The sequence below is a fragment of the Streptomyces sp. UW30 genome (assembly GCF_008042075.1).
Lineage (GTDB): Bacteria > Actinomycetota > Actinomycetes > Streptomycetales > Streptomycetaceae > Streptomyces.
In genome coordinates this window covers 965,846-1,022,414 of the sequence record NZ_RDBN01000005.1, presented here as the reverse complement: position 1 = coordinate 1,022,414, position 56,569 = coordinate 965,846, and the positions used below count along the sequence as shown (strand labels likewise).

At 69.9% G+C, this 56,569-nt stretch carries 52 protein-coding genes, 5 tRNA genes and 1 pseudogene (1 of these 58 only partly in view); 20 read left to right on the top strand and 38 right to left on the bottom strand.

Annotation, left to right across the window (positions count from 1 at the left end; genetic code table 11):
* On the bottom strand, positions 1-558 hold the 5' portion of the coding sequence (locus tag EAO75_RS06380) for a lysophospholipid acyltransferase family protein (RefSeq protein WP_147993983.1). It extends 225 nt beyond the left edge of the window; 558 of the gene's 783 nt are visible here — the first part of the coding sequence; its start codon is at positions 556-558; its stop codon lies beyond the left edge, outside the window.
* Positions 559-727: 169 nt separating this feature from the next.
* On the opposite strand from EAO75_RS06380, the gene cofC reads away from it, so the two are divergent.
* Complete coding sequence (cofC, locus tag EAO75_RS06375; RefSeq protein ID WP_147993982.1) at positions 728-1,354, top strand: 2-phospho-L-lactate guanylyltransferase; 627 nt, start codon at positions 728-730, stop codon at positions 1,352-1,354.
* A 70-nt stretch (positions 1,355-1,424) separates the two neighbouring features.
* The gene (locus EAO75_RS06370) at positions 1,425-1,628 is read left to right on the top strand and encodes a hypothetical protein (protein ID WP_147993981.1); all 204 of its coding nucleotides are present in this window, start codon (positions 1,425-1,427) and stop codon (positions 1,626-1,628) included.
* A 75-nt stretch (positions 1,629-1,703) separates the two neighbouring features.
* Here EAO75_RS06370 and EAO75_RS06365 read toward each other — a convergent pair whose 3' ends face one another.
* The 4 genes from EAO75_RS06365 to leuC form a co-directional block, all read right to left on the bottom strand.
* On the bottom strand, positions 1,704-2,345 hold the full coding sequence (locus EAO75_RS06365; protein WP_147993980.1) for an HU family DNA-binding protein: 642 nt from the start codon (positions 2,343-2,345) through the stop codon (positions 1,704-1,706).
* 139 nt (positions 2,346-2,484) lie between these two features.
* Positions 2,485-2,715: a hypothetical protein gene (locus EAO75_RS06360; protein WP_147993979.1), complete on the bottom strand. Its 231-nt coding sequence runs from the start codon at positions 2,713-2,715 to the stop codon at positions 2,485-2,487.
* 265 nt (positions 2,716-2,980) lie between these two features.
* Entirely contained in the window at positions 2,981-3,574 is a 594-nt protein-coding gene (gene leuD, locus EAO75_RS06355) for a 3-isopropylmalate dehydratase small subunit (RefSeq protein ID WP_147993978.1), read from the bottom strand.
* A gap of 6 nt (positions 3,575-3,580) precedes the next feature.
* Positions 3,581-5,011, bottom strand: coding sequence for a 3-isopropylmalate dehydratase large subunit (leuC, locus tag EAO75_RS06350; protein WP_147993977.1), 1,431 nt, complete (start codon positions 5,009-5,011; stop codon positions 3,581-3,583).
* Positions 5,012-5,213: 202 nt separating this feature from the next.
* Here leuC and ndgR point away from each other — a divergent pair, with 202 nt between their 5' ends.
* On the top strand, positions 5,214-5,930 hold the full coding sequence (ndgR, locus tag EAO75_RS06345) for an IclR family transcriptional regulator NdgR (RefSeq protein WP_093910054.1): 717 nt from the start codon (positions 5,214-5,216) through the stop codon (positions 5,928-5,930).
* Positions 5,931-6,086: 156 nt separating this feature from the next.
* Here the strand turns inward: ndgR and EAO75_RS06340 are convergent, their stop codons facing one another.
* A complete protein-coding gene (locus EAO75_RS06340; protein WP_147993976.1) occupies positions 6,087-6,596 on the bottom strand; it encodes a DUF4188 domain-containing protein in 510 nt (169 codons plus the stop codon).
* 87 nt (positions 6,597-6,683) lie between these two features.
* Between EAO75_RS06340 and EAO75_RS06335 the strand changes: the two genes are divergently transcribed.
* Positions 6,684-7,328 (top strand): MerR family transcriptional regulator, encoded by a 645-nt coding sequence (locus tag EAO75_RS06335; protein WP_147993975.1) that lies wholly within the window; start codon positions 6,684-6,686, stop codon positions 7,326-7,328.
* Positions 7,329-7,383: 55 nt separating this feature from the next.
* On the opposite strand, the gene EAO75_RS06330 is transcribed toward EAO75_RS06335, so the two are convergent.
* From EAO75_RS06330 to EAO75_RS06285, 10 genes are all read right to left on the bottom strand, one after another.
* Positions 7,384-7,456: transfer RNA gene (locus EAO75_RS06330), tRNA-Glu, on the bottom strand.
* Between the two features lie 28 nt (positions 7,457-7,484).
* Positions 7,485-7,556 (bottom strand) — tRNA-Gln (locus EAO75_RS06325).
* Between the two features lie 20 nt (positions 7,557-7,576).
* Positions 7,577-7,649 (bottom strand) — tRNA-Glu (locus tag EAO75_RS06320).
* Positions 7,650-7,711: 62 nt separating this feature from the next.
* Positions 7,712-7,784 (bottom strand) — tRNA-Glu (locus tag EAO75_RS06315).
* 42 nt (positions 7,785-7,826) lie between these two features.
* Positions 7,827-7,898 (bottom strand) — tRNA-Gln (locus tag EAO75_RS06310).
* Positions 7,899-7,989: 91 nt separating this feature from the next.
* A complete protein-coding gene (locus EAO75_RS06305) occupies positions 7,990-8,721 on the bottom strand; it encodes an HAD family hydrolase (protein WP_147993974.1) in 732 nt (243 codons plus the stop codon).
* A 36-nt stretch (positions 8,722-8,757) separates the two neighbouring features.
* Positions 8,758-10,971 carry a hypothetical protein gene (locus EAO75_RS45620; protein WP_187284321.1) on the bottom strand — a complete coding sequence of 738 codons (2,214 nt, stop codon included), beginning with the start codon at positions 10,969-10,971 and terminating at the stop codon, positions 8,758-8,760.
* Positions 10,972-11,137: 166 nt separating this feature from the next.
* Positions 11,138-12,622: a glutamate--tRNA ligase gene (gltX, locus tag EAO75_RS06295; protein WP_147993973.1), complete on the bottom strand. Its 1,485-nt coding sequence runs from the start codon at positions 12,620-12,622 to the stop codon at positions 11,138-11,140.
* Positions 12,615-13,400, bottom strand: coding sequence for a fumarylacetoacetate hydrolase family protein (locus EAO75_RS06290; RefSeq protein WP_147993972.1), 786 nt, complete (start codon positions 13,398-13,400; stop codon positions 12,615-12,617). The genes gltX and EAO75_RS06290 overlap by 8 nt, the downstream gene beginning before the upstream one ends.
* Before the next feature lie 141 nt (positions 13,401-13,541).
* Positions 13,542-13,730: a hypothetical protein gene (locus EAO75_RS06285; protein ID WP_147993971.1), complete on the bottom strand. Its 189-nt coding sequence runs from the start codon at positions 13,728-13,730 to the stop codon at positions 13,542-13,544.
* Between the two features lie 566 nt (positions 13,731-14,296).
* Between EAO75_RS06285 and EAO75_RS06280 the strand changes: the two genes are divergently transcribed.
* From EAO75_RS06280 to EAO75_RS06240, 9 genes are all read left to right on the top strand, one after another.
* Complete coding sequence (locus EAO75_RS06280; RefSeq protein ID WP_147993970.1) at positions 14,297-18,040, top strand: nitrate- and nitrite sensing domain-containing protein; 3,744 nt, start codon at positions 14,297-14,299, stop codon at positions 18,038-18,040.
* A 9-nt stretch (positions 18,041-18,049) separates the two neighbouring features.
* A complete protein-coding gene (locus EAO75_RS06275) occupies positions 18,050-18,463 on the top strand; it encodes a roadblock/LC7 domain-containing protein (protein WP_005479910.1) in 414 nt (137 codons plus the stop codon).
* Between the two features lie 114 nt (positions 18,464-18,577).
* Positions 18,578-18,976 carry a DUF742 domain-containing protein gene (locus tag EAO75_RS06270; protein WP_003997626.1) on the top strand — a complete coding sequence of 133 codons (399 nt, stop codon included), beginning with the start codon at positions 18,578-18,580 and terminating at the stop codon, positions 18,974-18,976.
* A complete protein-coding gene (locus EAO75_RS06265) occupies positions 18,957-19,532 on the top strand; it encodes a GTP-binding protein (RefSeq protein ID WP_030051303.1) in 576 nt (191 codons plus the stop codon). The genes EAO75_RS06270 and EAO75_RS06265 overlap by 20 nt, the downstream gene beginning before the upstream one ends.
* A 387-nt stretch (positions 19,533-19,919) precedes the next feature.
* Entirely contained in the window at positions 19,920-23,165 is a 3,246-nt protein-coding gene (locus tag EAO75_RS06260; RefSeq protein WP_147993969.1) for a nitrate- and nitrite sensing domain-containing protein, read from the top strand.
* A 10-nt stretch (positions 23,166-23,175) separates the two neighbouring features.
* On the top strand, positions 23,176-23,589 hold the full coding sequence (locus EAO75_RS06255; RefSeq protein WP_030948713.1) for a roadblock/LC7 domain-containing protein: 414 nt from the start codon (positions 23,176-23,178) through the stop codon (positions 23,587-23,589).
* 94 nt (positions 23,590-23,683) lie between these two features.
* Positions 23,684-24,256, top strand: a complete 573-nt coding sequence (locus tag EAO75_RS06250; RefSeq protein WP_147993968.1) for a DUF742 domain-containing protein — start codon at positions 23,684-23,686, stop codon at positions 24,254-24,256.
* Positions 24,237-24,818: a GTP-binding protein gene (locus EAO75_RS06245; RefSeq protein WP_026248371.1), complete on the top strand. Its 582-nt coding sequence runs from the start codon at positions 24,237-24,239 to the stop codon at positions 24,816-24,818. The genes EAO75_RS06250 and EAO75_RS06245 overlap by 20 nt, the downstream gene beginning before the upstream one ends.
* A 209-nt stretch (positions 24,819-25,027) precedes the next feature.
* Positions 25,028-25,315, top strand: a complete 288-nt coding sequence (locus tag EAO75_RS06240) for a hypothetical protein (RefSeq protein ID WP_315986988.1) — start codon at positions 25,028-25,030, stop codon at positions 25,313-25,315.
* Between the two features lie 167 nt (positions 25,316-25,482).
* Here EAO75_RS06240 and EAO75_RS06235 read toward each other — a convergent pair whose 3' ends face one another.
* The 3 genes from EAO75_RS06235 to EAO75_RS06225 all read right to left on the bottom strand — a co-directional run bounded on the left by EAO75_RS06235 (position 25,483) and on the right by EAO75_RS06225 (position 29,801).
* A complete protein-coding gene (locus EAO75_RS06235) occupies positions 25,483-25,674 on the bottom strand; it encodes an acyl-CoA carboxylase subunit epsilon (protein ID WP_147993967.1) in 192 nt (63 codons plus the stop codon).
* A 46-nt stretch (positions 25,675-25,720) separates the two neighbouring features.
* Entirely contained in the window at positions 25,721-27,304 is a 1,584-nt protein-coding gene (locus EAO75_RS06230; protein ID WP_147993966.1) for an acyl-CoA carboxylase subunit beta, read from the bottom strand.
* A 154-nt stretch (positions 27,305-27,458) separates the two neighbouring features.
* Positions 27,459-29,801: a polysaccharide lyase 8 family protein gene (locus EAO75_RS06225; protein WP_410092204.1), complete on the bottom strand. Its 2,343-nt coding sequence runs from the start codon at positions 29,799-29,801 to the stop codon at positions 27,459-27,461.
* Between the two features lie 128 nt (positions 29,802-29,929).
* On the opposite strand from EAO75_RS06225, the gene EAO75_RS06220 reads away from it, so the two are divergent.
* Positions 29,930-30,541 (top strand): YceI family protein, encoded by a 612-nt coding sequence (locus EAO75_RS06220; protein ID WP_147993964.1) that lies wholly within the window; start codon positions 29,930-29,932, stop codon positions 30,539-30,541.
* 33 nt (positions 30,542-30,574) lie between these two features.
* On the opposite strand, the gene EAO75_RS06215 is transcribed toward EAO75_RS06220, so the two are convergent.
* The 3 genes from EAO75_RS06215 to EAO75_RS06205 all read right to left on the bottom strand — a co-directional run bounded on the left by EAO75_RS06215 (position 30,575) and on the right by EAO75_RS06205 (position 32,576).
* The gene (locus EAO75_RS06215; RefSeq protein ID WP_147993963.1) at positions 30,575-31,144 is read right to left on the bottom strand and encodes a YdeI/OmpD-associated family protein; all 570 of its coding nucleotides are present in this window, start codon (positions 31,142-31,144) and stop codon (positions 30,575-30,577) included.
* A gap of 61 nt (positions 31,145-31,205) precedes the next feature.
* Complete coding sequence (locus EAO75_RS06210; RefSeq protein WP_147993962.1) at positions 31,206-31,901, bottom strand: DUF899 family protein; 696 nt, start codon at positions 31,899-31,901, stop codon at positions 31,206-31,208.
* Positions 31,902-31,967: 66 nt separating this feature from the next.
* Positions 31,968-32,576, bottom strand: a complete 609-nt coding sequence (locus tag EAO75_RS06205) for a TetR/AcrR family transcriptional regulator (protein WP_147993961.1) — start codon at positions 32,574-32,576, stop codon at positions 31,968-31,970.
* Between the two features lie 73 nt (positions 32,577-32,649).
* Here EAO75_RS06205 and EAO75_RS06200 point away from each other — a divergent pair, with 73 nt between their 5' ends.
* Complete coding sequence (locus EAO75_RS06200; RefSeq protein WP_147993960.1) at positions 32,650-33,627, top strand: DMT family transporter; 978 nt, start codon at positions 32,650-32,652, stop codon at positions 33,625-33,627.
* Positions 33,628-33,999: 372 nt separating this feature from the next.
* On the top strand, positions 34,000-34,782 hold the full coding sequence (locus tag EAO75_RS06195) for a S1 family peptidase (RefSeq protein WP_147993959.1): 783 nt from the start codon (positions 34,000-34,002) through the stop codon (positions 34,780-34,782).
* A 117-nt stretch (positions 34,783-34,899) separates the two neighbouring features.
* On the opposite strand, the gene EAO75_RS06190 is transcribed toward EAO75_RS06195, so the two are convergent.
* Together EAO75_RS06190 and EAO75_RS06185 are read right to left on the bottom strand one after the other, a co-directional pair.
* A complete protein-coding gene (locus tag EAO75_RS06190; RefSeq protein WP_147993958.1) occupies positions 34,900-36,246 on the bottom strand; it encodes a hypothetical protein in 1,347 nt (448 codons plus the stop codon).
* A 105-nt stretch (positions 36,247-36,351) separates the two neighbouring features.
* A complete protein-coding gene (locus EAO75_RS06185) occupies positions 36,352-39,378 on the bottom strand; it encodes a glycoside hydrolase family 3 protein (RefSeq protein ID WP_147993957.1) in 3,027 nt (1,008 codons plus the stop codon).
* Between the two features lie 237 nt (positions 39,379-39,615).
* Here EAO75_RS06185 and EAO75_RS06180 point away from each other — a divergent pair, with 237 nt between their 5' ends.
* The gene (locus EAO75_RS06180) at positions 39,616-41,478 is read left to right on the top strand and encodes a lectin (RefSeq protein ID WP_147993956.1); all 1,863 of its coding nucleotides are present in this window, start codon (positions 39,616-39,618) and stop codon (positions 41,476-41,478) included.
* Between the two features lie 1,182 nt (positions 41,479-42,660).
* On the top strand, positions 42,661-43,260 hold the full coding sequence (locus EAO75_RS06170) for a hypothetical protein (RefSeq protein ID WP_147993955.1): 600 nt from the start codon (positions 42,661-42,663) through the stop codon (positions 43,258-43,260).
* Positions 43,261-43,440: 180 nt separating this feature from the next.
* On the opposite strand, the gene EAO75_RS47065 is transcribed toward EAO75_RS06170, so the two are convergent.
* The 4 genes and pseudogenes from EAO75_RS47065 to EAO75_RS47055 all read right to left on the bottom strand — a co-directional run bounded on the left by EAO75_RS47065 (position 43,441) and on the right by EAO75_RS47055 (position 45,507).
* Positions 43,441-43,743 (bottom strand): hypothetical protein, encoded by a 303-nt coding sequence (locus EAO75_RS47065; RefSeq protein ID WP_147993954.1) that lies wholly within the window; start codon positions 43,741-43,743, stop codon positions 43,441-43,443.
* Positions 43,740-44,484 (bottom strand): annotated as a pseudogene (locus EAO75_RS06160) (GntR family transcriptional regulator). The gene EAO75_RS47065 and the pseudogene EAO75_RS06160 overlap by 4 nt, the downstream one beginning before the upstream one ends.
* Positions 44,481-44,705, bottom strand: coding sequence for a hypothetical protein (locus EAO75_RS47060; protein WP_147993953.1), 225 nt, complete (start codon positions 44,703-44,705; stop codon positions 44,481-44,483). The pseudogene EAO75_RS06160 and the gene EAO75_RS47060 overlap by 4 nt, the downstream one beginning before the upstream one ends.
* A gap of 523 nt (positions 44,706-45,228) precedes the next feature.
* Positions 45,229-45,507, bottom strand: a complete 279-nt coding sequence (locus EAO75_RS47055) for a hypothetical protein (protein WP_147993950.1) — start codon at positions 45,505-45,507, stop codon at positions 45,229-45,231.
* Between the two features lie 77 nt (positions 45,508-45,584).
* Here EAO75_RS47055 and EAO75_RS06135 point away from each other — a divergent pair, with 77 nt between their 5' ends.
* Complete coding sequence (locus tag EAO75_RS06135; RefSeq protein ID WP_147993949.1) at positions 45,585-46,340, top strand: GntR family transcriptional regulator; 756 nt, start codon at positions 45,585-45,587, stop codon at positions 46,338-46,340.
* Positions 46,341-47,914: 1,574 nt separating this feature from the next.
* Here the strand turns inward: EAO75_RS06135 and metF are convergent.
* The 5 genes from metF to EAO75_RS06105 form a co-directional block, all read right to left on the bottom strand.
* A complete protein-coding gene (gene metF, locus EAO75_RS06125) occupies positions 47,915-48,826 on the bottom strand; it encodes a methylenetetrahydrofolate reductase [NAD(P)H] (RefSeq protein WP_147993947.1) in 912 nt (303 codons plus the stop codon).
* Positions 48,827-48,911: 85 nt separating this feature from the next.
* Positions 48,912-49,262 (bottom strand): DoxX family protein, encoded by a 351-nt coding sequence (locus EAO75_RS06120; protein ID WP_147993946.1) that lies wholly within the window; start codon positions 49,260-49,262, stop codon positions 48,912-48,914.
* A gap of 117 nt (positions 49,263-49,379) precedes the next feature.
* Positions 49,380-49,985, bottom strand: a complete 606-nt coding sequence (locus EAO75_RS06115) for an NADPH-dependent FMN reductase (RefSeq protein WP_147993945.1) — start codon at positions 49,983-49,985, stop codon at positions 49,380-49,382.
* A 17-nt stretch (positions 49,986-50,002) separates the two neighbouring features.
* Positions 50,003-50,932 carry an aldo/keto reductase gene (locus EAO75_RS06110; protein WP_147993944.1) on the bottom strand — a complete coding sequence of 310 codons (930 nt, stop codon included), beginning with the start codon at positions 50,930-50,932 and terminating at the stop codon, positions 50,003-50,005.
* Positions 50,933-50,937: 5 nt separating this feature from the next.
* A complete protein-coding gene (locus EAO75_RS06105; RefSeq protein WP_147993943.1) occupies positions 50,938-52,479 on the bottom strand; it encodes an MFS transporter in 1,542 nt (513 codons plus the stop codon).
* 67 nt (positions 52,480-52,546) lie between these two features.
* On the opposite strand from EAO75_RS06105, the gene EAO75_RS06100 reads away from it, so the two are divergent.
* The gene (locus tag EAO75_RS06100) at positions 52,547-53,212 is read left to right on the top strand and encodes a TetR/AcrR family transcriptional regulator (protein ID WP_147993942.1); all 666 of its coding nucleotides are present in this window, start codon (positions 52,547-52,549) and stop codon (positions 53,210-53,212) included.
* Positions 53,213-53,215: 3 nt separating this feature from the next.
* On the opposite strand, the gene EAO75_RS06095 is transcribed toward EAO75_RS06100, so the two are convergent.
* The 5 genes from EAO75_RS06095 to EAO75_RS06075 all read right to left on the bottom strand — a co-directional run.
* Positions 53,216-53,698, bottom strand: a complete 483-nt coding sequence (locus tag EAO75_RS06095) for a nuclear transport factor 2 family protein (RefSeq protein ID WP_147993941.1) — start codon at positions 53,696-53,698, stop codon at positions 53,216-53,218.
* A 27-nt stretch (positions 53,699-53,725) separates the two neighbouring features.
* Positions 53,726-53,947 carry an acyl-CoA carboxylase subunit epsilon gene (locus tag EAO75_RS06090; RefSeq protein WP_147993940.1) on the bottom strand — a complete coding sequence of 74 codons (222 nt, stop codon included), beginning with the start codon at positions 53,945-53,947 and terminating at the stop codon, positions 53,726-53,728.
* A gap of 14 nt (positions 53,948-53,961) precedes the next feature.
* A complete protein-coding gene (locus EAO75_RS06085) occupies positions 53,962-55,533 on the bottom strand; it encodes an acyl-CoA carboxylase subunit beta (protein WP_147993939.1) in 1,572 nt (523 codons plus the stop codon).
* Between the two features lies 1 nt (position 55,534).
* Positions 55,535-56,362 (bottom strand): 4'-phosphopantetheinyl transferase family protein, encoded by an 828-nt coding sequence (locus EAO75_RS06080; protein ID WP_147993938.1) that lies wholly within the window; start codon positions 56,360-56,362, stop codon positions 55,535-55,537.
* On the bottom strand, positions 56,359-56,569 hold a 211-nt coding region (locus EAO75_RS06075; RefSeq protein WP_261989158.1), incomplete at its 5' end, for a phosphopantetheine-binding protein. The genes EAO75_RS06075 and EAO75_RS06080, both read right to left, overlap by 4 nt.

The following is a 56,569-nucleotide window of genomic DNA, read 5'->3' as shown; positions in this document are numbered from 1 at the left end:
CACCGGCGGACCCGCGAGAACCCGGTGGGTCTTGCGCGGAAGGAGGTTGAGCTTCTTGGCATAGGGCGGCAGCAGTTCGTTGGCGCCCCACTGCGCGACCGGGATCACCGGGCACTTGGTCTGCAGGGCCACGCGCGCGGCGCCGGTCTTGCCGGTCATGGGCCACTGGTTCGGGTCCCGGGTGATGGTGCCCTCGGGGTAGAAGGCGACGCACTCGCCGCGCTCCACGGCGTCGATCGCGGCGCGGAAGGCGCTCAGCGCGTCCGTGGTCTCCCGGTAGACGGGGATCTGCCCGGTGCCGCGCATCGCGGCGCCGACGAATCCCTTCTTGAAAAGCCCGCTCTTCGCGAGGAATCGCGGAACCCGGCCGGTGTTGTACTGAAAGTGCGCGTACGCGAAGGGATCGATGTGCGAATTGTGGTTCACCGCGGTGATAAATCCGCCCTCGGCCGGAATGTGCTCCATTCCACGCCAGTCCCGCTTGATCAGAACCACCAACGGCGGTTTGCAGAGCACCGCGGCGAAGCGGTACCAGAAGCCGATTCTGCGGCGGGGCACGCGTGCACCTTCCTCTAGGTATCAAGGTCGTCGGCCCATGGGGCCGCACAAGTGTCGCCCCAGGCCGCCGGTCTGTCGAGAACACCGTACGCCTCGCGACCGCGACCGCCAGATGGCCCTGGTGACGGCTGAGTGACAATGACCGCGACTGGAGAGGGACGGAGCGCTCGTGCAGTGGACCTTGGTCGTACCCCTGAAGCCCTTGGCGCGGGCGAAGAGCAGGCTGTCGGACGCCGCGGCGGACGAACTGCGCCCGGGCCTGGCGCTCGCGTTCGCACAGGACACGGTGGCCGCGGCGCTGGCCTGCCCCGCGGTGAAGGATGTGGCAGTCGTCACGGACGACGCCCTGGCCGGGCGTGAGCTGGGCGCACTTGGCGCGCACATCGTCCCCGACGAGCCCGGCGGCGGCCTGAACGCGGCGCTGGCGCACGCCGCGGCGGTCGTACGATCGTCGCGCCCCGAAACCCCCGTGGCCGCCCTGAACGCCGACCTCCCCGCCCTGCGCCCGCTGGAATTGGCCCGGGTCCTGGACGCGGCGGCGCAATTCCCGCGCGCTTTTCTCCCGGACGCTGCGGAAATCGGCACGACGCTGCTGACCGCGGCCCCTGGATATGAATTGCTGCCCGCTTTCGGCGAGGATTCCCGGGCCCGCCACCGCACCTCGGGAGCCGAGGAACTCCACCTCGACGACGTGGACTCCGTACGCCAGGACGTGGACACCGGAGCCGACCTGCGCGCCGCGCTGGCACTTGGCGTGGGCCCACGTACGAAGGCGGCGGCGGCACGCCTGCCGTAGGCGCGGGGAACTGCGCGATGCGGCCCCCGGGCGCCGCACCCGAACCACAACCCGTCGTAGGCTGACAGCCATGCAGGCCACCGCATACACCTACGACGCCGAAACCCGCTCCGGCAGCGTGCTGCTGGACGACGGCACCCCCGTCCCCTTCGACGCCCCGGCCTTCGACGCCGGAGGCCTGCGGCTGCTGCGCCCAGGGCAGCGGGTCCGTATCGAGACCGAGGGCAAGGGCGAGTCCCTGCACATCACGCTGGTGACCCTGCAAACCCTCTGAAACAGGCCCTGAAACACGCCGCGGGCCGGACTCCCCACGGAGTCCGGCCCGGCGCGTGAGTGCCCCTGTGCGGTCCTACCTGCTGCGCGTCGTCCGCTTGGCAGCGGACTTGCGCGCCGTCGACTTCTTGGCCGGCGCCTTCTTGGCGGTCGCCTTCTTCGCCGGGGCCTTCTTGGCCGTCGCCTTCTTGGCGGTGGCCTTCTTCGCCGCGGTGGCCTTCTTCGCCGCGGCCGTGGTCTTCTTGGCCGTCGTCTTCTTCGCCGTGGTCTTCTTGGCGGCGGCCGTCGTCTTCTTGGCCGTCGTCTTCTTCGCGGTCGTCTTCTTCGCGGCCGCCTTGGTGGTCTTCTTCGCGGCGGCCTTCTTGACCGTCGCCGAGGCACCACCGGTCAGGCTGCCCTTGGGCGCCTTCTTGACCGCGACCTCGCCGCCCCGCGGGAGCTTCTTCGAGCCGCTCACCAGGTCCTTGAAGCCCTGACCCGCACGGAAGCGCGGAACGGAGGTCTTCTTGACCCGAACCCGCTCGCCCGTCTGAGGGTTACGGGCGTACCGGGCCGGACGGTCGACCTTCTCGAACGAACCGAAGCCGGTGACGGAGACCCGCTCACCCGAGACGACCGCGCGGACGATGGCGTCCAGTACGTGGTCGACAGCATCGGCGGCCTGCTGGCGGCCGCCCATCTTGTCGGCAATCGCTTCTACGAGCTGCGCCTTGTTCACGTCTTCCCCTTCGGAGACATCGCCAGAACGAAAGTGTTCAAGCTTTTTCGCACGTTAGGCAGATATATACCGCAAATCAAACACGAAACGGGCTAATCACCCTTGTGCCGCAACAGACTCGGCTGTCTCGAAGGTGTTCTCAGCGTTCCTCTTCGGGGAATCGCCCCGCGTCGAGGTCCGCGATGAACAGCTCCAGACGCCTTGTCGCTTCGGCGACGTCGTGTTTGGCCGCGGCCGTAATGACCAGCAGCTTCCGGGTCAGCGCCATCCGTACGCCCTCCGGGACTTGCAGTGCGCGCACTCTTGTGTGCGCTTCCTTCAGTTGGTCCGCGACTGCCGCATAGAGCTCGAGTTGGCCGTCGTGTTCCATGCACAGATTGTGCCATCTGGGGCGAGTTGTCGCCTGCCAGGGGTGCAACTCCGGCCTCAAATGGCCTTCGGGGCACTTGCGGAAGTCACCGCCACACCACTCGCCTACCCCGGTAACACCCGTCATAACGTGGGCAGTTGAGCTCCCGGCGCACGCGCCGCAGGACCGTTCGGGTGCAGACATGCCAGTACCCCCGATCGGGCTGATCGGGGGTACTGGGAGGGTGTTGCGGTGTCCGAAAGTCGCCTTGCGGGCGAGCCTCGGGTCAGATCTGGAGCGTGCGCGGCTTGAACGACGGCCGCTTCGCCTCGTAGGCGGCGATGTCATCCTCGTTCTGGAGGGTGATCGAGATGTCGTCGAGGCCGTTCAGCAGCCGCCAGCGGGAGTTCTCGTCCAGCTCGAAGGAGGCGGTGATGCCCTCGGCGCGCACCTCACGAGCCTCGAGGTCGACCGTGATCTCGGCCTGCGGGTCGTTCTCGGTGAGCTCCTGCAGCGCGTCCACGATCTTCTGCTCCAGAACCACTGTGAGCAGGCCGTTCTTGAGCGAGTTACCGCGGAAGATGTCCGCGAAACGCGAGGAGATGACGGCCTTGAAGCCGTAGTTCTGCAGCGCCCAGACGGCGTGCTCACGGGAGGAGCCGGTGCCGAAGTCGGGACCGGCGACCAGGACGGTCGCGCCCTTGCGCTCGGGCCGGTTGAGGATGAAGTTCTCGTCCTTGCGCCAGGCCTCGAACAGCCCGTCCTCGAACCCGTCCCGAGTGACCTTCTTGAGCCAGTGAGCAGGGATGATCTGGTCGGTGTCGACGTTGGAGCGGCGCAGCGGAACGGCCCGGCCGGTGTGCGTGGTGAATGCTTCCATGACTTCTCAGACTCCAGCGGGCGTACGGGTCTCGGCGTCGGACAGGTCGGCCGGGGAGGCCAGGTGGCCCAGGACCGCGGTGGCCGCCGCGACCTGCGGCGACACCAGGTGCGTACGACCGCCCTTGCCCTGCCGGCCCTCGAAGTTGCGGTTGGAGGTGGAGGCGGAGCGCTCACCGGGGGCCAGCTGGTCGGGGTTCATGCCCAGGCACATCGAGCAGCCCGCGTGCCGCCACTCGGCGCCGGCCTCCTTGAAGACGACGTCCAGGCCCTCGGAAACGGCCTGCAGACCCACCCGCGCGGAGCCGGGCACGACCAGCATCCGTACGCCGTCGGCGACTTTGCGGCCCTTCACGAGCTCCGCGGCGGCGCGCAGGTCCTCGATGCGGCCGTTGGTGCAGGAGCCTACGAAGACGGTGTCCACCTTGATGGAGCGCAGCGACTGACCGGCCTCCAACCCCATGTATTCCAGGGCCTTTTCGGCGGCGAGCCGCTCCGAAGCGTCTTCGTACGAAGCCGGATCGGGGACGGACGCGGAAAGCGGCGCACCCTGGCCGGGGTTGGTGCCCCAGGTGACGAACGGCGACAGCTCGGCGGCCTCGATCACGACCTCGGCGTCGAACTCGGCGTCCTCGTCCGTCTTCAGCGTCTTCCAGTACGCGACGGCCGCGTCCCAGTCCTCGCCCTTGGGCGCGTGCGGGCGGCCCTTGAGGTACTCGAAGGTGGTCTCGTCGGGGGCGATCATGCCCGCGCGGGCGCCGGCCTCGATCGACATGTTGCAGATGGTCATCCGGGCCTCCATCGAGAGCTTCTCGATGGCGGAGCCGCGGTATTCCAGGACGTAGCCCTGGCCGCCGCCGGTACCGATCCGGGCGATGATCGCCAGGATCAGGTCCTTGGCGGTGACGCCGTCGGGCAGCTCGCCGTCGACCGTGATGGCCATGGTCTTCGGGCGGACCAGCGGCAGCGTCTGGGTGGCCAGCACATGCTCGACCTGGGAGGTGCCGATGCCGAACGCCAGACCGCCGAAGGCGCCGTGCGTGGAGGTGTGGGAGTCACCGCAGACCACGGTCATGCCCGGCTGGGTCAGGCCCAGCTGCGGGCCGACGACGTGCACGACGCCCTGCTCGACGTCGCCCAGCGGGTGCAGACGCACACCGAATTCGGCGGCGTTCTTGCGCAGCGTCTCCAGCTGTACCCGGGAGACCGGGTCGGCGATGGGCTTGTCGATGTCGAGGGTCGGGGTGTTGTGGTCCTCGGTGGCGATGGTCAGGTCGAGCCGGCGCACCGGGCGACCGCTCTTGCGGAGGCCGTCGAAGGCCTGCGGGCTGGTCACCTCGTGCAGCAGGTGCAGATCGATGAAGAGGAGGTCGGGCTCGCCCTCGGCGCGCCGGACGACATGGTCGTCCCAGACCTTCTCCGCGAGTGTCCTACCCATCGCTTTCCCTCCGGCCGGCATACGGTCCACCGGCCCAACTAGAGATCTTGAGAAGGCGGCCGGCGCCCGCGCCCCTGCTTCCGGGCGTCCACCGACAAGCCCGCTCTGGTCCGCGGGCCGCTCTGCCTTCGTTCTTCCAGAGTGGCGTGTTCCACGGAAAATTGAACTTGCGTTTCACAGAGTGAGACGCGAGTATCGTTTCATGGACAACAGTAGCGGCGTCGGCGTTCTGGACAAGGCAGCCCTTGTCCTGAGCGCCCTGGAGTCCGGTCCGGCCACCCTCGCGGGGCTCGTCTCGGCCACCGGATTGGCAAGACCCACGGCACATCGACTGGCCGTGGCGCTGGAACACCACCGCATGGTGGCGCGTGACATGCAGGGCAGGTTCATTCTCGGCCCCCGCCTCGCGGAGCTGGCCGCGGCGGCCGGTGAGGACCGTCTCCTCGCCACGGCGGGCCCGGTCCTCACCCACCTCCGTGACATCACCGGCGAGAGCGCACAGCTCTACCGCCGCCAGGGCGACATGCGCATCTGCGTCGCCGCGGCGGAACGCCTGTCCGGCCTGCGGGACACGGTCCCGGTCGGCTCGACGCTCACGATGAAGGCGGGTTCCTCCGCGCAGATCCTCATGGCCTGGGAGGAGCCGGAGCGCCTGCACCGCGGACTGCAGGGCGCCCGCTTCACGGCCACCGCGCTCTCCGGCGTACGACGCCGCGGCTGGGCCCAGTCGATCGGCGAGCGCGAGCCGGGCGTCGCGTCCGTCTCCGCGCCGGTGCGCGGCCCCTCGAACCGCGTGGTGGCCGCCGTCTCGGTCTCCGGCCCCATCGAGCGCCTGACCCGCCACCCGGGCCGTATGCACGCCCAGGCGGTCATCGACGCCGCCGCCCGCCTCTCCGAGGCACTGCGCCGCACGGGCTGACTCAGGGACACGTCAGCCGGGAGGACCTGCCCCAACGCCGCGGCAGGTTTCCCCCGGGCAAGACGATCCACTTCAGGGGCGCGGGGCTGTATTCGATCTGCGGCCACCGCCGCGTGGGCGCGACCAGCCACAGGCGGCCCGCACCCGCCCCGCATGCTATTTCGCCGCACTCCCGGACCGGTATGCGAACCGATCCTTCGCGTACCGCCCGCGCGCAGCGACCGGCACCTGGCCGTGCGCCGCGGCGAGTCCGAACGCCGGCATGTCCGAGTAGATCGACTCGTACGACCCCTCCGGCACGACGTACGTCTCGTGCCACATCCCCACGTGCTGGCGGACCTTCCCCGCCTTCTCCTTGCGGTTGAAGATCGCCCACGCCCGGCGGTGGAGCAGGTCCGACGCGTGCGCGTAGGCGTACAGCTTCTCCTTCGACTCCCAGTACTGGACGACGTAGAAGGTCCGCGGCGAGGCTGTCAGCAGGACGTGGCCGAGCAGACCACGCTCGGGTGCCTTCCCCAGCTCGCGCAGCATCCGCGGCATGGCCACCGCCACCGGCAGCCAGTGGTGCACGGCCCAGAAGTGGTTGATGCGCATCCCGATCAGCAGGACGACCACATCGCCCTCGGCGTCCGCGGTGGTGCGACCCGGTACCGGCTTGGCGAACATACGGCCCCTGCTTCCCCTGTCGGATAGCGGCACTATCCTTGCGAGTGATGCTTGGATAGTGGCACTCCCCAATGAAGGGCGCAAGAGATGCGGCTGGCTGAACTGAGCGAGCGCAGCGGGGTGTCCACCTCGACGATCAAGTACTACCTGCGCGAAGGACTGTTGGCCCCCGGCCGCCAGATCAACACGACGACGGCCGAGTACGACGAGGAGCACCTGCGCCGCCTCCGTCTGATCCGCGCGATGATCCAGGTCGGCCGGGTGCCGGTGGCGACGGTCAAAGAGGTGCTCGGCCACGTGGACGACGACTCCCTGGGCCGCGCGATCCGCGTGGGCGCGGCGGTGTGGGCACTGCCGCAGGTGCCGGAGCCGGACGAGGAGGACGAGTACGTCCAGGCCGCACACGCGGAGGTCAGCACCCTCCTGGACCGGCTCGGCTGGGAGAACGCCAAGCGGCTCTCGGCCCTCTCCCCCGCGTACCGCTCGCTGGTGGTGGGGGTGGCCGCGTTCCGCCGGCTCGGCTACAGCTGGGGGGCCGAACAGCTCGCGCCGTACGCCGAGTTGATGCACCGGACCGCCGTCCTCGACGTGGACAACATGGAGGCGCACCCGTCGGAGGCGGAGCGGATCGAGTTCGCGGTCCTGGGCGCGATCCTCAACGAGCCGCTGCTTCAGGCGCTGCACCGGCTGGCCCAGGAGGAGGAGACGACGCGGCGGTACGGCTTCGAGTGACCGGTGCCGGGCACGTCGAAGGCCCCCCACCGAAGTGGAGGGCCTTCGAACTGCGTACCCCCGACCGGATTCGAACCGGCGCTACCGCCTTGAGAGGGCGGCGTGCTAGGCCGCTACACAACGGGGGCGAGGATCTTACGTTTCCGCAGATCCGAGCTGGTCTACCTGGACTCGAACCAAGAATGACGGTACCAGAAACCGTAGTGTTGCCAATTACACCATAGACCAATGTGGTTTAAACAAGTTCGTACCCCCGACCGGATTCGAACCGGCGCTACCGCCTTGAGAGGGCGGCGTGCTAGGCCGCTACACAACGGGGGCCCTAGCGATCCTGCATCGAGGTGAGGGGGAGCTACCCGAACTCTCCTCGCGGGAAGGATCTGTACCCCCGACCGGATTCGAACCGGCGCTACTGCCTTGAGAGGGCAGCGTGCTAGGCCGCTACACAACGGGGGCTTCGCGGAGTTGATCTCCGCCTTTGCAGATGAGCTCTGCGAGCTGGCCTACCTGGACTCGAACCAAGACTAACTGAACCAGAATCAGTCGTGCTGCCAATTACACCATAGGCCACTGGAACGCAAGCCCCTGAGGGGTTCTTGTTCTAGTTTGCTCCTCCGGTTCCCGGCCTTTCGGCCCGCTCCCCGGCGGCGCAGGAAGAACATTACCTGAAGGTGGACGGGGCTCCAAAACGGGTATCCGCGCCGAGGATCGCGGGGAGTTCGGCGAGGGAGGCGATCCGATGGGGCCCGCCGGGGTCGTCCTCGCTGGTGCGCGCCCCGTCGCGGTCGATCCACACCGACAGCAGCCCGGCGTCCGCGGCGCCCCGCCCGTCGATCTCCGGGTGATCGCCGACATACGCGACCTGATGCGGGGCGAGGTCGAGGGCGGCGCAGGCCGCGTGGAAGGCGCCGGCCTCCGGCTTGGAGACGCCGAGCTCGGCGGCGCACAGGATCGCCTCGAAGCGGTCGTGGACGCCGAGTACGCGCAGCTTGCGGTCCTGGACGGTGAGGCTGGAGTTGGACAGCACCGCGTGCCGGTGGCTGGCGGCGAGGGCGTCCAGGACGGGCACAACGTCCGGGAAGAGGGCCCAGGCGGACTCGTAGTGACCGATGTAACGCTCGAACCACCGGTCGGCCTCGGCGTCGGTGAGCTCCGCGCCCAGGAAGACCCGTACGCGATCACGCCGCTGCCCCTGGAAGGTCGTCTCCCCGGCGGAGAACCGCGCCCACTGGGCGTCCGTGACCTGCCGCCAGCGCACGAGGGCCTGCTCGACGCTGWCGWCAGCGTCGAGCAGGCCCTCGGCCCGCAGGTGCTCCCGCATTCCGGCGCGGTCGGCGGCGGTGTAGTCGAAGAGGGTGTCGTCGACGTCCCACACCACGGCGCGAATGCTCATGATCCGACGGTAACCCGGACGCCGGGAGCCTGTCCGTCAGTTGACCGCGGTGGTGCCCGTCACGGTGACGGCCGGCCCCTGGTCGTCGCGGGGCTCGGCGGTCAGTTTCCAGGTGTAGGTGCCGGTGATCCGGCGGCCGTCGTCGCCGAAGCCGTCCCAGGCGGCGCGGACGGCTGCGCCCTGGGTGCTGCCGGTGAGGGTCCGGATCGCCGTGCCGCCGCTGTTACTCAGGGTGAGTGTCCAGGTGGCGGGCTTGTTGAGCTGCCAGACGGGCTGCCAGGGGTTGGACTTCGTGGGGCCGAACGGCACCGCGTCCGTCTGGGCCTCCATCTGCGCGAGCGCCGAGGCGGGGACACCGCTGCCCACGATCGACACCTCGCCGACGGTGCCGTTGAGGTAGGCGATGTGGCCGCCGAAGCGGTCGACGGCCCAGCGGCCGTTGCTGCCTCCGGTGTTCCAGTCCCCGTTGGGCAGCTTGACCAGGGTGCGGGTGGCGGCCGTGCCGGTGTGGAAGTCGGTGAGCAGCAGTTCGTGGGTGGTGCGGTTCTCGCGGAGCAGGTAGCCGTCGGCGAGGCGGGCCGGGCCGTTGTCGGCGGGGACGGTGATCTTGCGGCCCGTCGCCCGGTCGTAGACGCCGGCGGTGGAGCCGCAGGACCAGTACAGCCAGGTGTTGACGGCCTGGATGTCGGTGGGAGCGCAGGACGCGCCGGTGGCCACGGTGGCGACCGTCTGACCGGTCTTGAGGTGCTTGCCGACGACGGAGCCCTGGGTGGTGCCGGGGGTCCACAGCACCTGGCCCCAGACGGCCGCCGCGGTGCGGGCGCGGGTGAGGACGGTGGTGCCCTCGGTCGTGCCGTTCGGGAAGTCGACGACCCGCTGGGTGCCGGAACCGCCGTTGTAGAGCACGTATCGGCCGCTGCCGCCAGGGATACGGCCGCCCGCGTCGCCGTCGGTGGGCTCGGTGCGGATGGTCTTGGTGTCGAGGCCGACGTTGAGGATCGATTCCTGACGGTCGGCGTTGGTCCACAGGAAGGAGACCCGGCCGTCGCCCGTGGCCTCCAGCTGGGGGCAGGCGGCGTCGCCGGGGAGGCAGGTGCTGGCGCTCAGGCCCGGGCTGCGCTGGGTCTGCTGACCGGTGGGCCGGCCCGTGGCATCCAGTTGGAAGCTGTTGACGCGGTAGGAGGCGCCGGGCGTCGTGCCGTAGATGAGCAACTCGCCGCCGGCGACGGCCAGTCCGTGGACGCCGGCCGCCGTGGCGGGGATCTGGGCGACCTTCTCGGTGGCGGTGCCGCCGTCCTCGGTGGGCGTGATCCGGTGGACGTTCCAGTCGAGGCTGGACGGTCCGGCGGTGGCGAGGGCGCCGCCGTCCAGGGTGGGGCCGATGCCGCCGAACGACGAGCTGAGCACGGTGGTGACTGCGCCGGTCACCAGGGAGCGGCCCCAGAGTGCGGGGTCGCCGCCGAAGACGAAGTCCGGGTTGCCGAAGAGGAGTTGGTCGCCGACGACGGCTTCGAGGTGGAGGTCCCCTCGGGTGATCGCGGTGGGCTGGGTGCCGGGCTCGGCGTCGGTCCGGATCGACTTCCAGTCGGCGACGAGCCAGCGGTCGTTGAAGACGACCTCCGGGTTCTCGGCCACACCGGTGACATAGGTGCGGAAGGTGCCGTCGGCGAGGTCGAGGAGGCCGACGGAGCGCGTGCCGTCCAGCTGGTACACGACCGCGATCCGGCGGACCGAGCCGCCCCGCGGGTAGCTGATGGGCTGGGCGCCCGCCGGGAGGCCGGCGACCGGCAGATCCGTGGTGGTGCCGTCGGGAGCGGCGCGCAGCACGTGCAGGGCACCCGTGGCGTCCCGGGTCAGCGCGCTCCAGCCCAGGGCACCCTGGTAGGTCTGACCGGACGGGATCGTGATGGTCGAGGTCACGCCGGTGGAACGGTGCCGCAGGGCGATGGTGGCGCCACTCACCGTGAGAGTGGTGACGTCGGTGCCGGTGGCCAGGTCGTCCGGCCCCGCGTGCGCGGGCGGGACGAAGCCCGGGTAGTCGAACCAGGTGGTCGCGCCGCCGCCGATCGGGCCCCACTGGAATCCGGACGCACCGGCCCAGACGTACCGGATCTCCGGCCGCTTCTCCGAGGCGAGCCGGACCGTCCCCACCGGCGAGTCCACGGCCTGCGCGGGCGTGGTCGGCAGGGCGCACGTCAGGGCCACCGCGCCGCTGAGCGCCACCAGGCCAAGTCTTCGTGAACGAGTCACGTTCCCCTCCCCCTGTAACAGGGTGCACACGCAGATCATGTGCACGGGGGACATCCAACGTGCGCTCGGGGAGCGGGAGTTGGCCGGACGGGTGAACTCCGGGTGACGGCTGGGCGGACACGCGAAGGGCGGCGCCCGAACCGGACGCCGCCCCGCTGTGAACGTGCTATGCGGCGAGCTTCGCCAGCGCCGCGTCGATCCGGGCCAGGGTCGTGTCCTTGCCCAGGACCTCCAGGGACTCGAACAGGGGCAGGCCGACCGTGCGTCCGGTGACGGCGACGCGGACCGGGGCCTGGGCCTTGCCGAGCTTGAGGCCGTGGGCCTCACCGGCGGCGAGGACGGCCTCCTTGAGGGAGTCCGGGGAGGACCAGTCGGCCGCGTCCAGCTTCTCGCGGGCGGTGCGCAGCAGGGCGTCGCTGCCCTCCTTCATCGCCTTCGTCCAGGACGGCTCGTCGAAGACCGGCTCCGTGAGGAACAGGAAGTCGACGTTGTCCGTGATCTCGGAGAGGACCTTCAGGCGGGTCTGCGCGTGCGGGGCGATCGCGTGCCACTTGGCGTCGTCGAAGTCCTCCGGCGCCCAGGGGGCGAAGGGTGCCTTCAGCCAGGGGGCGCAGCGCTCGGTGAAGTCCTTCACGTCGAGCAGGCGGATGTGGTCGCCGTTGATCGACTCGCACTTCTTCAGGTCGAAGCGGGCCGGGTTGGGCTGCACGTCGGCGACGTCGAAGGCCGCGACCATCTCGTCCATCGTGAAGATGTCCTGGTCGGCGGAGAGCGACCAGCCCAGCAGGGAGAGGTAGTTGAGCAGGCCCTCGGGGAGGAAGCCGCGCTCGCGGTAGAGGTTGAGGGACGACTCCGGGTCGCGCTTGGAGAGCTTCTTGTTGCCCTCGCCCATCACGTACGGCAGATGCCCGAACGACGGGATCCGCTTCGCGATGTCCAGCTCCATCAGCGCCTTGTACAGGGCGATCTGACGGGGCGTCGAGGACAGCAGGTCCTCGCCGCGCAGGACGTGGGTGATCTCCATCAGGGCGTCGTCGACCGGGTTGACGAGGGTGTACAGCGGTGCGCCGTTGGCGCGGACGATGCCGTAGTCCGGGACGTTCTCCGGCGTGAACGTCAGCTCGCCGCGGACCAGGTCCGTGAAGGTGATCGTCTCGTCGGGCATGCGGAAGCGGACGATCGGGGCGCGCCCCTGCGCCTTGTACTCCTCGACCTGCGCGTCGGTCAGGTCGCGGCAGTGGCCGTCGTAGCCGGAGGGCTTGCCGGCGGCGCGGGCGGCCTCGCGGCGGCTGTCCAGCTCCTCCTGGGAGCAGTAGCAGTGGTAGGCGTGTCCGCCGTCCAGGAGCCTCTGCCCGACCTCCTTGTAGAGGTCCATGCGCTGCGACTGGCGGTACGGCGCGTGCGGGCCGCCGATCTCGGGGCCCTCGTCCCAGTCGAAGCCCAGCCAGCGCATCGAGTCGAGCAGCTGGTTGTACGACTCCTCGGAGTCGCGGGCCGCGTCGGTGTCCTCGATGCGGAAGACGAGCGTGCCCTGGTGGTGCTTGGCGAACGCCCAGTTGAACAGGGCGGTGCGGACCAGGCCCACATGGGGGTTACCGGTGGGCGAGGGACAGAATCGGACGCGGACTGGGGAGTCGGGTGCGCTAGCCACGCTTGACAACCTTGTTGGTGAGAGTGCCGATGCCTTCGATGGTGACGGCGACCTCGTCGCCGACGTTGAGGGGGCCGACCCCTGCCGGGGTGCCCGTGAGGATCACGTCGCCGGGGAGCAGCGTCATGGCCTCGGTGATGTTGACGATCAGATCCTCGATGCGGTGGATCATCTCGCTGGTGCGGCCGAGCTGGCGCTGCTCGCCGTTGACGGTGAGCTGGATGGTGAGGTCGGACGCGCGCTCGAGGTCCAGGTCCGTCTCGACCCAGGGGCCCAGCGGGCAGGAGGTGTCGAAGCCCTTGGCCCGGGCCCACTGCTTCTCGCGCTTCTGGACGTCCCGGGCGGTGATGTCGTTGGCGCAGGTGAAGCCGAAGATCACGTCCTTGACGCGCTCGCGCGGGACCTCGCGGCACATGCGGCCGATGACGACGGCCAGCTCGGCCTCGTGGTGGAGGTCCTCGGTGAAGGACGGGTACTGGATCTCGTCGCCGGGGCCGATCACCGCGGTGGAGGGCTTGAAGAACGCGAACGGGGCGTCCGGCACCTCGTTGCCGAGTTCGCGGGCGTGCTCGGCGTAGTTGCGGCCGAAGGCCACGACCTTGTTGGGGAGCACCGGGGGCAGCAGCCTGACCTTGCTCAGCGGGACCTTGGTGCCGGAGAGCTCGAAGTCCGCGAACGGGATGCCTTTGATGATGTCCAGGACGAGCTCGTCCGGCTTGTCGCCCTCGACCGCGCCGAAGGCGACGTTCCCGTCGATGGAGAATCTGGCGATGCGCACGGGATCTGGCGCCCCTCACTTGAGCCGGCTGGAGTCTGACGCTCCAGGCTAACGCGGGGAGGGGCGGGTGCCTCGCGTACTGCCGGCGACCCGCACGCGACGGTTCGTACGCGATTGAACAATCGGCGGCCGGTCCGCGTACTAACCCGCGACGGCGGCCGTGGCGGGGGCGTCGATGAGGGTGGTGCGCCTGGGGTTCGCGGTCTGGGTGGGAAGATCGAGGGAGTGCTCCGGCTGCTCCGGGATCCGCAGTTCGTCGGCGCCGTCGAGGTGGGCCAGCGTCGTGCGTCGCGGGTTGGCTATGTTGCGGAACATCATCGTCGTCTTCACGGTTGTACTCGACCCTGTCATCAGAAGTGGGTTGCCAATTACTGACGTTCTGTAAAGCGTCAGGCTAAACATGCGATTCCCGTTGGAAGCCGCGAAGACCCGTTGATCGGTATGTGAGTTTGCTCACGGACTCGCGGGCAAACCGGTCATTCCCGGCTCGCATTTCACCCCAACGAAACGGACATTCGCCCCCTGAAGCCATCATTCCGCTCCTGATCATGGCGACTGGGACACCTTCCGCGCACGAGCGGCTCGCGGGCATAAGTCCGTTATGGGGGAGAATAGTTTCTACGGCAGGTAATCTCGCACTCACGTGGCGTCACGTATGTTACGGCTCGACCTACGGGCCTTGTTGGAGATCCTGCACTGTGCTGGAATTCCACGGACCGCCGCAGGATCGAGCCGGCGCACAGGGGGCGCATCGAGCGCCGAGTGGCGGCGAGAAGGGGGAGCCAGCGCCGGTCACTCACGACCATCGGGGAGCGTATTCAGGACGCTCCCTAATACGCCGACACCGTGTCCGTCCGTTCAGCGGAAGGGCGCCTGGTCCAGAGGTTGCGACGCTAGTGCAGGGACGTTTCAAGAGGGATGGCAGCGCTTCGGCGGAGCCGGAGCACGGCGGGACCGACCGAGGTCCCTCGGCCCAGCACGCCCAGAACCCGGGCCCGACCGCGTCGGTGGACGGCGGTGAGCGCTCCGGGCGCCCCGCCGTGTCGGCGTCTGCAGGCACGGCCAATCCGACCGCACCGCCGGCGAAGGCTCCGAAGAGCCCCGTCGGCCCGGGCTCGCGAATAGCCCTGCGCAACTGGCGTATCTCCACACGCCTGGTGGCGCTGCTGACGCTCCCCGTGGTCGCGGCCACCTCGCTGGGCGCCCTGCGCATCAGCGACAACATGGACGACATCCAGCAGCTCGAGAACATGCGGCTGCTGACGGACATGACCAAGCGGGCCACCGAGCTGGCCGCCGCGCTCCAGGAGGAGCGCGACCAGTCCGCCGGTCCCCTCGCGCATGGCGCCAAGGCCTCCGACTACACGGTCAAGGGCTTCCGGGACAAGACGGACCGGGCCATGTCGGGCTTCATCGAGGCCTCCGAGGAGATCGACGACAACAGCAAGGACGGCAACCTCAAGGGCGTCCGCGACAACCTCGTCCAGCTCGTCGGCGACCTGAACGACATCGCGAAGATCCGCAACACCGCCTACGAGGCCGACGGCAACTCCACCCAGACGGTGGAGGCCTACCACCGGCTGATCACCAACCTGCTCGGTCTCTCCCAGGACATGGCGGAGGCGACCAGCAACCCGGAGATGATCCAGAGCACGCGTGCTCTGTCCGCCTTCTCCACCGCCAAGGAGTACGCCTCCATCCAGCGCGCGGTCCTCGCGGCGGCACTGCCCGCGAACAACACCACGCGCGGCGACCTGACCGAGAACGACCGGCTCTACGCGTCGTCGGCACTGGCCAGCCAGAAGTCCGAGCTGCGTCAGTTCAAGAGCATCTACGGCGCGCAGTCCGCCGAGCTCCTGAAGCCCATCGAAGAGGGCAACCCGACCATCGCGGCCACCGACAAGTACGCCGGCCGCGCACTCGGCAACCCCAACGGCCTCGCCGACCTGGACCGCCGCTCCTACCGGGACTGGGTGGACGACAGCACCACCAAGCTCCAGGGCATGCGCGCCATCGAGACCACGCTGCTCGAGGAGATGGAGCAGAAGGCCCGCGAGCTGCGCAACGCCTCCGAGCGCGAGGCGATCATCTCCGGTGCGCTGATCCTGCTCGTGCTCGGTGTCTCGCTGGTCGGCGCCTTCGTCGTGGCCCGCTCCATGATCCGCTCGCTGCGCCGCCTGGAGGAGACCGCCACCAAGGTCGCCCAGGACCGCCTGCCCGAGCTGGTCAAGCAGCTGTCCGAGTCCGACCCGCAGGACGTCGACACCTCCGTCGAGTCGGTCGGTGTGCACTCCCGGGACGAGATCGGCCAGGTGGCCGCGGCCTTCGACGACGTGCACCGCGAGGCGGTCCGCCTCGCCGCCGAGCAGGCCCTGCTGCGGGGCAACGTCAACGCGATGTTCACCAACCTCTCGCGCCGCTCCCAGGGTCTTATCCAGCGTCAGCTCTCGCTCATCTCCGAGCTGGAGTCCCGCGAGGCCGACCCGGACCAGCTGTCCTCGCTCTTCAAGCTCGACCACCTCGCGACCCGCATGCGCCGTAACGGTGAGAACCTCCTCGTTCTCGCCGGTGAAGAGCCCGGCCGCCGCTGGACCCGCCCGGTCCCGCTGGTCGACGTGCTCCGCGCCGCCGCCTCCGAGGTGGAGCAGTACGAGCGCATCGAGCTGTCGTCCGTGCCGACCACCGAAGTGGCCGGCCGGGTCGTCAACGACCTCGTGCACCTGCTCGCCGAGCTGCTGGAGAACGCGACCTCGTTCTCCTCGCCGCAGACCAAGGTCAAGGTCACCGGTCACGCGCTGCCCGACGGCCGTGTGCTGATCGAGATCCACGACACCGGCATCGGCCTCTCCCCCGAGGACCTCGCCGCGATCAACGAGCGGCTCGCCTCGCCGCCCACCGTGGACGTCTCCGTCTCCCGCCGCATGGGCCTCTTCGTGGTCGGTCGTCTGTCGCAGCGGCACGGCATCCGCATCCAGCTGCGCCCGTCCGACTCCGGTGGTACGACCGCGCTGGTCATGCTGCCCGTGGACGTCGCCCAGGGCGGCCGGAAGCCGGCCGGCGCCAAGCCCGGCCCGAACGGCCCCGGTGCCGCCGGTGGTCCGGCCGCCGCGCAGGCCGCCGCCGGTGTGGCAGCGGCCCGTCGTCAGGCCCAGTCCGGCGGCCAGCTCGGCGCGGGTGCGCCGGGTGGCGGTGCTCCGGGTGGTGCCCTCGGCGCCGGTGCGTCCGGCGGGGGCCGGCTCGGTGCCGGTCAGGGACCGCGGGCCGCGCTGCCCGGACGTGACGGTGGCGGACAGCCGGGTGGACCGGGTGCGCCGCGTGGACCGCAGGGTCAGGGCGCCCCGTCGCAGGGCCGTCCCGCCGGTGCGGGCGCCGGGTTCGGCGGCCAGGCTCCGGGTGCCCCGCAGGGGCTCCAGGCAGCGGGCATGGGCTCGGACGGGTTCGGCGGAGGCCAGGACGCCTTCGGCGGCTCCCGTGGCCCCGGCCGCGAGCAGTCCCGGCCGGGCGCGTCGGCGCCGCAGTCGCCGCCTCCCAGTGGTGAGAAGGGCCGTCGTGGCCGCCAGCCGCAGCTGCCGCCGCGCGGTGGTCCGCGTGCCGAGCTGCCGGGCGCCGGCCAGCCCTCCCGTCCCAGCTGGAGCGACGAGAACGCGCAGCCGCCTGTGCCGCGCGCCTCGCTCGACACCCCGCGCGGGCACGACGAGGACCCCGCACAGACCTCCCGGATGCCGCGCATCGACGACCGGCAGGGCGCCGGCTCCACCTCGGAGTTCGCCCGCCCGGACTTCGACGCCCAGGCCCCCGGCTCGTACAACCCGCAGAGCACGGGTCAGTACGCCCGCCCCGGTACCGGGGCGAACGGACAGCAGAACACGGGTCAGTTCGTCCGCCCGGACGTCTACGGCGCCCCCGGCAGCGGGCAGAACAACTCGTCGCAGACGGGCCAGTTCTCCGTTCCGCAGGCGTACGACGCCGGCTCGACCGGTCAGCACGCCCTGCCCGGCCACCAGAACTCCGACTCCACCGGCCAGTTCGAGCGGCCCCAGGTCAACGGCAACGGCACCTACGGCGGCAACTCCGGCCTCGTCGGCCCGGCTCAGCCCCCGGTCCCGCCGCGTCCGCAAGCGCGGCCGCGTCAGGAGCCCGAGGCGCTGCCGCCCGCGACGGGTCCCGGCGACGGACGTACCCCGCTGTACGACACGCTGGAGACCAACTGGTTCCACGGCGGCCCGCAGGGACGTCAGCCCGGTGCCGACGGTCCCGCCCCGGCCTCCGCTCCGCACCAGGAGCCGCAGGCCCCCGCCGAGCGGCCGCAGCCGTCCTCGGCCCCCCAGCGTCCCGCGTCGACCGCCTGGCGCAGCTCGCCGAACGACGACCTCGTCCGGCAGGCTGAACGCGTCCGGCAGCCGGCTGCGGGCGGTGTCACCACCTCCGGCCTGCCGCGCCGGGTACCCAGGGCGAACCTCGTCCCGGGTACGGCTCAGCAGCAACAGCACCAAGCCGGTCCGCAGGTCTCGCGTGCGCCTGATGACGTACGCGGACGGCTGACCAATCTCCGTCGGGGTATCGCGCAGGGTCGCCAGGCCGGTACTGGTACCGGTCAGACCGGCAGCTTCCCGAGCCCCACTCACCAGCAGGAGCGTTAGTTGAGCCAGATGAGCCAGGCGGCACAGAACCTCAACTGGTTGATCACCAACTTCGTTGACAACACCCCAGGTGTGTCCCACACCGTCGTCGTGTCCGCCGACGGCCTGCTGCTGGCGATGTCGGAGGGCTTTCCCCGCGACCGTGCCGACCAGCTGGCGGCCGTCGCGTCGGGCCTGACCTCGCTCACGGCGGGGGCGTCACGGATCTTCGAGGGCGGCGACGTCGCCCAGACCGTCGTGGAAATGGAACGGGGGTTCCTGTTTCTCATGTCGGTCTCGGACGGTTCGTCTCTCGCCGTCCTGGCACACCCCGAATGCGACATCGGCCTCGTCGGCTACGAGATGGCGCTGCTGGTCGACCGCGCGGGCGCGGTGCTCACGCCCGACCTGCGCGCCGAACTGCAAGGCAGTCTGCTCCACTGATCGCCCTGGATCCAACCCGTCTCACCAAATCACCGTCCGGCCGCCACAATCCCCCCACTGGCCCTCACCCAGACGGCTTGACTGACCGACTTGCTGTCCCAGCCCGGAGGATTCATGACCCCGCCCACCGCCTCTCATGATCCGTACGCGGAGCCGTACGAGGATGAGGGCGACCAGCCGCTGGTACGTCCGTACGCGATGACCGGTGGCCGGACCCGGCCGCGCTACCAGCTGGCCATCGAGGCCCTGATCAGCACCACGGCCGACCCGGCAGCGCTCATGGGGCTCCTTCCGGAGCACCAGCGCATCTGCCACCTGTGCCGTGAGGTGAAGTCGGTAGCCGAGGTCTCCGCGCTGCTGTCCATGCCGCTGGGCGTGGCCAGGATCCTCGTCGCGGACCTCGCCGAGGCCGGCCTGGTCGCCATTCACCAGCCGGGTGGCGACGAGAACAACGGCGGCGCTCCGGACGTGACGCTGCTCGAAAGGGTGCTCAGTGGACTTCGCAAGCTCTGAACCGGGTCGGGCGACCACTTCCGCCAAGATCGTGGTGGCGGGTGGCTTCGGCGTGGGCAAGACCACGTTCGTCGGCGCCGTCTCGGAGATCAACCCGCTGCGCACCGAGGCCGTCATGACGTCCGCGAGCGCGGGCATCGACGACCTCACGCACACCGGTGACAAGACCACCACCACGGTGGCCATGGACTTCGGTCGTATCACCCTGGACCAGGACCTGATCCTGTACCTCTTCGGTACGCCCGGCCAGGACCGCTTCTGGTTCATGTGGGACGACCTGGTGCGCGGTGCCATCGGCGCGGTGGTGCTCGTGGACACCCGGCGCCTGGCCGACTGCTTCCCCGCGGTCGACTACTTCGAGAACAGCGGCCTGCCGTTCGTGATCGCCCTCAACGGCTTCGACGGGCACCAGCCCTACACGCCCGACGAGGTGCGCGAGGCACTGCAGATCGGCCCGGACGCGCCGATCATCACCACCGACGCCCGGCACCGGGCCGACGCCAAGAGCGCGCTGATCACCCTGGTCGAGCACGCGCTGATGGCCCGGCTGCGGTAGGGCAAGTCGGTAGCGACATACGGCAGTTGTCGTAGATGTGCCGGAGCCGGCTGTGGCCTTTGACACGGTCGGCTCCGTTGTTCATAACGTTTCGGCAGAGGAATCGGGTGGTACGGCCACTCGTCGCGGTCAAGCGGTCTCGCTGCGCGTACAAAAGCCCCGTCTTTTGACGGGGCTCGCTCTTTATGACCGTTTTATCTAGGGCTTACATCACTCGGAATGTGCTCCTTCCACTGTTTGGAAGAGGGCACGCCGACGTGCTGGAATGCGAGAACTGCCCAATAGTCAAAGACGTACTCAGCAGTAGCACGTACTCGATGGCGAACTGGGCTCTGAGACACTGCGGCACAACGTTGGTGCCGACCCCGCCGGAAGGTTGTTGGTCGAGTGAGGCGAAGCAAGAGCAGTCCCGAGCCGTCGGCCCGGGGCAACTTCACCCCGCCGCCGCGCGGAGCGGCGCCTGCCCATGTGCCCGGATCGGAACCAACGGCGCCGCCGGCCCCAAGCGGCGGCCGTCTCTCCCCGCGCAACTGGCGCGTGCCGACCCGGCTGAACGCGATCCTGCTCATACCCGTGATGGTCGGCCTTGTCATGGGCGGCTTCCAGGTGAAGAGCTCGATCGACACCTGGCAGGAGGCCGAGGACGCGGAGAACACCGCGCGTCTGGTGGCCGCCGCCCTGACCTACGGCGACGCCCTGCTGGTCGAGCGTGACACGACCGCCGCGCCCCTCCTCCAGGGCAAGGGCGAGGACGACCCGACGGTCGTCAAGGCGCGTGCCGCCACCGACAAGGCCGCCGACGCCTTCGACGAGGCCGCCCAGAACATGCCGGACCGGGCCAACCTGGAGCGCCGTCTGGAGCGCTTCCGCGAGGTGGAGCCGGACCTGACCGAGCTCCGCGCGGCCGCCTACACCGACAAGCTCACCGGCGTCAAGACCGAAGAGGGCTACGTCGGGGTCGAGCACCGCCTGCTGGAGTTCTCCAACGAGCTGGGTCTCGGCACCGGCAACATCACCAGCTACGGCCGTACCGTCTACGCCATCTCCCTCACCAAGGGCGCGCTCTCGCTGGAGCGCTCCATCGGTATGCACATGCTGGTCAAGCCGGGCCCCAAGGCCACGGACCTGGCCAGGCAGCGCATCGCCCTCTCCTCGTACGCCTACCTGGAGGGCATCGCCATCCAGGAGTACACGAGCGGTGGCACCGAGCAGGACATCCAGAAGCTCGAGGACGCCAAGAAGGAGATCCAGGCCGAGGGCGTCGCGCTGGCCACGGCGGCCAAGCAGAAGGACCCCGACTACGTGCCGCCGCCGTCCGACCCGGTCAAGATGGTCGGGGCGCTGTCCCAGCTGAGCTCCACTGACACGAGCGAGCGCGCCGCGCTGGCCCAGCAGGGCATCACCGCCGAGAACTGGTGGGCGGTCAACACCCTCAAGTACAACGCCTACCGCGACCTCGAGACCGGCCTCGCCGACACCGCGGTGCAGGAGGCGGCCGCGATCTCGGACGACGCCAAGCGCGACGCCCTGATCACCGGCGCCGCCGTCGTGGTCGCCCTGCTCGCCGCGTTCATCCTGGCCGGCATGGTGGCCCGCCAGATGTCCCGTGCGATGCGCCAGCTGCGCAACGCCGCCTTCGGTATCGCCGAGCAGCGTCTGCCGATGCTGGTCGACCAGCTCTCGCGCACCGACCCCGGCCGCGTGGACACCCGCGTCGCCCCGATCCCGATCAACACCCGGGACGAGATCGGCGAGGTCGCCCGCGCCTTCGACCAGGTCCACCGCGAGGCCGTCCGGCTCGCCGCCGAGCAGGCCCTGCTGCGGGGCAACATCAACGCGATCTTCACCAACCTGTCGCGCCGCAACCAGTCGCTGATCGAGGGCCAGCTGACCCTGATCACCGACCTGGAGAACAACGAGGCCGACCCGGACCAGCTGGAGAACCTCTTCCGCCTGGACCACCTCGCGACCCGTATGCGCCGCAACGGCGAGAACCTCCTGGTCCTCGCCGGCGAGGAGCCCGGCCGCCGCTGGGACCAGCCGGTCCCGCTGGTCGACGTGCTGCGCGCCGCCTCCTCCGAGGTGGAGCAGTACGAGCGCATCGAGCTCTCCGGCGTCCCGGAGGCCGAGATCCACGGCCGCGCCGTGACCGACCTCGTGCACCTGCTCGCCGAGCTGCTGGAGAACGCGACGACGTTCTCCTCCCCGCAGACCAAGGTTCGTGTGACGGCCACCCGTCTCCCCGACGGTCGCGTCATGATCGAGATCCACGACAAGGGCATCGGCCTCACCGCGGAGGACTTCGCGGACATCAACCACAAGCTGGCCAACCCGCCGACCGTCGACGCCGCGATATCCCAGCGCATGGGCCTGTTCGTGGTCGGCCGGCTGTCCGACCGGCACGGCATCCGGGTCCAGCTGCGCCCCTCCGGTGAGCAGGCCGGCACGACCTCCCTGGTCATGCTGCCGGACGCGATCACGCACGGTGGTGGCGGCGACCACCAGCCGGCCCAGGACGAGTTCACCGTCTCGCAGATCATCCCCGAGCAGATCATGGCGGAGCAGAGCTTCCAGGGTGAGAACTTCGGCCAGCCGATGCGCACGGCCGCCGAGCTCGGCTTCGACGACAGCCGCTACACCGAGGTCCCGGACGACCTGCGCGACCTGGACCCCGTCGGCCGCTCCCTGATGCGCGAGGAGCGCCGAGCGGCCCTGGAGGCCCAGGCGCACGGCCAGGACACCCCTGAGCTGCCTGCCTACGCAGACGACTTCCCCGCACAGCCCTCCTACGACAACCGGCAGAACGGCTTCCCGGAGCAGCCCCAGGGCTACGACCGGCAGCAGTCGTACGAGGAGCAGCAGCAGGCGGCGTACGACGAGCCGCAGATGCCGTCCTACGAGGAACAGCGCCCGGCGTACGACGACACGTACTACGCGCCGAACGGCGGCCTGCCGCGCAACGACACCTTCTCGTCCGGCGGCGGCTACCCCGAGCCCTCCTATGCGGAGCCGGCCCAGGAGGAGCCCGCGCCTGCCAGTGCCTCCGCTCCGGAGAGCTTCACGGCCTTCGAGCAGCGGCGTCACCAGGACGACTGGCCGCAGCAGGACGGCTACCGGGGCGGACAGCAGGACCAGTACGCTCCGCAAGCGGAATCCGCGCAGGTCGATGACGCGAGTGAGCGCGACCGCGTAGGCTTCGACCGTCCGGGAGCGGCCCCGTCCGCCGGCCACACGATGACCGACGCCGGGCTTCCGCGCCGCGGTTCCCTCGCGAACGGCACCAACGGCGCACGGCCCGCGCGGCAGGAGTCGCCGGCCCCCACACCGGACAGCAACGGCGACAGCTGGCGTTCTCAGAACGACGACCGCTGGCAGCAGGCCTCGCAGCTCCGTAAGCCCAAGGCGGGCGGGGTCACCTCCTCCGGCCTGCCCCGGCGGGTTCCCAAGGCCAACCTGGTCGAGGGAGCCGCCGCAGCCACCCCCCAGGGCGGCCCACAGGTCTCCCGCGCTCCCGAGGACGTCCGGGGCAGGCTGAGCAACCTGCGCCGCGGTGTCCAGCGGGGTCGCAGTGCGGGAAGTGAAACGAACGGCCAGGGCTTCGGTCCTGACAGCACCTACAACCAGGAGCGTTAGTGTGAGCCCGATGAGCCAGGCGGCACAGAACCTGAACTGGTTGATCACCAACTTCGTGGACAACACCCCCGGGGTGTCGCACACGGTGGTGGTCTCCGCCGACGGACTCCTTCTGGCGATGTCCGAAGGCTTTCCGCGCGACCGCGCCGACCAGCTCGCGGCCGTCGCCTCCGGTCTGACGTCTCTGACGGCAGGCGCCTCCCGAATCTTCGAGGGCGGGAGCGTGAACCAGACGGTTGTGGAGATGGAGCGAGGATTCCTCTTCCTCATGTCCATCTCCGACGGATCGTCGCTCGCGGTGCTCGCACATCCCGAGGCGGACATCGGCCTCATTGGGTACGAGATGGCGCTTCTGGTCGACCGTGCCGGTACGGTCCTGACCCCGGATCTGCGTGCGGAGCTCCAAGGGAGCCTGCTCAACTAACAGACAGCGGTGCGTTTTGGCGTCCCGTGGCCGTAAGGTTTCGGGACGCGGCTCCACATGATGGGTGCCAGGCACAGTCGGAGGAGGAGAGAAAGTGGCAACACCCCCAGACGGTTCGTCATCGGGCAACTGGTCGTACGGCCCTGCCCAGGGCCAGAACGACGGTTCCCAGAACCGGTACAACTTCCCCTCCACGCCGAGCCAGCGGCAGCCGTACATGCCGCAGGGCCCCGGGCCCTCGCCGTACGACCAGCCGCCGGCCCCGCGTATTCAGCCGGTGCAGCCGCAGCGACGCACCCCTGAGCCGGCGCCCGCAGGGGCGTCGAACAACCCCCTGGTGCGCCCGTACGCCATGACCGGCGGCCGGACGCGCCCGCGCTACCAGCTCGCCATCGAGGCACTGGTGCACACCACCGCGCAGCCGCATCAGATGCAGGGCCAACTGCCCGAGCATCAGCGCATCTGCAACCTCTGCCGTGAGATCAAGTCGGTCGCCGAGGTCTCGGCCCTGCTGACGATCCCTCTCGGCGTGGCCAGGATCCTCGTCGCCGACTTGGCGGAGGCGGGACTGGTCGCGATCCATCAGCCCGGCGGCGACGAGAACGCCGGCGGCCAGCCAGACGTGACACTGCTCGAAAGGGTGCTCAGTGGACTTCGCAAGCTCTAGCGGCGGTCCTTCCCGCTCCACCACGTCCGCGAAGATCGTGGTGGCGGGCGGCTTCGGCGTGGGCAAGACCACGTTCGTCGGCGCCGTCTCGGAGATCAACCCGCTGCGCACAGAGGCCGTGATGACGTCAGCTTCGGCGGGCATCGACGACCTCACCCACACCGGGGACAAGACGACCACCACGGTCGCCATGGACTTCGGCCGTATCACCCTGGACCAGGACCTGATCCTGTACCTCTTCGGTACGCCCGGCCAGGACCGCTTCTGGTTCATGTGGGACGACCTGGTGCGCGGCGCGATCGGCGCGATCGTGCTCGTGGACACCCGCCGTCTCGCGGACTGCTTCCCCGCGGTCGACTACTTCGAGAACTCGGGTCTCCCCTTCGTCATCGCCCTCAACGGCTTCGACGGCAACCAGCCGTACAACCCGGACGAGGTGCGCGAGGCCCTGCAGATCGGCCCCGACACCCCGATCATCACGACGGACGCCCGCCACCGCGCGGACGCCAAGTCGGCGCTGATCACCCTGGTCGAGCACGCCCTGATGGCCCGCCTGCGCTAGCGGCCCGCCTCTCCGGCACGCTTCGGTTGCGGCCCTCGTTCCTCCTGTGGGAGGGATGGGGGCCGTAAGTCGTTTGCGCCATCTGTCCCTGGAGGAGCCGGCCCGGGTGCGGATGCCCGGGGTGAAGTTCTCGCGGAGTGTGAAGCGGCAGTTCGAGCAGATCGCCGACGCGGTGTCGGACCGTCTGGAGCCTTCCCTGGAGCGTGCCGGTGGGTCCTTGCGAGGCCGAAAGCAGCCTGTACGAGCGGCTGTTCACCGAGTGCGTGGAGTGCTACGTCCGGATCGTGCGCAGCCTGCCGGTATTCGAGGAGCGGGCGGCGGCGGAGCTGCTGGTGCGGACGTCCACGCTGGGCGGTGAGGTGGCCCGCATCCTCGAACGGCTCCCGGACCGCCCCCTGTTCGCGCCGGACGGCACGGATCAGGACACGGTGTTCCGGCGGCGCTGTCTGGAACTGGTCAGCGAGAGCCTGGACGGCCCCGTCTGCGGGCCGACATGAGCGACGGGGAGACCGAGGGACACCGAGGGCCCGCGGCGCCTTCACGGGCGAGCTGACGGACTGGAACGCGCGCTGAACTTCCCCGGCGTGGAGGTCACGGTCGGCTGGACACACACCACGGCCCCGCCCTCCCGAAGGAGCACGGGGCCGTGGCCGAACTCAGGAACTCAGCGCCAGCTGTGCGGCGCCCGGAAGCCGGGCTCGCGCTCCAGGCGGCGCCAGCCGGCCTTCGCGCGGCCGCGGTGGGTCGGCGCGGGCGTCGGCTGGGCGGCGGCGCGGGCCAGGAGGATCGCCGTGATGGCGGCGACTTCCTCGGGCTCGGCGTGGCCCTTCTCGACGCGGATATCAGGGAGGTTCATGGGTGTCAGTCTCCGTGAGAGAAGTTTCCGCAGCGGTACCGGTGGGTTACTGCGGGGGGTTGCCGTGCTTGCGGGACGGCAGATCGGCGTGCTTGGTGTGCAGCATCGCCAGGGACTTGACGAGTACTTCGCGCGTCTCGGCGGGGTCGATCACGTCGTCGACCAGACCGCGCTCGGCCGCGTAGTAGGGGTGCATGAGCTCGGACTTGTACTCCTTGACCATGCGCGCCCGCATGACCTCGGGGTCCTCGGCCTCGGCGATCTGCCGGCGGAAGATGACGTTGGCCGCGCCCTCCGCGCCCATCACGGCGATCTCGTTCGTCGGCCAGGCGTAGGTGAGGTCCGCACCGATGGACTGGCTGTCCATGACGATGTACGCACCTCCGTATGCCTTGCGCAGGATCAGCGAGATCCGCGGGACGGTCGCGTTGCAGTAGGCGTAGAGCAGCTTCGCTCCGTGGCGGATGATTCCGCCGTGCTCCTGGTCGACGCCCGGAAGGAACCCGGGGACGTCCAGGAAAGTGACGATCGGGATGTTAAAAGCGTCACACATCTGGACAAAGCGCGCAGCTTTTTCCGACGCCTCGATGTCCAGAACGCCGGCGAGGGACTGCGGCTGGTTGGCCACGATGCCGACCACCTGGCCGTCGAGCCGGGCCAGCGCGCAGATGATGTTGCGCGCCCAGCGCTCGTGGACCTCCAGGTACTCGCCGTCGTCGACGATCTCCTCGATGACCTTGGCCATGTCGTACGGCCGGTTGCCGTCCGCCGGGACCAGGTCGAGGAGCACCTCGCTGCGGCGGTCGGGCGCGTCCGTGGACTCGGCCCGGGGCGGGTTCTCGCGGTTGTTCTGCGGGAGCATCGACAGCAGGTAGCGCACCTCGGCGATGCACGTCTCCTCGTCGTCGTACGCGAAGTGGCAGACACCGGAGGTCTCGGCGTGGACGTCCGCGCCGCCCAGGCCGTTCTGGGTGATCTCCTCGCCGGTCACGGCCTTCACCACGTCCGGGCCGGTGATGAACATCTGCGAGGTCTCGCGGACCATGAACACGAAGTCGGTGAGGGCGGGGCTGTAGGCCGCGCCACCCGCGCACGGACCGAGCATCACGCTGATCTGCGGGATGACGCCCGACGCCTTGGTGTTGCGCTGGAAGATGCCGCCGTAGCCGGCGAGGGCCGAGACGCCCTCCTGGATACGGGCGCCCGCGCCGTCGTTGAGGGAGACCAGCGGAGCACCGGCCGCGATGGCCATGTCCATGATCTTGTGGATCTTCGTGGCGTGGGCCTCGCCCAGCGCGCCGCCGAAGATCCGGAAGTCGTGCGCGTACACGAAGACCGTGCGGCCCTCCACCGTGCCCCAGCCGGTGATGACACCGTCGGTGTACGGCTTCTTGGCCTCCAGGCCGAACCCCTGGGCCCGGTGCCGGCGCAGCTGCTCGACCTCCCGGAAGGAACCCGGGTCCAGGAGCAGCTCGATGCGCTCCCGGGCGGTCAGCTTGCCCTTGGCGTGCTGCGCCGCGGTCGCCTTCTCGCTCGGGCCGGCCAGCGCCTGCGCACGGATCTCGTGCAGCTCGGCCGTCCGCCCGCGGGCGTCGATCGGCTCACCCGGTGCCTCATCCAAAACGGTCATGTAGCGACCTTACGAAGGACACCGACAAAAGCGAGCCGTTGACTCCGTACAGTCTCCGGACCCATTTCCTGGTACCCCTGAACAGAACCATCACCGCATGCAGCCCTTCCGACTGGTCAGAGGGCCTGCGGGTTGTGGGGGTCGCACAAAGGCGTCAGGCGAGAGCCACCTCACATCGATGGGTCGCGCATACCATCCCCGGAGTGACACGGACCCTCAGTCGGCGTCCTGTCGCGAGGATCTCGACCGAGTCGTCGGCCCGCAGGACCCGTCGCACGGGGTGGTCCCAGATGATCTCCACCGGCTCACCGGTGCGCGGCGGCTCGCTCACGCAGAGCGTAGCGGTACGACCCCGGCGTCGGAGCAGCACACTCGCGCCGGCGGAGGCGGTGAGCTGGCCCGCTGTGCCCGGCCGCCAGAAGTTGGCGGCCGTGAACCCCAGGGAGGGGACGCGCACCGCCTGGCACCCGCTGTCGTTGGCGAGGACCTGCAGCCACCCCTGGTCGGCGGCACGGGCGGCCACCGCACGGCGGTCCGCGCCGGGCATGAGCAGATAGACGTAGGTCGCGTCCGTCGGGTCCGTGCCGTGATCCAGCCACAGGGTCTGCCAGCGGCGGGTGCGGCGCTCGGTCGTGCTGGTGGTGTTGATGTCGGCCCAGGCGCCGGTGCGGTCCTCGCGCAGGGTGCGCAGTTCGCCGTACGGCACCACCCAGCCGCCGTGGCCCTCCAGATGGGCCCAGCCCCGGCCGCGTACGAGGGCGAGGGCGGCGCCCTCCCCCAGGTTGCGGTTGTCGACGACCGTCTCGACGGGGACGCCGTCCGCGCTGGTGATCCCGGCGCCGAGGCAGATCACCGCGTCCTCGACGCAGAACCACGACTTACGGGCCTGGAGCGTCGACCCCAGTCCCTTCAGATGCTGCCCGATCGCCGCGTACTCGCCGTCGGTCGTGCCGCCGACCCACCGCACGTCGGGCTTGGGCGCGCCCCATTCGCCGCCCGCCCGGTCGGGGAGCCGGAGGGTGGAGACGGTCGTGCCGGGGAGGCGGTACCAGTCGACCGTCGGCCAGTACCAGTCCGTGTACTGATCGGACCGGCCGCCGAGGCCGTCCGCCCACCAGGAGAGCATCCCGGCGCCGGTGTGCCAGCCACGTGGGTTCTCGCCGTTGCCGCACTCGTAGTGGGCGATGCGGTCGCTGGCCATGGCGATGTTCGCGACGAAGCGCGGGCGGCGATGCACCGCCCGGTCCATGGCGGCGAAGAGGTGGTGGCCGGTGGGTTCGGGCATCGCGGGGACCGGTGACTCGGCGACGGTGTGCAGTCGGGCGAGGTCGGCCACGTCCAACTGACGCGCCGTCAGGATCGGTGCGGTCGTGTCGCGTTCGATCCATCCCTTGATGCGGCCGTACCAGCGCTCCCTCTCCGCCGCGCTCGCGCCGCCCGCGAGCAGGGCGACGGCGGCGATGATCGCCTGCCCGTGGTAGTGGTCGCTGCGCATGACCTGCCGGTCGTCGCTCTTGAGGTAACCCCGGCTGATGGCACGGCCGTTGACCCCGTCCATCACCAACCCGTCGTGGATGAGGGGTGCGTAGGCACGCTCGACGCTGTCGAGGACGATCTGACGGTTCGGGTCGGTCACCTCCCATTCGGAGCCGGCGAGGAGCGCGAACAGCCGGCCGAGTCCGTCGAGCATCACCTGCCCGTACGTCCCCGAGTACGCGACCCAGGTGTGCTGGACGAAGGAGCCGTCGGCGTAGAGGCCGTCGCCCTTGGTGACGTACGGGAAGACCGGGGAGAGCGCGTCCCGGGCGAGCGCGATCTTCGCCGGGGACCGGCCGAGGATGCCGCGCAGGGCGACGCTGCGGCAGAGGTCGACGCGGTTGGCGCCGGTGGAGGTGCCGGAGTAGTCGGTGAGCGTCGCGTCCGGGATGAAGTGGTCGACGGCCGCACAGGCGGCGCCGATCCGGGCGTCGGTGAGGTGGTCGTAGAGGGCGGCCGTGATGTCCGTCAGTAGGCGGGGGCTGCCGATCTGCCATTCCCACCAGTTGCCGTAGCGGGTGGTGGCGGGGTTGTAGACGGTGGCGGAGAGGTGGTCGAGGCCGCGCAGGACGTCGGCGAGGAGCGCCGGGTCGGCGGTGGAGCCGGTGCCCTGCTGGACGTAGGCCTGGGTCATGGTCCACAGGCGGCTGTAGCTCTGGGTGATGCCGGCCGGCGGGTCGAAGGGGTGGCCGGGCCAGAGGGAGGTCGCGGTGGGGGTCATGGTCGCCCGGAAGCCGCGGGCCAGGGTGCCGGTTTCGGCGAGCCGGGAGGCGTACGGCTCCGTCGCCGGGTCGTAGCCGGTGCCGAGGGCGATGTCGAGCCAGCGGCGGCGGAGGGTGGCGTACGGGTCCTGGTCGGGGTCGGCGTCCGCCGCGTGGGCCGGGGTTCCAGGGGCCTGGGCGAAGGTCGCGGCGAGGGCGGCGGCGTACAAGAAGGCACGGCGCGTGGGGGTCATGTCCATGCCCTATCACGTGACGGCGAGTAACTCCACAGACACGGCCGGAAGATGTTGAACGCTGAACGGAATAGGTCTACGGTGGGCCGCGTTGTGTAGTTCAACATTCAACATCACCTCCCGAGGAGTACGTCATGGGCATCTTCAACCGCAAGGACACGACCGACGCCGGTACCCGGACCGCTGCCGCCGCCGTCAACCCGGACCTGGCCGCGCTGACCGGCGACTACACGATCGACCCGTCCCACTCGACCCTCGGCTTCGTCGCGCGGCACGCCATGGTCACGAACGTCAAGGGCAAATTCCTCGACTTCAGCGGCTCCCTGCACCTGGACGGCAGCGACCCGTCGGCGTCCACGGCGTCCCTCGACATCAAGATGGACAGCATCGACACCGGCTCCGCGGACCGCGACGGACACCTCAAGAGCGCGGACTTCTTCAAGATCGACGAGTTCCCGGTGATGACCTTCCGGTCCACCAAGGCGGAGGCGCTCGGCGGTGACGACTACCGCATCACCGGCGACCTGGAGATCCTCGGCACGACCCGGCCGATCACCATCGACCTGGAGTTCAACGGCGCCGCGAAGGACCCGTTCGGCAACGAGCGCGTGGGCTTCGAGGGCAAGGCCGAGATCCTGCGCTCCGAGTGGGGTCTGACCTGGAACGCCGCGCTGGAGACGGGCGGCGTGCTGGTCTCCGACAAGATCAAGCTGAACTTCGACATCTCGGCGATCAAGAACGCCTGACGTTTCTCCACCAAGCGCCGGCGAGCGAACCGCTCACCGGCGCTTCGTCAGTTCCCGGAGGATCGCGGCGACTTGAGTCGCCCGGCCGCGCGGGGTCCTGGCCCGCAGGAGGCCGAGCATGAGCTGGTAGCGATCGGTCCTGCCGAGCTTCTCGAACGCCGCCTTCGCGCCGGGATCCTCCTGAAGCGCCGCGGTCAGCTCCGCCGGGACCTCCGCCTCGCGCTGCGACTCGTACGCCCCCTCCCACCGCCCGTCCGCCTTGGCCGCGTCCACTTCGGCGAGGCCCGCGGGACGCATACGCCCCTCGGCGGCCAGTTCCGCCACCCGCCGCACATTGACCATGGACCAGAGGCTGCCGGGCCGGCGCGGAGTGATCCGCTGGACGTAGTACGACGCGTCGAGCCCCTTGCGCTGTCCCGTGATCCAGCCGTGGCACAGGGCCACGTCGTTGACCTCGGCGGCGGTGACGGAGGGGATGCCGGAGTCCTTCTTGGCGACCTTGATCCAGAGGCCGGGGTGCGGGGCCGGGTGGTCGGCCAGCCAGGCGTCGAGGGCCTCGGCGGACGCGAAGGCGCGGGATTCCGGCTCGGGGTGGGGGCTCATGACGCACAACGTAAGGGCGAATTAGGTCAGAAACCGTCCGCTGTCGGCAGGGTCCCCCGGATCAGTAGTCGACGCTCGGGTACCAGTCGCCGCGCCCCTGCGGAGTCAGGTCGAGGAAGTGCCAGACGGGGGCCAGCACGTCGATGCCCCGCTCGCCGATCTCGGGGGACATGCGGGGGTGTGCCGAGTAGAAGTGGCGGACCGTGCCGTCGCCGTCGCGGGTGAACACGGAGACGGTGGAGTCCTGTCCGCCGTCCTTGTCCTCGCTGCCGGTGTCGTACTTGAACGTGCTGTCGCCGCAGCTCAGCAGCCGCAGCCGGTGCCAGCCACGGCTGCGGGCGTACGTCCGCAGGACGGGCGGGTCCGCCGCCGCCGCGATGACGAAGTCGGCGTTGCGGGTGACGTGGTGGGCGCTGTTGCTGAAGCCGTCGATCCACAGGGTGCACATCGGACAGGGGTCGGTCTGGGCCTTGCCGTACATGAACTGGTACATGATCAGCGGTCGTTCGGGCGTGGTTTCGGGGGCGGTGAAGAGCTCGCTCAACCGCACCTCGCGGACCGGTTCGTCGCCCGAATCGAGGTCGGCGGGGCCCTCCAGGAAGACGTAGTCGTCGAGCGGCGGCCCTGGCGGGAGCGCGCGCCGCCGGGCGGCGACCTCCTCGCGCCGGTGCATCAGCTCGATCTCGGCGAGGCGCAGTTCCTCGCGGGCTGCGAGGTATTCGGCGGATTCCCCTGGCAGACGGGTGTGCCGGAACATCGCGTCCTCCTGGGTCGGCGTCCCTCCCCCGTGCCGCCTTCAGTCTAGGTGGGAGACCTTGACCGCTCACATGGAGTGCTCCTCCCGCAGGAGAGCTTCTGCCTGGTCGCGGGCGTGCGCGATGGGGTCCGGGAAGACCTGCAGGCCGTGGGCGACGAGGGCCCCCTCGTGCAGGAGCATCAGGGTCCGGCCCAGGCGGTCCGCGCCCTGTGGGGCCAGGTCGGCGGCGAGGCGGGTGAACAGGGCCAGCATCCACTGCTTCTGCCCGGCGATGACAGGGAAGGCCGGGTGGGCGGGGTCGCTGATCTCGGCGTGCGCCTTGACCATGCTGCACCCCTTGGAGCCGTACTCCGCCGACCAGGCGCGGGAGGCGTCGAACACGGCCAGGATGCGCGCCCGCGGCGTCGCGTCCGCCGTGTCGAGGTGGTCGTCGAGGTACCGCGCGAGGAAGGCCCTCCAGCGTTCGTCGCGGTCGGCCAGGTACTCCACGACGATCCGCTCCTTGGAGCCGAAGCGGTCGTAGAGGGTCTTCTTGGTCACCCCCGCCTCCGCGGCGATGAGGTCCACGCCGACGGCATGGATGCCGCGCTCGTAGAACAGCCGCTCGGCGGCCTCCAGGACGCGCCGCCCGGCACGCGTCATCGTGATGCGCTGCGGCTTCTGTGCTGTACCCATGCCCGAAAGTATACCGATCTGTATACTCGGGATCGGAGCCAGGTATACCGATCTGTTTACTGGATGTGGTGTCGTGAACGCCCTGCTCTCGATCGCCTTCGTCCTGTGCTGGAGTTCCGGGTTCATCGGGGCCAAGCTCGGCGCGGGGAGCGCGTCCGCGGTCACGATCCTGATGTGGCGGTTCCTGCCGCTCGCCGCGATCCTGGTCGTCGTCGCCGTCACGGCGGGCCGCGCGTCGTGGCGGGGGCTCGCCACGCGGGACGTCGGACGGCAGGCCGCGATCGGTGTGCTGTCGCAGAGCGGCTATCTGCTCACCGTCTACTACGCCATCCAGCTCGGCGTCTCCAGCGGTACGACGGCCCTGATCGACGGTGTCCAGCCCCTCGTCGCCGGAGCGCTGGCCGGACCGCTGCTGCGGCAGTACGTCTCACGTCGGCAGTGGCTGGGCCTCGGCCTGGGGGTGGGCGGCGTCGCCCTGGTCACCACGGCGGACGCCATGGCCGCGACCGGCGTCGCCGCGTGGGCCTACCTCGTCCCGTTCCTCGGCATGCTCTCACTGGTGGCGGCCACGTTCCTGGAGAGCCGGTCCCGTACGCCGGTCGCGCCCGGGGTGGCGCTGACCGTCCACTGCGCCACCAGCGCGGTGCTGTTCACGGTGTTCGCCGTGAGCGCCGGAGCGGCCGGGCCGCCCGCCGAGGCCGGCTTCTGGGCGGCGGTCGTCTGGCTCGTCGTCCTGTCCACCTTCGGCGGGTACGGGCTGTACTGGATCATCCTGCGCCGCTCCGGGGTGACCAAGGTCAACGCGCTGATGTTTCTCATGGCTCCGGTCACGGCGGTCTGGGGGGCGCTGATGTTCGGGGAGCCGTTCGGTGTGCAGACCGCCCTCGGACTGGCCGTCGGTCTCGCCGCCGTCGTCCTCGTGCAGCGCGCGGGCGGCCCTCCCCGGCGGAAATCCGGGGGCCGCGCTCTGCGGGACCCGCATGGCCTGCCCGCGTGTCCAGCCCCGAGGCCTCCAGACTCCGGCCACCGGCTCTCCGGTGGCTGCTCGTGATGTCGGCCTGATCAGCGCTCACTTCCGCTTCCGGGCTCACTCCGCCACCGGACGGCCGTTCGACGTGCCGTTTTCTACTTCGACTTCGGGTTGCGGCAGCCGACCTCCGTCGTCAACGACCCCTCCCCGCCCGGCTGGTGGCACGCCGCCGGGGAGCGGTACGCACGGCGGTTCCGGGGCGGGCCGACCCAGGCCTGAATACGCGCGTGGCCGGATTTTGCCCCTTGTGGTGGCGCTCACAGGGTTCCGATAATCCAGCAACAGAATTGACCGGCGCATGCCAGCAGAAGCTCACTCCCCCCGCTTGGCATGCTCCCGACATTTCAGCGCTCTGAACGTTCGTATGTCCAACCCCCCACGGAAGGCATCACGTTGAAGAAGCTCCTCACCGCGCTCAAGAGATGCGCGGCCCTCGGCGCCGCCGCTCTCGCGATCGTCAGCCTTCAGCCCGTCTCGGCCGCGCAGGCCGCCGACTCGCGTGTCGTCGGCGGAACCCGTGCCACGCAGGGCGAGTTCCCGTTCATGGTCCGGCTCTCGATGGGCTGTGGCGGCGCGCTCTACACCCAGCAGATCGTGCTCACCGCCGCGCACTGTGTGGGCGCGACCGGCGCCAACACCTCCATCACCGCCACCGCCGGCGTCGTGGACCTCCAGTCCACCAGCGGCCGGGTGCAGGTCCGCTCCACGTACGTGTACCGGGCCCCCGGCTACAACGGCGACGGCAAGGACTGGGCGCTCATCAAGCTCGCCCAGCCGATCAACCTGCCGACGCTGAAGATCGCCACGACCGCGCAGTACAACACCGGCACCTTCACCGTCGCCGGCTGGGGCGCGGCCACCGAGGGCGGCGGCCAGCAGCGCTACATGCTCAAGGCCAACGTGCCGTTCGTCACCGACGCCCAGTGCCGTTCCTACAGCGGCTACAGCGGCCTCATCGCGAACGAGGAGATCTGCGCCGGCCTCCCGCAGGGCGGCGTCGACACCTGCCAGGGCGACTCCGGCGGCCCGATGTTCCGCCGTGACAGCGCCAACCAGTGGATCCAGGTCGGCATCGTCAGCTGGGGCATAGGCTGCGCCCGCCCGAACGCCCCCGGCGTCTACACGGAGGTCTCCACCTTCGCCTCCGCGATCGCGTCCGCCGCGTCGTCTCTCTGACCTCCCGGCAACCTTGATCCCTCGGCACCCTCGAAGTGCCGCACCAGCGGGCCCGGTGTCCTCGGACGCCGGGCCCGTGTCCGTGTTCGTGTTCGTGTTCGTGTGCAGGAGCGGGGTTCAGAAGCCGCCGCCGTCGAACCCTCCTCCCCCACCGAAGTCCCCGCCGCCGAAACCACCGCCGAAGTCGCCGCTGTTGAAGTCCGCGCCGGACATGTCACCGCCCTCGTAGCCACCACCGCCGTAGCCGTAGCCCGCGCCGTAGTCGGCCCCGTAGGACGGGGTGGCCATCAGGGAGCCCAGCATCGTGCCGACGAGCAGCCCGGGCAGGAGGCCGCCGCCGAAGTAGCCGCCGGCCCAGGGGCCGTAGGCGGGGCCTGCCTCCCAGTACGGGCGGCGGCCCTGCTCCGTGTCGACCTCGCGGACCACGGGGTCGCGGCCCTCGGACAGCCGGGTGCGGTCGGCCGCGCAGACCGGGACCTCGCGGCTGGTGCCGCCCGGTGGCGTCCAGGTCTCGTCGGCCACCGACGGGCCGTGGCGCGGGTCGAAGAAGCACGGCGGCCTGCGCTCCGGCAGGGGCCGGTGCTCGCGGCGGGCGGCCAGCTCGGTGAGGGAGAACCGGCCGTCGTTCAGGGCCTGCGTGACCGCCTTGACGTCCTCCGGTTTTCGGGCGGAGTCCATCAGCCGTTTCGCCTGTTCGTAGGAGTCCAGGGCCCGCTCGTAGTCCGCGCGCATCGCGTCGTCCGCGCCGGACTCCGCCGGGTGGAAGTCCAGGCGTTCCAGTTCCTCGCCGAACGCGGTGATGTCCTCGTCGACCACGACCCGCAACTTCTCCAGCGCCGCCCGCTGCTTCTCCTCGTGGCGCCGCCGGTTGCGCCGGACCAGCGCGTACCCTCCCGCGCCGCCCGCCGCCAGCACCACGCCGACGGCGATCAGACCGCTGGCGTCCACGCCGGAGCCGCCGCCACCGTCGCTCCAACTGGCCGGTGCCGTGCCGCGCACGTTGCGCAGCGCCGTGTCGACGAAGTCGTTCAGCTGGGCCTTGGGATCGCCGGCGCTCTGTACCGAGGCGACCAGGTTGTCCACGGCCTGCCGGGACATCACCGAGGCGTCGGCCGCCGCGTCGAAGCGGTCGCCGACGCGGACGCCGTACAGGCCCGTGATGCCGGTCTCCGTGCGGAGGTTCAGCAGGAGGTCCTTGGTCGGCTGGTCGGCCGGGAGGACAGCGACGAAGACCGGTTTGTCGGCGTCCTCGATCTTGTTGGCGAGCGCCTCGGCGTCCGCCGACGAGAGCTGGTCCGAGGCGGCGGGGTCCACATACACGGGCCCGTCGCGCAGCGCCTCGGCGACCTTCGAAAGGTCGGTGGCCGCATGTGCGCCGGTCGCGCCTGCCGTGAGCACCGCCACTGCGGCGGCGACCGGCACGATCAGCGAGCGCATGAGGCCCCGGAAGAGCGGAGTCCTCATACCTTCGACGCTACCTGATGAAGCGGGCAAAGGCGCCGGTCCCGGTGGCGGCATCCCACCGGGACCGGCGGCCGCACGGCATCCCGCCGCGTGCCGTACGGCGGCTCAGGCCGCGCGGTACGCCGCGCTCAGCCTCTCCACAGCAGACCCGTACCGGCCGGTCAGCAGCAGATGGTCGGCCTCGGCGAAGGGCTTCGCCACCGCCTCGGTGATCCCCGCCCCGGCGGCCCGCTGCTGGACGATCAGCCGGGCCTTGCCGACGAGAGTGCGGCCCACCTGGTCCGCCCCGGCCTTCTCGGCGGCCCTGGCCGCGATGCCGAGCGCCTTGAGGGTCGTGGCACCGCCCCCGGGCACCTTGGTCAGCGTGGTCAGGCCCCAGCCGTACGGGAAGCGCGGGTCGTACGAGGCGTCCCCGACGTTGATCGGCAGCTGGGCCTCGGACCGGGGCCAGCTGACGGGCAACTGCCCCGTGAAGGGCCGCTTGCCGTACAGCACGTCCGCCACGCCGTCGCCCTCCGTGCCCGGCAGCCAGGAGGCGACCAGGGCGTCGATCCCGGACAGCTTCTCGTCGTCGATGAGCTGCGGGCGCCCGGAGACGGTCAGCACGGCGCACTTCATCGCGCCGCACACCTTGTCCACGGCTGCCTGGTCGGCGGCGCTCAGCCGGAGGTCGTGGCCATTGCCTACGTCACCGACGCCCTCGGCGTACGGGGTCTCGCCGACGACGACCACACCGACGTCGTGGCCGGTCAGGGGCTCGGAGGCGTCCTTGGAGTAGGTGAGCGCGGTGGAGTTCTTCCCGATCGCCTCCAGGATCGTCGTGCCGGGTGTGATGTCCCCGGACGAGCCCTGCCAGGTGATCGTCCAGCCGCCGCTCTGGTTGCCGATGTCGTCGGCGTTGGATCCGGCGACGTACACCTTCTGCGACTTCTTCAGCGGCAGGACCCCGCCGGCGTTCTTCAGCAGCACCTGCGACTCGGCCACGGCCTCCCGTGCCACGGCCCGGTGTCCGGCGGACCCGATCCTCGACGCACCGCTGGTGTCGGCGTACGGCTTCTCGAAGAGCCCCAGCCGGAACTTCTGCGTGAGGATGCGGGAGACGGCGTCGTCGATCCGCTGCTCGCTGATCCGCCCGGCCTGGACCTCCTTCACGAGCGTGGTGTGGAAGTCCCGGAAGGCGTACGGCGCCATGATCATGTCGAGGCCGGCGTTGACCGACGTACGGATGTCGGAGGCGTAGTCGCCGGGGATCTGGTCGATGCCGTTCCAGTCGCTGATGACGAAGCCGTCGAAGCCCATGCGGTCCTTGAGCACGCCGTTGATCATGTCGGCGCGGGCGTGCATCTTGACCGGGCCCTGTCCGTCGCCGAGGAGGTCGAGCGAGGAGTACGACGGCATGACGGTGCCGACACCGCGGTCGACGGCCGTCTCGTACGGCGCCAGGTGCACGGCCTCCAGCTCCTGCCGGGTGACCTTGGTGACGCCCTGGTCGATCGTGTAGGTGCCGTTGGTGGAGGAGCCGTAGCCGGTGCCGCCGTCGCCGACGAAGTGCTTGGCGGTGGCGAGGACCTTGTCGTCGTCCTTGAGGTCCTTGCCGTTCGCGGCGCCCTGGAGGCCCTGGATGATCGTCTCCATCGACTCGACAAGGGCCGGGTCCTCGCCGAAGGACTCGTACGCCCGTCCCCAGCGGTCGTCCCGCGTCACGCACAGGCAGGGCGCGAAGTCCCAGGGGATGCCGGTGGCCCGTGTCTCGGCGGCCGTCACCGCGCCCGCCCGGTAGGCGAGGTCCGGGTCGCGGGTCGCGCCGAGGCCGACGTTGTGCGGCATGATCGTCGCGCCGACCAGGTTGTTGTGGCCGTGCACCGCGTCGACGCCGTAGATCAGCGGGATCTGCAAGCGCGTCGCCTGTGCCCGCAGCTGGAAGCCGTCGATCATCTTGGCCCAGGCCGCGGGGGTGTTGGGCGTCGGGGTGGAGCCGCCGCCGGACAGGATCGAGCCGAGGTCGTACGCGGCCACGTCACCCGCGTTCGTCAGGGCGCCGCGCTCGGCCTGCGTCATCTGGCCGGCCTTCTCCGCCAGGGACATCCGGGAGAGCAGGTCGGCGACGCGCCGCTGCACCGGCAACTCGCTGTTCAGATACGGCAGTCCGTGCGCATTGACGACGATCTGCGGGGTCTCGGCCGGGGCCTTGGCGCCGGTGACGGTCAGCTTCAGCGGGATCGTCTCGGCGGGCTCGGCGGACCTGTCCTTGAGGGTGGGGACGCCGACCGTGCGCGAGGTGCCGGAGACCGTGCCGGTGGGGAAGGTGACCGTGCCGCTGACCGGCGTGAAGTCCTTGCCGGAGTCCGCGCTGCCGCTCGCGGTCTCGTACGTGACCGTCACGGGCTCGGCCAGCGGGGCGGACCCGGTGGTGGCGACCGCGATCCGCACGGCCGCCGTGCCGCCCTCCCGCACCGGGTACACGGCGGCGTCGGTGGTGACGGAGGCGCGCAGCGACTGGTCGGCCTTGCCGTACAACTCCACGCCGTCCATGGCGAATTGACCCCGGACGCCGACGGGGAGGGTGAGCGAGTATCCCCACGTCTCGGTGAGGCCGAGGATGTGGTCGATGCCGCCGACGGGCTGGTAGTCCGTGCGATACGTGAAGTCGGCGAAGGGCAGCTCGATCTGTTTCCAGCCGCTGAAGTCGTCGGTGAAGGAGGTCGTCCACAGCTCGGAGGCCTCGCCGTTCGCGCCGCCGTCCTTGAGCTCGAAGGGGATCCTCTTGCCGTTGTTCCGGCCCTCCCACCACAGGCGGATGCCCTTGTGCGCGGACCAGTCGTGGGCCGGCTCGGCGGAGGCGAAGTCGTGGGTGAAGCCGCCGTATCCGCTGATGTCGTAGCTGCCGGTGAGGACCTTCCCTCCCTCGGGCGCGTCGTCGCGGGCGGTCAGCGTCAGGGCCGGCGGGTCGTCGTTGTCGCCGCCCCAGGTGAAGAGGCCCTCGGCGGGCGGGCGCGCGAACGGGACCTCGCCCTCGAAGCGGTCCACGGGGACCGGGGCGGGATCGTCGGCGCCGGACGCGGGAGCGGCGGCGGTCAGCGGGAGCAGGGTGGTGAAGAGGGCGGCGGAGACGAGCAGGGCGGTTCTTCGCATGGAACGTCCCTCGACTCTCATGGTGCACTTATGACTTACCTCACGCCTTGAGTTAACTGGGGGTGCCGTTTGACGTCAAGACTTCACGTCAGAACCGGTACGCGCTCAAGTCCTGGCCGGATCAGTGGCGTTGTCCCTTCATCTCGTGAACGCGCGACCCCTTGACGCGTATACGAAGCCGTCATTTACTCACGCCTCGCACGCCCCCATCCCCCACCCCCAGAAGGGCTGCGCTCCATGAGGAGATCCACTCGGACGCTCGGGCTGCTTGTCGCCGGGCTCCTCACCTCGGCCGGCTTCTCGGCGGCCACGCCCGCGCAGGCCGCGGGCGAGCAGGTCACCGCCTGGCTCACCACGACGGACGACTCCGGCGGACGCCATGTGGTCCGCGGGCTCCAGCAGCAGTCGCCGTTCGCCTTCCAGGCCGGTTCCGGCGGCAGCGGCGACAACATCACCGTCGACGAGAGCACCCGCTATCAGTCCTTCACCGGCGGCGGCGCTTCCTTCACGGACACCGCGGCCTGGCTGATGGACGGCAGCGGCGCGCTGTCGCAGGCCACGAAGGACGACACCATGCGCAAGCTGTTCTCCCCGACGGAGGGCATCGGGCTGTCGTTCCTGCGCAATCCCATGGGCGGCTCGGACCTGGCCCGCTTCGGCTACACCTACGACGACATGCCGGCCGGGCAGACCGACCCCGACCTCTCCGAGTTCACGATCGCACACGACCTCCAGGACGTCGTGCCGCTGACCAAGCAGGCCCGTCAGCTCAACCCCCAGCTCACCGTGATGGCCTCGCCGTGGACGGCCCCCGCCTGGATGAAGGACAACGGGCAGCTCAACGGCGGCTGGCTGAAGGCGGAGAACTACGGCGCCTACGCCTCGTACTTCGTGAAGTACGTGCAGGCCTACCAGGCCCAGGGCGTCCCGATCGCGTACGTCACCGCGCAGAACGAACCGACCTGCTGCTCGGGCTACCCGTCGATGAGCTGGAACGGGAGCGGCCTGGCGTACTTCACCAAGAGCGAGCTGCTGCCGAAGCTCCAGGCGGCCGGCCTGTCCACCAAGGTCCTGGCGCACGACTGGAACTGGGACACCTACGACGCCTACGCCGCCCAGACCGTCGACGACGCGGCGGTGCGCAACCACCCGAACTTCGGCGGGATCGCCTGGCACGGCTACGGCGGTGACGTGGCCAAGCAGACGCAGGTGCACAACCAGTACCCGCAGCTGGACGCCTTCGGGACCGAGCACTCGGGGGGCACCTGGATCGCGAACCAGCAGCGCGAGGACATGATGAACATCATCGACTACACCCGGAACTGGGCGAAGTCGGTGACCAAGTGGTCGCTCGCGCTGGACCAGAACCGCGGTCCGCACAACGGCGGCTGCGGCACCTGCGACGGCCTGATCACCGTGCACAACGGGGACTCCCGGCACGGGCAGGTCGACTACACCGTCGAGTACTACACGATGGGTCATCTGACGAAGTTCGTGAAGCCGGGTGCGCAGCGGATCGCGTCCACGGCGTCCGCGTCGGTGCCGAACGTGGCGTGGCGCAACCCCGACGGTTCGAAGGCGCTGATCGCGTACAACGACTCCTCGGCCGGCAAGACCGTGACGATCAACTGGGGCTCGCAGCACGCCACTTACTCACTGCCGGGCAAGACGTCGGCGACCTTCACCTGGTCGGGCACGCAGACCGAGGGCCCGTCGCAGTCGGGTGCGCTGGTCGGCCTCGCGGGCAAGTGCCTCGACGTGGCGGGCGGTTCGTCGGCCAACGGCACGGCGGTGCAGCTCTACGACTGCAACGGCTCGTCCGCCCAGCGGTGGACGGTGCAGTCCGACGGGTCGGTGCGGGCGCTGGGCAAGTGCCTGGACGTCACGTCCGGCGCGACCACGGACGGGGCGAAGGCGCAGCTGTACGACTGCAACGGCTCGGGTGCGCAGCAGTGGACGTACAACGCCTCCACCGGGGACGTGGTCAACCGCGGCGCGAACAAGTGCCTCGACGTGACCGACAACTCCTCGGCGAACGGCGCCCGTGCGCAGATCTGGAGCTGCACGGGCGCCGCGAACCAGAAGTGGCGGTTGCAGTAATAGGCGGTGGGGCTGCCCGCCCGCACCTCTGAACGCCGGTCGGCACCATCCAGCCCGTCCGGCGACTGAGGACGAGGCCCCTTCAGGGCCGAAGCGGGGGTCTGGGGGCGGCAGCCCCCAGGAACGGGCCGCGCGCCCCACCCCCTGGTCTCAAGTACGCGGCAGAACAGTCGCATTGCGCGTAGATGTCCACGTTCCAATGCGCGGTCTTCTTGGCGTCTTGGAAATCAGCTCTAGCGACGCCCGTTTGACGGACTCAGAAGCGGCCGAGATCCAACGCCGGAGAGACATCCAAGGTGATCGGTTCCCGGAGTCGCTGGAGCAGTACAACACCGCTCAAATCTTTCAAAGTACGAGGAACGCTTTTGCCGCCTTCTCTCAACTGGCTCACGCGGAAGTAGGTGCGCCGAGTGGGGTTAACCTCGACGCATTCATGCCAGAGTTATTGGGGAGCGGCGAGGCTGTCGTCGCAGGCTTCAATTCCCCTCCTTCTGATTGGTCCCCCCTAACGACTGTTGCTCACCAGGCATCAGCTATCGGCATCAGTGTCGTTCTGGGTGCCAGTAACGGGGCGATGATGGCTGGAGCCTACGTGGGCGGGCTCTTTCTCGTGCAGTTCATAACGCCGATTGTCACCGAGGCGGGGAATGCCACTGCTGCGGGGATAAGTTCCAAAATCCGCAGGGCGTTTGGATTGGACCCGGCTCCTTCGCCTGACCCACAGTCACAAGCAAGCGATGCGGCAGAGCCCAACGAGCGTGAACAGCCGCCAACTGACGCAAGCGGGGAAGGGAATTCGGCATAGCGGGTGCTTCCTGTGATCCACCAATCAACGAGAATCGTCCGCACGCTACAGGTGAAATGAGGCAGCGGGGTCGGGTGCAGGTGCTCCCGTCTCGGCGAGAATGGCAGAGACCTCGGCTTTGATGGCGGTGTCGTCCCACTCGTGGTGAAGGATCTTCACCTTCGCCTGCGTGCTCACGGCCGTGGCGCGGTAAGTAGTTCGAGCGTCGTCGCCTTGCTCTGGAGGGACTCGACGGCACCCGGGCCGACTCATGCCCTGCTGTGTAGTCGGCGGATTGCGGTGGTGTCGGGTCGCTGATGGGACGGGTCATGTCTCACCTCTGTCACAGAAGTAAGGTGGACTGATTGACGACGCCTCATGGGCTCCACCATGGGGTGGTGGAAGTTGCTGAACTGGTCTTGAAGTATGTGGAAGCCCTGGCGTGGCCGCTGGTTACCGTTGGCCTTGTCTGGGGCCTGCGCAATCACATTCAGGGCGCCTTCACCCGCATGACGCGCGTTGAGACGCCAGCTGGGGCTATCGAGTTCGCGACAGATGCTCGCGAAGTTCGCGAGGACGCCGAAGAGTTGGCGGGGACGCCGGAAACCGCTGAGCAAGCGGGGACGCATCAAACGGAGCAGGAGTCTCGCTTTGGCGTGTTTCAAGAGGCTTGGGACATGGCCGAGGCGTCACCAATTGGCGCCCTGATCTCTGCTTGGCTCGTTCTGGAGTCGATCAGCGATCAGGCTCTTGCGAAGCTCGGCGGCATGCCTCAATCTGTCTGGAACGTTCCTCGGCAGCCGCCCGCCAGTAAGATTATCGAGGCGCTGACTACCTTTGGGCTATCGCCGCGTGCCGTTTCTGTGTTTCATGACCTGCGCCAACTGCGCAATAGAGCAATGCACGGCGTAGACACCGTGACCCCAGCCGCTGCCCGAGACTTCGTTGAAACTGCTCGATACGTTGCGCGGGAGATCTATTCGCTGCCTGCTCGCTAGCGCTGGTCATGTCCCGTACCCAGCGCAAGAAAACGCCTCCGCCAAAGGCCTTTCGGGACGAAGCGTTCTTGAGTTCAACGCTAGGACAGCGTTGGCGAAGACCACCCGGTCAGGCCCGATGCTACGAAATCAGCATCGAGCCTGACAGGCGTGAGTTGTCGGGTAGGAGAGCCATGCCCGTCAGGGCTGATGAGGCCCACTCACAGTCAGGAGGTAACCGCGGCTGGTAGCAACGCGGAGCACGTCCCGCAAAGCCCCAGTCAGTTCCGCCGCCAGCCGTCGTAGGTCCTCCGMGCCTGTGTCTGGGTCGTCGAGCCTGTCCGAGGCTTGTTCCAGCAGCTCGGCAGCCATTCCCAATTGCAGTGCTTCGACGTTGTCCGCCAGGCGAGACATATAACCGCCCCTGTCGTCGGTGCTCAGGTAGCAGGGCTTGCCCTCCGGCCCCGACCACGGAAGGAGCCGCAGTTCGTTCGGTGCCGTCATCCGTCCTTCTGCCTCTCATCGGTCATGTGATGGGTGGTGAAGACCGCGTCGACGCGGTCCCCGGGGGAACACCAGGAGCGCGGCCTCGACGACTCGCCCTGCGGCATCGGTCGCGACGCGTGTCACGGCGAGGACTGCCACGGCGGAGCGGACCCGGAGGGCAGCCGCTTCGTCCGGTGTCGGCGGGCGGGCGCAGACCGTCTCCCGGACAGTTGCCGGCGGCGAGCTCAGAACGGCAAATCGCGCGGCCGCCTCCCGCCACGAGGACTCGTCGTCCAGCACTCCGGTTGGTGCCATGCCTCGCGGGATATAGATGCGAGCGAGCCCGTGTGGTGACTTTCCCTCGTGGCTGGTGCAGAAGAACTCTGCGAGAGGGCTGCCCGTCGGCACCTTCAGCAAGGTCGTCAGCTGCCCTTCCGCCGGGACCACGGTGGTGCGGACACTGACGCGCAGCGCCGTTTCAGCGGCGGTCCAAGGGTCCAGCGTTCCCCACCCCCCGACGTACACGATTTTGCGAGGTGGGCGGCGGACGAAGTTGCCCTTGCCCTGGATCTTTTCCACGAGGCCTTCGACCTGGAGGGCCCCGAGAGCCCTCCGCAAGGTCGAAGTGCTGACCTTGTATCGGTCGGCGAGGCCGGCCTCGGACGGCAGGCGTTCGCCAGGCTTGATGCGGCCTGTCGTGATCTGGCGCCGCAGATCGTCGGCGATCTCGTGATGACGTGAAGGCACGGACCGGATCACCGACTTCTCTGCATGCGAACGGCAGCGAGCCGGGTTCGCGCGTGCATGGTCAGCAGCTCGCCCGACTCAAAGAGGAGTTGCTTGCCGCCTTGGGGGAGCTGGAAGAGGTCGCTCACCCGGCATGCTTGGCCACCGACTTGGATGATGTCGCCACGCTGCACGGTGGTCGCAGTGACCTCGACGTTGGATGCCAGTGCGCCACCGGGTTCCCAGCCACTCACCGCTCCGCCTCCGTGGGCGTGCAGTGGCGGGACGCCGAGTGACACGGGCAGGCGCATGTCTCGTAGACAATCGGCACGTCGACCGGTGCGGGGATCGGGGAGGACTCCGCGCAAGCAGGGTGTGTGCCGATACAGCAGGCGGTCGACCAGTAGGGAACGGCCGAGACCTCGACGGTGTAGGGCTGTTGACGAGCCGCCATCAGCGCACCCCCGCGAGCGACGACCAGACCTCAGCGGGCAGGTGTGAAGCAACCACCACCGCGCGCGGCCGTACTCGACGCTCCCAAGCCAGCAGGTACGGGCGGACGAGGGCGTTTTCCTCCCCCGGGAGCGGGTGACGATGGTTCGCGGTATCGGGAGCCCGCCCCAGGACGACCGTCGACGCGTCAGCAGACGCAGGGACAACGAGCGCGGCCGTCGGCCGGGAGGGCGCTAAGGGGCGGCGGTGCCTGCCCTTGGGGAAGTACCGCGCCCTGGTGAGCGAGGCGGCACGGCGGATACGGTTGAGCACGCTGCTCAGCTCCTATCGCTGATAGCTCGGTCCCCCGACATCGCCCGTCGTGGGGACCGCTTTGTTTACGACCGCCCAGACAGTGCGGTCGTTCAGGCTGGTGGCGCGTAGCCCGAACCGATCGGCCTCGGCCACCACTTCCAGGACCTCCCGCCATAAGTCGGCGGAGAGCGACTCAGGCACCTCCGCTTGAACCGACGCGTACCGGACGTGCTCCTCCACACGCGCCGGAAGTCCGATGTCGGACAGCCGGCCAGCGATGGCCGCCGCGCTAACTCCCGAAGCGGGCACAGGGCAGCCTCCGTTAACCGGCGATCACTTTGAGTGAAGCTAGTTAACTAGATTTGCTAGTGGACTAGATTTTCCATATGCCTGAGCAGCCGCCCTATCTCCGCATCGCTGACGAACTCCGGCGGCGGATCGCGGAGCACGTGTGGGAACCCGGGGACCGCCTGCCTTCCCGCGCCCAGATCGGCCAGGAGTGCGGGGTGGGCGAGAACGTGGTCCGTCGGGCGCAGGAGCTGCTGATCTCCCAGGGCGTGCTGGAGGGCCGTGCCGGATCGGGCACTTACGTCGCCGAGCCCCGGCAACGGGTCCGGGTCGTCCGGTCGTCGGCGCGAGAGCGGCCCGACACGTCACCGTTCCGGGTGGGCATGAAGGCCGTGGGCAGGCAAGGGGATTGGGAGAGCCGGACCGAGGCCAAGGTGCCGGCTCCAGCGGACATCGCTGCGCGGCTCGGCATCACCGAGGGCGACCTGTGCGTCCGTACGGCGTACGAGTTCCTCGCCGACGGCCGGCCCGTGCAACTCTCGACGAGTTGGGAGCCGTACGGGTTCACCGCAGGCACACTCGTCGTCCTCCCCGAGGGCGGGCCGCACGCCGGGGCCGGTGTCGTGAACCGCATGGCCGCGATCGGAGTCACCGTCAGCCACGCCGTGGAGCAGCCGGAGCCGAGGCAGGCGACCGCTGAGGAGGCGTCACTCCTCGGCATCCAGAAGGCTGCTCTCGTCACGCACATCCGGCGGACGTACTACAGCGACCAAGGGCGGCCCGTGGAGACGGCGGACATCGTGGTGCCCGCCGCTCATTGCGAGATCGTCTACGAGATCCCGATCAATCGCTAACCGAATCGACAGCGAGCCTGCCACTCGATGGCACCACGCATACACGGTCGGCCGTTGACCTCTTCTGAACGCGAGCCCGAACATGGCGCGCATGAGTAGAGATTGCGAAGTCATAGTCATCGCTTTCGGAGCCCGAGAGGCGATGGAGCCTCTTACCCAGCCCGACGAGCGTCGTGAATGGCATCAGTGCTTTGAACCCATCCCCGGCATGGACGCATGGGCCATCGACTTCTGGAGACCCAACTGGACAGGGATTCTCCTTCACTTGGAGCAGATGCCCTGGCCCTTCCCTAAGTCGGTTCAGGTCCTGCTTCGAGACCAGGACGATGACTGCTTCGGGCTCTGGATGCTGCATGAGGGCAGACTGAGGGAGGTTCCACTCCCATGTACTGTCAGGGAGGCCGATGACGTGGCTCCGCTGGGTTCGAGACTCACCCGTACTGACCGGGAAGGATGCCCCGTTGTCTGACAGCCAGCCCGGCGAGACCGTCTGTCGAATGCGTGTCGAAGTGCGATCGATGAGATGCCTAGCACGGGAAGAGAAGCAGGTCAGCAAGGGCGTGCCACGCGTCCCGCCAGGCGCCCTCTAAGCGCTTGGCCGCAGGTTCGAGTCCTGCCGGGGGCGCCCAGTCTCCGCCCTCCTTCGGGAGGGCGTTTTTGCTGTTCAGGGAGTGAAGGACAGTGGAGTCGGGGAGCCGCAGGATGGTGCGGATCTCGGTGTGGCTGCTGATCGGTGTCGTGGCTCTCGTCGTCGGGGTGGCGATGAGCTTTCAGGTCGGCGGGGCGCGGGAGCGGGAGCGGGAGTTCCTCGCGGCGCCGGCGTGCGCGCCCGTCCCCGTGAAGGCATCGGGGTGCCTGTGGGAACAGGAATTCACGGTCGAGAGCGCCGATACGACCCGCCGCAAGCACCGGCGCAAATCGTCGGCGGCTGTACTGGTGCCGCCCGCCGGCGACCGTACTGGTGCCGCCCGCCGGCGACCCCTGGTACGTGACGTTCCGCCGGACCGGTCCGGTGCTCTCCGAGATGGAGCCGGACGACAAGGTCGTCGGCGTGATCTGGCACGGGCAGATCGTGGAGGTACGCGACGCCGACGGGCGACGGCCGACGGGCAACGGGCAACGGGCAACGGGCAACGGGCAACGGGCGACGGGCGACGGGCGACGGCAGCAGACCTCCGTCGGCCCGGTGGGGTGGCCTGCGGACCGGCTGGGCGGCGCGCTCGCCTGCGTCCCGATCAGCCTGGCGGCCGTCGCGGGCGGGCTGTGGGCCCTTCTCGCGCGGGGCGAGCGGCGGCACACGGCGGCGGCGACCGTGGTGCGGTGGCACGGCGTGGCCATCGGCGGCGGCGACCGTGGCGAGGTGGCACGGCGTGGCCATCGGCGGCGCCGCCCTGCTGACGCTCTGGGCGCAGTCGGCGAACGACTGGCCGGTCTATGCGATACCGGCAGTCTGGGGGCCGCTCGCGCTGGTCCTCCTCGCCTGCATGACGGGCTTCGTGATCGCCGCCCTGCGCGGCGAACTTCAGGTCGACGAGCCGGCCCGCCCGCAGGGACCGACGCCGCCGCCTCCTCGCCTATGCCGCCGCCGGCACGGCCTTCCGCGTCAGCCCCAGGTTCCGATGGATCTCGAACGCCGCCGGCGAGCGGTTCAGGGTGATGTAGTGCAGGCCCGGAGCGCCCTCGGCCAGCAGGCGGCCGGCCATCTCCGTGGCGTGGGCCACGCCGATGCGGTGGCCCTCGGCCGGGTCGTCGCGGGCCGCGTCGAGGCGCTGGGCCAGGTCCTCGGGGAAGGACGCGTTGCTGAGCTGGGCGAAGCGGCGGATCTGGCGTACGTCCGTGGCCGGCATGATCTCCGGGATGATCGGCGTCGTACCGCCCGCCGCCGCCACCCGGTCCCGCAGCCGCAGGTAGTCCTCGGCGTGGAAGAACATCTGGGTGATGGCGTAGTCCGCCCCGGCCCGGCACTTGGCGACGAAGTGCCGGATGTCGCTCTCCCAGTCCGGTGAGCGTGGATGGCGCTCGGGGAACGCCGCGACGCCGATGCTGAAGTCGCTGATGTCCCGTACCAGGGAGACGAGTTCGTGGGCGTGGGTGAAGCCCTCGAGGTGCGGGATCCAGGGGCCGTTCGGGTCGCCGGGCGGGTCGCCGCGCAGGACGAGGACGTCCCGGACCCCGGCGTCCGCGTACTGGCCGATGATGTGCCGCAGTTCGGCCACGCTGTGGCCCACGGCGGTCAGATGAGCGACCGGCCGCAGCGTGGTCTGGGTCGAGATCCGGCCGGTCACCTCGACCGTGCGGTCCTTCGATGAGCCTCCCGCCCCGTAGGTGACCGACACGAAGGTCGGTGACAGCGGCTCGATCCGGCGTACGGCGTCCCACAGGTTGCGGGTGCCGGACTCGGTCTTCGGGGCGAAGAACTCGAAGGAGAACGTGGGCGTGCCGGCCGCGAGGTCGCGGGCGAGCACCTCGCGCAGAGTCGTCGTCATGCTTCTTCCTCGGGGGACTGGTGAGTCCGGCCCGTACGGGGTGTCCGTACGGGCCGAGGAGCGGGCGCGCATCCGACGCGCGCCGTCACAGCGTGGCGAGACCCAGCACCAGCGGGGCGGCCGACACCAGCACCAGGACGATGGGCACCGGAACGCCCTTGACGTCCTTGACGCGCAGGTGCGAGATGACCGCGCCGATGAAGAAGAGCACCACGCCGATGGCGGCGGCGATGCCCAGCGGCCGGTAGAAGATGCCGATCAGCAGGCCCGCGGCGCCGGCGAACTTCAGCAGCGCCAGCATGGTGTACCAGCTGCTCGGGACGCCGAGCCGGGTCAGCGTCTCCACGATGTCCTTGTCCTTGACCAGCATGCTGCGGCCGGAGAACACCAGCAGGAACGACACCACGACGGCCAGCACGATGTATGCGATGAACATGACTTTCTCCGGGGAAGTTGGAGTGGTGAGCGGAGCGGGGACGGGAGGAAGGGGTGGGGCGGGGGAAGCTCTTGCCCTGTGCTGCCGGGCCTCGTGGCCTCCCCCGCCCCCGCCGTGTCAGGCCTCGGGGTTGTAGGGGGACTTGGCGCGGGCCTCGTGCAACGCGTGGCCCCACCAGGCGAGTTCGTCGAGCATCACCTTGAGGGCGCCGTTCGTGCCCTCGGTGTCACGCGGGGTGCCGTCCTCGCCGAACGCCTCCCAGTAGAACGGGAAGGCCAGCCCGTCGCGGATGGTGACGGCGTGCATCTCGGCGAAGACCTGGCGCAGCTGCTCGACGGCGCGCAGGCCGCCGCTCTGGGCGCCGTAGGAGACGAAGCCGACCGGCTTGGCCTGCCACTCGGTGAAGTGCCAGTCGATGAGCGCCTTCAGGGAGGCCGGGAAGCTGTGGTTGTACTCGGGGGTGACCACGACGAACGCGTCGGCCGCGGCCAGCTTCGCGGAGAGCGGGAGCATCTCGGCCGGGCGGAGCTCCTCGGTCGCCATGGCGGGCGGCGTCGCCGGAAGGGCGAGCGGCAGCTCCGTCTCGGAGAGGTCGACGACCTCGACGTCGAAGGCGCTGTGCTCCTTGGCCAGACCGGCGAACCAGTTCGTCACGACCTCACCGAACCGGCCCTCGCGGACCGAGCCGAGTATGACGGCGAGCTTCAGGGTGTTCGTGGACATGCGGCGTTGCTCCTTCATCAAGGGCTTCCATCGAGCGACACGGCGTCGAGCCGGGCCAGTTCGCCATCGGCGAGGGCGATGCCCGCCGCAGCGACGTTCTCCTCCAGGTGGTCCAGGCGCCGGGTGCCGGGGATCGGGGTGACGGGGATCCCCCAGACCCGGGCCCGGTGGTGCACCCAGGCCAGCGCGATCTGGCCGGGTCGCACACCGCGCTCGGCCGCGATGTCGCGCAGTACGCCGGGCAGGTCCTCCCGGCCCGGGAAGGTGCGGGCCACCCGGGCGATCTGCGCCGAGCGGTCGCCCCGGGCGCTGAGCAGCCCGCGTCCGTTCGGCGAGAACGCCACCACGCCGACGCCGAGTTCGGCGCAGACCGGCACCATCGCCTCGATCCGCCGGGCGCCCAGCGACCACTCCGACTGCACGGCGGATACGGGGTGCACGGCGTGGGCGCGGCGCAGTTCCTCGCCACTGACCTCGCTGAGCCCGATGTGGCGCACCTTGCCCTCGGCGACCAGGCCGGCCATGGCGCCGATGGTCTCCTCCAGCGGCACGTTCACCTGCGGACGCGCGAGGTAGTAGAGGTCGATGACGTCCGTGCCGAGGCGCTTCAGGCTGGCCTCGCAGGACGACCGTACGAAAGGTGCGTCGCCGCGCATCGACCAGCTGTCGCCGGGGCCGAAGACCACGCCGAACCTCGTGCACAGCACGGCCTCGTCGCGGCGGTGGCGGACGGCCCGGCCGACCATCTCCTCATTGCGGCCGCGGCCGTACATGTCGGAGGTGTCGATCATCGTGGCGCCGAGGTCCAGCGCGTGGTTGATGACGGCGGCGGCCTCGGACGGGCCGGTCGACGTGGCCGGTTCGGTCATCCGCATGCAGCCGAGTCCCTGGACGGGGACCCTGAGGCCGGTGCTGCCCATGGGTGTGGTGGGGAGTGTCGTACGCATCCCTGTCATCCCTTGTCCGGTACGGCGGCCTCGGCTGGGTGCGCCGCGGTGCGGGCGTTCTTGCCGACCAGGCGGTTGATCACCAGGGCGGACAGGGCGCACAGGGCCGCCACCACCCACATCACGACGTGCCAGGCGTCGGTGTACTGCTCGGCCAGGAAGGCGTGGGACTCGCCGCCGAGGTCGCCCGCGGCCACCCGGCCGGCCCGTTCGCGGCCGCCGACCTCGGACTGCATCAGGCTGATCAGGGCGGCGCCGAAGACCGCGAGGACGAGCGCGTTGGCGCCGCCGCGGGCGGTGTTGAGCAGGCCGGAGGCCATGCCGATGCGGTCGGGGGCGACGTGCTCCATGGCCTGGGCGTCGATGAGCGCGGCGGCCAGGCCGTTGCCGACGCCGATCAGCAGCAGCGGGCCGACGAGTTGTACGGCGCCGGAGCCCGGGGCGAGCACGGTCATCCAGGCGTTGCCGCCGGCGATCAGGGCGATGGCCAGGGTGATGAGGAGCCGGGCGGACACGCCCTGGTTCACGAGTTTTCCGGTCAGCGGGGGCACCGCCAGGACCGGCAGGGTCATCGCCAGCATCAGGGTGCCCGCGTCCCCGGCGGAGAAGTCGCCCGCGCCCTGGAGGTAGGTCGGCAGGTAGACCAGGACGCCTACGGTGCCGACGGCCGTGGTCAGGGCGGCGAGCAGCCAGCCGGTGAAGGGCCCGCCGCGCAGCAGGGCCAGATCCAGGACCGGGTGCTCGGTGCGGCGTTCCACGGCGACGAAGACCGCGAGCATGAGCAGTCCCGCGCCCAGGAAGACGAGCACCCTGGGGCTGGTCCAGCCCGCCGACGCCACCTGGTTGGTGCCGTACATCAGGCCGATGATGCCGAGGACGAAGGCGATGGTGCCGGGCAGGTCGAACTTGGGCCGGTGCTCGGCAGCGGACTCCTTCAGGACCAGCGTGCCGGCCACCAGCAGGAGGCCGACGCCGGCGAAGGCGCCGAACATCGCACGCCAGCCGAGGGCGCTGACCAGCCAGCCCGCGAAGGTGGGGCCGAAGGCGAGGCCGACGCCGACCGTGGTCCCGACCATGGCGAAGGCACGGGTGCGGGCGGGTCCCTCGAAGCTGCTGCCCAGAATGGCGCCGCCGCCGGCCATGACACCGGCCGCGCCCACGCCGGACAGGGTCCGGGCCGCGTCCAGCACCAGCACGTGCGGGGCGAACGCGGCGGCGGCCGTACTGGCGACGTAGAGCACCGCCCCGATGGCGAAGATCCGGCGCCGGCCGAAGAGGTCGCCGAGGGAGCCCGCGATCAGCATCAGGCAGGAGGCGGCCAGGAAGTACCCGGTGACCACCCACTGCAGGGCGCCGCCGCTGCCGCCCAGGTCGGCGGCGATGCGCGGGAGCGCGACGCTCGTGCCGGACATCGCCATCGGAACGATCAGATAGCCGAGGAGCACGGACCCCAGGGTCAGCGTGGCCCTGACACGGCTTCCCGAGTCCGGAGGGGATCCGGGGCCGGACGGCACCCCGGCCTGGTCGAGCTTCTGCGAAGCGCTCATGAAGGTAAAGTACAACGTGCATTGCAATGTGTAAAGTGGTCGTTGTAATCGACCAGGAGGTGCCACGATGGCCAGTGCAGACAGCGGGCAGAACAGGCCGCGCAAGGGGTACCCGGAGAAGCGGCGGGCCATCCTCGACGCCTCCCGGAAGGTGTTCGGCCGGGTCGGCTACCAGGGCGCGAGCATCGACATGATCGCCGGCGAGGCGTCGGTGTCGACGCGCACGATCTACAACCACTTCGAGAACAAGGAACAGCTGTTCGCCACTGTGCTGATCGAGAGCTCGGAGCAGGTGGCCGCCGCCCACGAGGCGATGATCGAGCGATGTCTCGGCGGGACGTCGAGCGCGGCCGGTCTGGAGGCCGACCTGGTGGCCCTCGCCATGGACTGGGTGCGGCCGCGCCCGGAGTTCACCGACCACTTCGCGATCGTCGCCCGGATCAACGCCGAGGGCGAGAACTTCCCCGGCGACCTGCACGACGCCTGGCAGAAGGCCGGCCCGCTGCGGGTGCAGCGCACGCTCGCCGCCCGGATGGCCCGGCTCGCCGAGCGCGGCCTGCTGCAGGTACAGGACTCCGAACTCGCCGCCCAGCACTTCGTCGTCCTGGTCACCAACACCTGGGGCCGGGACCGGGCGGGCGTGGACGCGCTGTCCGACGCCGAGACGCACGACATCGCGGCGGCGGGCGTCCACGCCTTCCTGTACGGCTATCTGCCCCGGGGCGCGCGCTGAGCCTCAGTGTCCGGTGTTCGGGCCCTGCCCCGCGTTCCACACCAGGTCGAAGGTGAACCGCCGGATGCGCCAGCCGGCCGGGGTGCGCGCCACCTCGGCGTCGTAGTGTCCCCCGATGTCGAAGTGCGCGGCCGGCTCCTCCCGCTGCCGTACGTGCACCGCCATCAGATGGGCACGCACGCGTGCGGCGTCCTCGTCGCCCTCGGGGTAGAGGTCGACCTTGTAGTTCCCGGCGAGATGGTGCGTGCGCTCGAAGGTCGTGCGGGCCATCTGCTGGAAGCCCGCGAGGCCCTCGAAGCCCTTGTACTCGCCGAACGGGAAGGTGAACCGGACGTCGGCGGTGAACACCGAGTCGAACCAGGTGTCGTTGTGCCGGTCGGCGTCCAGGTGGTGGACGTAGCGGTCGCACAGCTCGGTGATCGCGCCACGGTCGGCGAGGGTACGGACCTGGGCGCCGATCTGCGCCAACTCGTCAAGGGTGGTCATGGCTGCTCCTGTGCTCGAAGGGTCGGTTCAGTGGCCGGCGCCGCGCCAGCCGCGTGGGCCGGCGAAGCCCTGGGCGCGTTCCGGGCGGCGCCAGCGGGCTACGGCGCGGTGGCGGCGGGACAGGTCGTCGGGGTCGGCGCCGGCGGCGGCCGTACGGGACAGCAGGACCGCGGTGAGCGCGGCCAGTTCCTCGGGCTCGGGGCTGCCCTTCTCGACGCGGAAGAGCTGGGTGGGAGTGCTCGGGCTCATGGCTTGGTCCCCTGTCACTGCGGCGGGTTTCCGTGCTTGCGGCGGGGCAGGTCGGCGTCCTTGCCGGCCAGCATGGTGATCGCCCGGCAGAGCACCGAGCGGGTCTCGCGGGGGTCGATCACGTCGTCGACCAGGCCGCGTTCGGCGGCGTAGTAGGGGTGGACCAGCTCGGTGCGGTACTCCTCGATCTTCCGGCGGCGCATCGCCTCGGGGTCCCCGGCGGCGGCGATCTCCCGGCGGAAGACGACGCCCGCAGCGCCCTCGGCGCCCATCACCGCGATCTCGTTGGTGGGCCAGGCAAGGGCGATGTCCGCGCCGATGGACCGGGAGTCCATGACGATGTAGGCGCCGCCGTACGCCTTGCGCAGCACCACCGAGACGCGGGGCACGGTCGCGTTGCAGTACGCGTACAGCAGCTTGGCGCCGCGCCGGATGATGCCGTCGTGCTCCTGGTCGACGCCCGGCAGGAAGCCCGGCACGTCGACCAGGGTGACCAGCGGGATGTTGAAGGAGTCGCAGAACTGCACGAACCGCGCGCCCTTCTCACTGGCCCTGATGTCCAGTACGCCGGCCATCGAGGCGGGCTGGTTGGCGACGATGCCGACGACATGGCCGTCGAGGCGGGCCAGCGCGCACACGAGGTTGGTCGCCCAGCCGGCGTGCACCTCCATGTACTCGCCGTCGTCGACGAGTTCCTCGATCACCGCGCGGATGTCGTACGAACGGTTGCCGTCCGCGGGGACCAGGTCAAGCAGGGAGTCCCCGGCGCGGTCGACCGGGTCGGCGCCGCGCACGGTGGGCGGCAGTTCGCGGTTGTTGGAAGGCAGCAGGGACAGCAGATAGCGCACCTCGGCCAGGCAGTGCTCCTCGTCGTCGTAGACGAAGTGCGCGACGCCGGAGACACCGGCGTGCACGTCGGCACCGCCGAGTTCGTTCTGCGTCACCTGCTCGCCGGTCACGGCCTGGACGACGTCGGGGCCGGTGATGAACATCTGGGAGATGTCCCGCACGGCGAAGACGAAGTCGGTCAGCGCGGGCGAGTAGGCGGCGCCGCCCGCGCAGGGGCCGAGCATGACCGAGATCTGCGGGATCACGCCGGAGGCCCTGGTGTTGCGGCGGAAGATGCCGCCGTAGCCGGCGAGCGCGGACACGCCCTCCTGGATACGGGCGCCGGCGCCGTCGTTGAGGGAGACCAGCGGGGCGCCGGCGGCCAGCGCCATGTCCATCAGCTTGTGGATCTTCTGGGCGTGGGCCTCGCCGAGGGCGCCGCCGAAGATCCGGAAGTCATGGGCGTAGACGAAGACGGTACGGCCGTCGACGGTGCCCCAGCCGGTCACCACCCCGTCCGTGTACGGCCGTTTGGCCTCCAGTCCGAAGCCGGCGGCACGGTGCCGGCGCAGCGGCTCGACCTCCGTGAAACTGCCCTTGTCCAACAGGAGTCCGATGCGTTCCCGAGCGGTCAGCTTGCCCTTGGCGTGCTGCCGTTCGGTGGCCTTCGGGTCGGGGCCCAGGCGGGCCTGTTCCTTGATGTGGCCGAGTTCCTCGACGCGGCCGGTCGTGCTGATCGCCGTGCTGCTCTCCCCCATGTCACTCCTCGTGTGTCGGTGTCGGTATCGGTGTGCGCGCCGGCAGAGCCATGGACAGGACCGGCCGCGCGGCGGCGATCTCCTCGGCGGCCTCCCGTCGCGGCAACCGCCCGATCCGGTCCGGGAGTTCGCGGAGTACGGCCCGGTGGCCGGTCGTCGCCGCGACGGCGAGGGCGGCCACGTGGTCGGGGCAGCCGTGCAGGTCGGCCACGAGCCAGCCGTCCGGTGAGCGGTGCCCGCCGGCGCTCGCGTGGACGCCGAGGTAGTCGTCGCCGACGCCGTGGCTCAGTCCCGTGCCCAGGCCCTTGAGGTACGCCTCCTTGCGGCTCCACAGCTGCGCGAAGACCCTCGGCCGCCGGTCCTCGGGCGCCCGCAGCACCTCGTCCCGCTCCGCCGGGTGCAGCCGCGGCAGGCACGCCTCCACCGTCGGTGCGGTGGGCACGCGTTGGACGTCCACGCCGACGGGGCTCGCCGCCACGCCGTACAGGACGAGGCCGTGGCTGTGGGACAGGGAGAAGTGCAGCGATCCGGGCAGGACGGGACGGCCGTGCGGGCCGCCGCAGTACGGGCACGGGGCCCGGCGCAGCCGGAGCAGGCCGGGGGCGGTCCCGGTGTATGCCGACAGCAGTCGGCGCAGCGCGATGTGCGCGTGCAGATAGTCCAGCCGGGCGTCGGGCCGCAGGAAGCCGGCGGCCCGCCGTCGTTCCTCGGCGTCGAGCTCGGCGACCGCCTGCGGTTCCTCGGCGTCGGTGGGTGGGCGCAGGGCCCACAGGTGCAGTTCGCCCGGAGCGAGGGAGAGTCGGGGACCGTGTGCGCGGGGGACCGTCATGGGCTGCCGCCGGCGAGCCCCGCCGCCAGCCCGGCGGCCGCCTCGCCGAGTGTCCCCTCGTACAGCAGGCCGGCCGGTATCTCGATGCCGAGTTCGCGCTTCAGGGCCCGCTGGAGCTGGAGGGCCAGCAGCGGGTGAACGCCCTGGCGGCGCAGGGGGCGGGCGGCGCTGAGGCGGTGGGCGGGCGGGACGCGCAGGCGGAGCTCC

Bases quoted from the DNA above. Each gene is read 5' to 3' on its own strand.
- EAO75_RS06370 (WP_147993981.1), top strand. From the start codon at position 1,425: ATGCAGGCCACCGCATACACCTACGACGCCGAAACCCGCTCCGGCAGC.
- EAO75_RS06360 (WP_147993979.1), bottom strand. From the start codon at position 2,715: ATGGAACACGACGGCCAACTCGAGCTCTATGCGGCAGTCGCGGACCAA.
- leuD (WP_147993978.1), bottom strand. From the start codon at position 3,574: ATGGAAGCATTCACCACGCACACCGGCCGGGCCGTTCCGCTGCGCCGC.
- leuC (WP_147993977.1), bottom strand. From the start codon at position 5,011: ATGGGTAGGACACTCGCGGAGAAGGTCTGGGACGACCATGTCGTCCGG.
- ndgR (WP_093910054.1), top strand. From the start codon at position 5,214: ATGGACAACAGTAGCGGCGTCGGCGTTCTGGACAAGGCAGCCCTTGTC.
- EAO75_RS06340 (WP_147993976.1), bottom strand. From the start codon at position 6,596: ATGTTCGCCAAGCCGGTACCGGGTCGCACCACCGCGGACGCCGAGGGC.
- EAO75_RS06335 (WP_147993975.1), top strand. From the start codon at position 6,684: ATGCGGCTGGCTGAACTGAGCGAGCGCAGCGGGGTGTCCACCTCGACG.
- EAO75_RS06275 (WP_005479910.1), top strand. From the start codon at position 18,050: ATGAGCCAGGCGGCACAGAACCTCAACTGGTTGATCACCAACTTCGTT.
- EAO75_RS06270 (WP_003997626.1), top strand. From the start codon at position 18,578: ATGACCCCGCCCACCGCCTCTCATGATCCGTACGCGGAGCCGTACGAG.
- EAO75_RS06255 (WP_030948713.1), top strand. From the start codon at position 23,176: ATGAGCCAGGCGGCACAGAACCTGAACTGGTTGATCACCAACTTCGTG.
- EAO75_RS06235 (WP_147993967.1), bottom strand. From the start codon at position 25,674: ATGAACCTCCCTGATATCCGCGTCGAGAAGGGCCACGCCGAGCCCGAG.
- EAO75_RS06230 (WP_147993966.1), bottom strand. From the start codon at position 27,304: ATGACCGTTTTGGATGAGGCACCGGGTGAGCCGATCGACGCCCGCGGG.
- EAO75_RS06225 (WP_410092204.1), bottom strand. From the start codon at position 29,801: ATGGACATGACCCCCACGCGCCGTGCCTTCTTGTACGCCGCCGCCCTC.
- EAO75_RS06220 (WP_147993964.1), top strand. From the start codon at position 29,930: ATGGGCATCTTCAACCGCAAGGACACGACCGACGCCGGTACCCGGACC.
- EAO75_RS06215 (WP_147993963.1), bottom strand. From the start codon at position 31,144: ATGAGCCCCCACCCCGAGCCGGAATCCCGCGCCTTCGCGTCCGCCGAG.
- EAO75_RS06210 (WP_147993962.1), bottom strand. From the start codon at position 31,901: ATGTTCCGGCACACCCGTCTGCCAGGGGAATCCGCCGAATACCTCGCA.
- EAO75_RS06205 (WP_147993961.1), bottom strand. From the start codon at position 32,576: ATGGGTACAGCACAGAAGCCGCAGCGCATCACGATGACGCGTGCCGGG.
- EAO75_RS06190 (WP_147993958.1), bottom strand. From the start codon at position 36,246: ATGAGGACTCCGCTCTTCCGGGGCCTCATGCGCTCGCTGATCGTGCCG.
- EAO75_RS06185 (WP_147993957.1), bottom strand. From the start codon at position 39,378: ATGCGAAGAACCGCCCTGCTCGTCTCCGCCGCCCTCTTCACCACCCTG.
- EAO75_RS06180 (WP_147993956.1), top strand. From the start codon at position 39,616: ATGAGGAGATCCACTCGGACGCTCGGGCTGCTTGTCGCCGGGCTCCTC.
- EAO75_RS06135 (WP_147993949.1), top strand. From the start codon at position 45,585: ATGCCTGAGCAGCCGCCCTATCTCCGCATCGCTGACGAACTCCGGCGG.
- metF (WP_147993947.1), bottom strand. From the start codon at position 48,826: ATGACGACGACTCTGCGCGAGGTGCTCGCCCGCGACCTCGCGGCCGGC.
- EAO75_RS06120 (WP_147993946.1), bottom strand. From the start codon at position 49,262: ATGTTCATCGCATACATCGTGCTGGCCGTCGTGGTGTCGTTCCTGCTG.
- EAO75_RS06115 (WP_147993945.1), bottom strand. From the start codon at position 49,985: ATGTCCACGAACACCCTGAAGCTCGCCGTCATACTCGGCTCGGTCCGC.
- EAO75_RS06110 (WP_147993944.1), bottom strand. From the start codon at position 50,932: ATGCGTACGACACTCCCCACCACACCCATGGGCAGCACCGGCCTCAGG.
- EAO75_RS06105 (WP_147993943.1), bottom strand. From the start codon at position 52,479: ATGAGCGCTTCGCAGAAGCTCGACCAGGCCGGGGTGCCGTCCGGCCCC.
- EAO75_RS06100 (WP_147993942.1), top strand. From the start codon at position 52,547: ATGGCCAGTGCAGACAGCGGGCAGAACAGGCCGCGCAAGGGGTACCCG.
- EAO75_RS06095 (WP_147993941.1), bottom strand. From the start codon at position 53,698: ATGACCACCCTTGACGAGTTGGCGCAGATCGGCGCCCAGGTCCGTACC.
- EAO75_RS06090 (WP_147993940.1), bottom strand. From the start codon at position 53,947: ATGAGCCCGAGCACTCCCACCCAGCTCTTCCGCGTCGAGAAGGGCAGC.
- EAO75_RS06085 (WP_147993939.1), bottom strand. From the start codon at position 55,533: ATGGGGGAGAGCAGCACGGCGATCAGCACGACCGGCCGCGTCGAGGAA.
- EAO75_RS06080 (WP_147993938.1), bottom strand. From the start codon at position 56,362: ATGACGGTCCCCCGCGCACACGGTCCCCGACTCTCCCTCGCTCCGGGC.